Raw genomic sequence first — 56004 nt, 5'->3', positions numbered from 1 at the left:
CGGCCGGCTGGCCGGCGCCGATGGCCATCCCCACCGCGACGGCGAAGATGACAAAGGCGGTGTCCTTGGTGTCCTGGACGACCGTGCGGAAGCGGACGATCGAGAGCGCCCCGACGAGGCTGAAGGCGCGGGCCACGTTGTCGCCGATGACCTGAGTCACCATCGCGATCAGGACGCAGAGCAGAACCAGCGTTCCGGGAAAGGAGGCGGCGATTCGCGAGGCGCCGCGGGTTCTGCGGTAAATCTCGGCAACGATCAATCCGAACGCAATTGCCGGCATGAGCCGGACCGTAAGCGTCGGCCAGGTGACGCTGGAGGTTGAGTCCATCGAAAGCGAGAGCCACTTGGGCATCGAAGTCGACCTGCTTTCCGTCCGCGCGGGGAGGCGTTGATGTTGAAGGCTTTCACATACCGCTCATTGCGTACTAGTTCGTCCGATCAACGAGCGGATCGCAATGGGCCTGGCGGGCGAGGGGGACGCACGCGTTGATTGCGGTGCGGTATTTGGAGTACGAAGTCACTTCCAGGCGGAAGTCCTGGATCAGCGTTCGAAACAGCGTGGGAAGCGTCTGGCAGAATTTCATTTCGACGATGCGGTTTCCGGCGACCAGTCGATGGCCGGTGAGGGGCATCGCCGGAACTTCCCAGCTCAGGGCGGGGGCGGCGACGATCTCGTCGTCGATCGTCAGACGGACCGGACCGTCTTCGGCCGCGCCAGTCCACGCGAGGCGCCGGTATGTGATCTGGCAGGTCGGACCAAGCTGGCGGGTGACGCAACGGCGGCGAAACCAGTCGGCGGGATGAGGACCTGCGAGTTCCGAAGTTGTCAGCCAGTCGATGTCCGCTTCTGGAACGGGATTTCGTCGTTTGCGGACGCGTCCCGACTGTTTGCGTTTCTGCTCCAGCCAGAGCTGAGATTCGGATCCATAGCGACGGAGTCGGAATTTCCGGCGGCCGAAGCAGCCGATCCGGCGGTAGATGTCGAACTGCGGAGTGTCGAGATAGAGAGTGTTGATGAGGTAGCCTGCCCCTGTGACCGCGTGCGCGTCGAGCGCCAAGACCTGTGAAATCCGAACAGCCAGTTCCATCGCGACGGATTCCGGGACCAGGAACTTCAGTTCGCAGGCCCCGCGATTTGAAGCCAGGGCTGGCGAAACGATTTCAGTAGGGCCTGGGTGTGACACTTCCGTCCGGTCGGCGGACAGCAGCGAGGAAGGAGACGGAGGAAGGAACATGGCGTCGGAATTCCTGGAGCTCAGGCGGAGGCTGAAATCTTGTGACGGCCAGACGAAGAGGATGAATCGCCATCGGGCCTGCCCTCCGGGTGGCAGAGCGCCGATCCGACGAGCGACCATTGACCGCAGTGCTACTTTCCCTTTGTGCTTGTCGGGCTGGTCTTCGTCGACTTTGCCGCAGGTTCGCCGGCCGACTTCACGGCGGGGAGATTGAGCAGATATTCCCGTCGCTGGTCGGCAAAGGCCCGCAGGCTCAGGTCGTTGTGGGGCGGGCCGAAGCCTTGACGCGGCGGCTCGTTCTGCCGGGACTCCTTGCTTTCCGCGACCGCGGTATCGGCGGTGGCTTTCTGGAAGGCGGCGAAGGTTCCCAGCTTGCGGGTATCGGCCTCGACCTCGGTCTCAATCAGGGCCCGATAGCGGGCGACGATCGGGCCGAGATGCTTCCAGTCGAGCGATTCCTCGGCGATGGTCCGGACGTGCTGCAGATATCGATCGCGGAGAGCCGGGACGGCGAGCAGCTTGCTGCGCAGCGGTTTCTGCGGATCATCGAGGCCGATCAATGGATCGAGGTCGACGCCACGAGGCGGGCCGCCAAAGCCGCCGAATCCCCCCGGACCGAATGGTCCGCCGGGGCCTTTTGGTCCGCCACCTGGTCCCCCTCCCTGCCCTGCCGGTCCCTGCGGTCCATTTTGCGGGGCGCCGGGGTTCTGTCCGGGGCCCCGTCCATTGGGTGGTCCGCCAGCCTGGCCCTGGGGACCGCGACCGGGTCCGAATCCGGGACCGCCGTCTTGAGGACCGCCGGGACCACCGCGTCCGAAACCGCGCGGGCCTCCCGGTCCCATCCCCGGCCCCATCGGTCTGCGGAAGGCTTCGTTCATGTCGTGGGGGATGATGTGGAACTTGCCGTCTGGATCGAGATACAGGCTGTAGTCGCTGGCGCGGATCCAGTAGCCGTCGCAATTGATGAGGGCGTTGTCGAGGGCCAGGAACCAGAGGACGCCGTCGATGTCGAGTATCGGTTCGAGGGCGGCTTCCAGTTTGGCGGGCGGAGTTTTGTCGAGCGTCCGGCAAAGGGTGATCAGTGCCTTCCAGTCTTTCTTGCCGCCCGACTTCATCTGGTAGCGACGTTCATAGTCTTCGATGTTCGTGCCGACGAATTCGAGGCCGCCGCCGCCGCCCGGCGAGCCGCCGACCTTCCAGCGGGCGCCTGCGGTGGAGCCGTAGTTCTCCGCGAGAAACTCCTTATTGAACTGCTGGACGTTGGCGTAGACACCCCAGCTCTCGCCGTTGATGACGACCTTGACGAGGTTGGCCTTGGGGGCCGGAATATGCTGGCGAGCGATTTCCGAATAGAGGACGGAGCCGAGCATCGAATCGTCTTCGTGCGCGTTGAGCAGATTGAGCGTTTTGCAGCCATACAGGCGCTGATCGGCGTCGGTAAAGTCGACGGAGACATTCAGAGAGCGTTTGAAGCCGGCGGGAACCATCATGTAGGACGAGTTTCCGCGGAAGTGTACGCCGACGCCCGGATAGCGCTGACCGTCGACGACGAGCGTCGCCGGGAGTTCGACGTCGGTGTTATTGAAGTCGGCCAGTTCGGACTCCCAGTCGTCGCGTTCGAATTCGAGAAACAGCGTCCTCAGGATGGTCGGTTCATAGAGATCGGCGTCGGGGTAGCTGGTGACGTCCGCGGGCGACACTTTCGGGCCAGGCTTGGGGGGCTCCCGATCTCCGCGCCCGCCCATGCCGGGGGGACCGAAACCGCCGGGAGGGCCGAAACCACCGCGTCCCGGTCCGCCGGGACCGCCCCCCGGACCTCCCGGTCCGCTGAACGGACCGAAGCCGCCACGGCCACCCCGTTCTTCGCGTTCCTTCTTGAGGAAATCGCGGGCCTTCTGACGTTCGTCGTCGCTGAGTCGACCGTCGTCGTCTTTGTCGAACTGGTTGACGACTTTTCGCTCGCCACCGGGGCCGCCTGGGCCGCCCGGACCTGGTGCAAAACCGCCTGGAGGGCCGAAGGGAAATCCGCCCGGAGGGCCGTTACCGGGTGGTCCCTGCGGACCGGGTTCACGGGGCTGATTCGGGGGCTGTCGTGAATCCTGCGTGTGAGCAGCGTCGGGATCGGTGGCGACGAGGATCAATCCCAGCAGGACGACGAGTCCCAGGGATGGCGTCGCGAATTGTCGGAAGAGCAGGAGCATGGGGGAACTCTCGGAAGGGAGAAGCGATCGGCAAACGATGTTAAGGGCATTCAGACGTCAGGACGGAGGTGCAGCGTTCGGCGGATTCTGAGGTCGCCTGGGGGCCGGTCCGCGACGTGGTTCGCCGGGAGGCGGCCCTCCCGGACCGTCTCCGAAACCGCCCGGCAGCATTTTGCGGCCGAGGTAGGGTTTCCCGGTCAGCGATTGCCACTGGGCGCGTTGATCAGAATTCAGCAGAGCCAGCATTTCGCGCTCGCTGCGTGCGAAGACTTCCTGAATCTGATCGTCGTCGCGGCGTTCCCAAGGCCGGGGCCCCGGACCAAATTGACCGCCGAACTGCCGCATGCCGCTGAGGAGGATTTCGCGGATCTCTTCTTTCTGCTCCGCGGAGAGGCTGAGTTTCTTTGCAACATCGAAGTCGAGCAGGGCGTGGGGGCCTTCGAACTGCAGAGCAATCTGATGGAGCCTCTGAAGCTGCGTCCGGGTCAAGATCGCCGCCAGCGCCGACTCCTGTTCTCGCGCCTCGTCCAGCATCCGTTCCCGTCGATCGTCCGAGAGCGGCTCGCGATGTCCGCCAGGGAAAGGGGGCGGAGGTCGCTTCTGCGTGCGATTGAAGTCGCTCAATTGCTGCCGCTGCTGCGGCGTCGCTTCCAGATCGTTCAATACGTCGTCAACGGTCAGCAGAAAACTGTGACGGCTGAACTGCAGCAGCGCCAGGTCGCGGAGGATCCGGTCGACTCGGTCGCGAGTGACGGCAAGCTCGGCCTGCACGGCGGGTTCGTCGCCCTGCTGTTCAATGAACTTTTGATAGTGGTCGAGGGCCGTTCCCAGCAGTTGCTTGCGCAGGCGTTCCTCGAAGGGGCCTTCGGCCAGAATTTCCTGTTCGGCGAGCCGGATCATTTCGTCGGCGGCGCCGCGGGCGAGCGTGAGCCGGACTTCGGCTTTCCGGAGCGCCTCTTTGGTGGCGACGTGTTCCTGCGAAATGATCGCCGTGGTCACGCTCAGTCCGATCATCCCGCAGGCCAGGAGGAACAGGGTTCCGCCGACAATTCCCGGATGGCGTCGCATCCACTTTCGGACGTGTTCCAGCACGGTCGGTCGACGGGCATGTATGGGCCGATCGTCCAGATACCGCCGCAGATCGGCCGCAAGCTGACCGGCTGTGGCATAGCGATCAGCGGGGCTCTTGGCGGTCGCCTTGAGAACAATGGTTTCCAGCTCGATCGGAATGGCCCGGTTGATCTTCCGCGGCGACTTCGGCTCGTCATTGAGGATCTGATTGAGCAGCGTCCCTCGGTCGCTGCCGGTGAAGATTGGCTGCAGAGTCAGCAGTTCGTAGAGAGTGGCTCCCAGAGCGTAGACGTCGGCCCGGTGATCGACGGGGACGCGGCGTCCGGACGCCTGCTCCGGACTCATATAGCGCAGCGTGCCGACCAGATCGCCCGTCTGCGTCAGTCCGACGTCTGCCACGACCTGAGCCAGTCCAAAGTCGGTGATCCAGATCGCGCCCTTGCCGTCCAGCAGCAGGTTGGCCGGTTTGATGTCGCGATGGATCACGCCCGCCTCATGGGCGAACTCCAGGGCGTCAGCGACCTGGGACGCGATGCGGGCGGCGGTGCGAAAGCTGTCGCGACCGCGGTTCGTCCGGATCGTGGACCGGCTTCCGGGGAAGTCACGTTGTGTAACGGCGGAGTGAAACGCCGCGGTGGCCTCCAGCGACTGGTGGCTGGGTTCGTCTGCGGCGTCGCCGCGCAGTTCGCGGATTACCGCGGCGAGCGACCGGCCTTCAATGAGCTGCATCGCGTAGAAATGGACGCCGCGCTCGGAGCCGACGGCGTAGACGGGGACGATGTTCGTGTGGTGGAGCTGGGCGGCGGCCATGGCCTCCGTCTTGAATCGCTGGAGCTGGCGATTGTCGAGGGCCGACACGAAGGGGAGAATCTTCAATGCCACGCGCCGGCGCAACGAGATCTGCTCGGCTTCGTAGACGACTCCCATACCGCCGCGTCCGAGTTCGCGGAGCAGCCGGAAGTCTCCCAGCAAGCCGATGTCGGAAACTCCGGCGAAGGTTTCGAGCAGCGGTTCAGCAGCGGCCGGGGGGACTTCTCGCAAGGAGCCCGAGACGCGTTGAACCGCGTCATGCCCGGCAAAGAACTCTTCCAGGTCCGTGCGCAGCTCGGGATAGCGAGCGAGGAGCTCGTTCCGATCCGGGGGGAAGCCGGACTGACAGGCGTCGAGGTATTCCAGCAGAACCTGATTGAGCTGATCCTCGTGCACGGCGGGGTCGGGCGAATTGCCGGTCATGCCTGACTCCCTTCGCGGTCGGTCAGTTGATTGCGGAGCGTTTTCAAGGCGCGGAACAGCAAGCCCGCGACGGCTGGCCGACTTTTACCGAGGATTTCAGCGACCTCGGCCACCGGCAGCCCTTTGATGTGGTGGAGTTCGACGACGCTGCGCTGATCTTCGGGGAGAGCCGCCATGGCCTGCGCGAGTCCGAGAATCTCTTCCGCCCGGACGGCGCCTGCGCTGGGCGACGTCTGGTCGGCGGAGAGGAGGCAGGCGAGTCGCGAAGCGGACTGGTCGAGCGCGACTTCCAGCGAGCGCTCCCGACCGAGATCACGGGCTTCGGCGGTAAACCTGCGAGCGGAGCTTGCCAGGGCATTGGCGAGAATGGCGCGAAGCCAGCCGAGCCATTCGGCCTCGGTGGCGCCGCGAAACTGATCACGGGCGGTGTGAGCCTGCAGAATCGCCTGCTGGACGACATCGGAAGCATCGAGTTTCGATCGAAGCCGTGCGCCAAGTTGCAGTCGCGCCAGAAGGCTGAGATATTCGCGGTAGTCTTCCAGGGGACGGGCAGTTTGTGGGGAGTCGCTCACGGCGGCCTCTACAGTCCGAATGCATCGCGCCCGTCGGCGGTGGCGTCGTCAAGTCCGTTTGCGGGACGGAGATATTCAATCCTTCTAACCCTTTGGACGCCGTCGGAGTCCGAATGCAGCGCGGCCTGGTGAAGATTTTTTGAAGGTCCGTCAACAGGACTCCGCTGCGACGCGCCGGTGAAACTGCCGCAAGTCGTTCTGTGCTCATCGGATGCGGAGAATTTGAGAGGACATTGAACGAGATCGGGACCCGCCGTTCGCGGATCCCGACCGTATGTCTCGGAAACCTGAATTGGGTGGGCTCAGGACTACATGCCGGCCACCACGGTCATCGGTTGGCCGCCGACGCAGACGCGGTTTTTCCCATCTTTCTTGGCCCGATACAGGGCGTCGTCGGCGAGTTTCAGCATCGCGGCCGACTCGTGAAAATCGTAGGTAATCCCGCAGAGGCCGATGCTGACGCTGGGCGAGAATCGCGTCGACTCTTCGCCGAATTCGAGCGCCCGGATCGCCAAACGAATCCGGTCGCCGATCAGATTGGCGGTCGCCAGATTGCATTCGGGCAAGACGATCGCCAGTTCCTCGCCACCGATGCGTCCGCACCAGTCGGTCCCGCGGACGTTTTCCCGCAGCACCTGTCCCGTGGCCTGCAGGACATCATCGCCGACGGGGTGCCCGTAGCGATCGTTGATGGATTTGAAGTTGTCGAGGTCGAGCAGCATGACGCAGAGGGGCCGGCCGAAGTTTTTGCAGCGATGGAATTCCGCTTCGAGCTTTTCGAGAAAGTAGCGTCGGTTGAGGAGGCCGGTCAGAGGATCGGTCTGCGCGATCCGCCGGATTTCGTCCTGGTCCCGTTCCAGTTGCGTCATCAGACCTTCGATCCGCTCCATTGCGGAGAGGTGGTAGGTTTCGATCGCGAGGGTGGCGTCGAGCTGGCAGATCTTTTGAATGCTCTCCAGCATTTCCGCCAGTTCCGCTGGCGATCCAGTGAACTCTCGGGTGACAAACGACTTGATGGTCATTCCGAGATAGGTGAATGCGGCCATGTACCAGCCGGGCCGGATGCCGATTTTTTCGTGCACCATGCCCACGCGGCGCTGTCGGGCGAAGTATTCGGGAGTCTCGAAGTTTTCGCCAAAGCCGTCGACGTAGTGCTTCATCGCAATTCGGAGACCGCGGAGCGTGTTCAGATCCGGAATGAACTGAACCAGTTCGGGATACTCGCTGACATGGGCGTAGAAGCTGTTGATGATCTCATCGGTGTGGAGTCGAATCGTCGGTCTGGCCATGGACAGCCGATGGACATCAGTCTCTGTCAGCCCGAACATCGAAAGTTTGCGATGGATTTCGAGTTCGTCCACGTCGGGCACAGGAAACGGTCGCCGAGGCACAGGCAAATCCTCCGAAAGAAGCAACATAGTGAGCGTTACGATGTCGTTTCTGGGATGCGGCATCCGTGCTTCGCACGGAACTGCAACGCTTCCTGCGAGGATAGATTGCGGATCGAAGTCGTGACGGCGATTGACCAATCGGCGACATCGTCAGATCGCGAGCTGCCGTGCTTCTTTGACGATCCTGCCAGATCGACCGGCGGGGAGAGGTACGGTTGTGCGTGTCGTTTGCCACACCATCGGTCAGGTTGCGTACGAACCTGCGATATGCAGGGTCGGTCGTTGCGCCGGTCTGGCATTCCGAGTCCCCAGCCAAACGGGTCCCGGACAGCAGCCGAAATCTCGTTCGCGTGACTACTTCGGCCGGACGGACTTCAGCGTCTGACGTTGACGGGAACGATTCGACGGAGACCGAGTCAGGCGGTGATTATCGCCGGAAGGGGATTTCGGACTCGGTCCAATTGGTCGAGTCCTGGAGCGGGGCGGTCTCAAGCGGCGGCGGGCTAGCGGGTTTGCGGGTTGTCGTTGGCGCGGCGGGTTGAGGCGTCGCGGCCCCGACGCGCGTGACTCCCTGCGATTCGTCCGGATCGGGACGGGGGACGCGGTCTGCAATTGGCGACAGTTCCGTGGGACGGACTCGAACGATGTGAGTGGCGTTAAAGGATCGTCCGTCGGGGGTGTCGAGGGTCAGTTGCACGACCAGGTCGGTGTGGACGGGTGGTTTGGACAGTTCGAGGGCGAACTGATAGCCGGACCCGAGAAATCCGCGGACCCAGTGCTTGCGGCATTCTTCGGCCGTAAAGGACCAGGTACCGACGGTGCGTTCGTCCTCGCTGAGCGCGGGATCCTGGGCGGTGATGCGGATGCGTCCCGGGAGTTTGACCACTTCGCCGTCATCATCGTAGGGGGCGAAGTGGACGACGATCCGGTCGTCGCCGGGCTGCCCATCTTCGTTCAGACCGCTCGTGAGCATGCTGTTGATCTTCACGTCTGAGACGCGGAGCAGGACGGCAGCCTGTTCGGCGGGCAATTGCGACTGGCCCGATTCGGCGAGTTGTGTCCGGAGCCCGTCGACTTCCCGGCGGGCTAACTGGAGTTCGGAGACTGTCCTGTCGAGCTGCGTCTGCAGATCGGACAGACTCTGTTCCTGCACGCGGAGTTGCGCCTGCAGGAAGTCCGTGGTCCGATTGCGCGCGAAGCAGCCGACCGCCGACAGGGCGGAAAGACTGAGCGCGAGCAGCAGCAATCGGCGGAACATCCTTGTTCCTCGAACCTTGAGCAGCGAGTGAAAGGCGAGGGCGCGCGGCAGGATAGTCTGGCGGGCGGGTGCCCGACAATCGCAATTCCCGACCGCAAATTGCCGAAGCCCCCTGCCTTCTGCGGATGACCGGTCCGGACGGCGAAAACGGGGGCGGAGGACGGTCGGGACGCCTTGGTCAGGCTTGTTCTTCCGCCTGCACCGCCAGTCGCTGCTCGAGGACGCGGCGGTTGTAGATCGAAATCACCTCTTTGCGGCGGAGCATACCTTTAAGTCGGCGCGGATTCGCGGGTTCGACGACGGGAATTTCGTCGAGATTCCGTTGGGTGAATTTCCACATGGCCGTGTCGAGGTCGTCGTCGGGGGTCACCGTCAGGAGCTGGGTCGACATGACATCAACTTCCACTCAGACGAGAATCGGCCCGGCCGTGAGGTCGATCCAGGTGTGGAATTCGCTTCCTGGAGAGAGTGTCCGCCAGCCGGTCTCAAGTCCCTGGGCCGCAAGGTTGATCGCGTCGGTCGGGCAGGTGTAGGGTTCGAGGCAGACGGCGTTCCGATCGGGAGGCGTGAATGCGACCAGTTCCCGGAAAATGGGAGGACAGGTTTGCGTGATCTGCAGGCCGGCCGGCTCGTCGATGATGGTGCATTCGAATTGCGGGCCGGCGCAGCCCACGCCGGTGTAGACATCGTCGAGCTGCAGAAGCGCTGGATAGACACCTTCGCGCAGGTCTTTTTCCTCCGGAGCGGGAACGATCTTACCCGTCGGCAGACAGTCAATCAGTTCCCAGCAGTGGCTGACCGGGGCGTCGATTGTGCAGTCCTGCACTCGACTGCCGGCCCCGAGGGGGAGCTTGAAGTAAGGATGCGTTCCCAGTCCCCAGGGGAGATCGATGGCGGAAGGATTTGCGATCCGGAAGTTGGCGCGCAGGCGATTGTGGATCAGCTCGTAAGTGACTTCCAGGACAAAATCGGCGGGCCAGAATGACAGTCGGTCGGGGGCGTCGACGCTGAGTTGGAACTGTCCGGTGACGAAGTCGGGACCGACATCGATCACGCGCCAGGGGCGGTCGAGGCAGAAGCCGTGGATTGCGTTTCCCCATTTGTCGCTGCCGGGGATGACGTATGCCTGACCGGCCCAGGTGAAACGCCCCTGACGGATGCGGTTGGGAAACGGAAACAGGATTGGAATTCCGCTGCCGCTGGCTCGCTGGCCGCCGTCCGCGAAACCGGGAACCGCGTCAAGGACATCGATGAATGCACCGGCATGAGCGACTCGAAATTCGAAGCAGTTGAAGCCGAGTGCGGGGGCGATCCGGGCGGTCGATCCGGTGTGCAGATCGCGAATAGTCACGACGGACATCGAAGGGGGTCCTTCAAGTTGCTGCGAGGGGCCGGAGAGGAGCTGCGAGCTTACCAGAATCGTGCTGCAGCGGGCACCCGAATGGAAGGTGGGAGGCGGGGAACTCGATGGCGAGTCGCTTCTCATCGACTGCCAGGCCTGTCACAATGGAGGTTTGGCCTCGCGGCAACGCGCGACAGGCCGCGGTTCCCGAGGAAATTCGCCGTATCATGTTCGTCGATCAGATTGAAATTGTGTGCAAGGCCGGTGACGGGGGGGACGGCTGCAGCAGCTTTCGCCGGGAATCTCACGTTCCGCGCGGCGGTCCGGACGGCGGAGACGGCGGGCGAGGGGGACATGTGATCATTGAGGCCGACGAGAATGTCGGCAGCCTGGTGCACCTCGTCGGAATCCGTAACTGGAACGCACAGAACGGGTTTCCGGGACAGGGCTCGATGAAATCGGGCCGCAATGCGGATGACATCGTGATTCGGGTGCCGACGGGGACCATTCTGCGGGACGCGAAGCGCGGCCACGTGCTGAAGGATCTGGTCGAACATGGCGAGCAGGTGATCGTCGCTCATGGCGGGAGCGGCGGAAGCGGGAACACCCGGTTCACAAGCTCGACGAATCGCGCCCCGCGTGAGTTTACACCGGGCGAGCCGGGCGAACTGCGCGAAGTATTCCTGGAATTGAAAGTGATCGCGGACGTGGGGCTGATCGGCAAGCCGAACGCCGGGAAGTCGACGCTGCTCAGCCGGTTGTCGCGGGCGACTCCGCAGATCGCGAATTATCCGTTCACGACCAAATTTCCGAACCTGGGTCTCGTGCGGGTCGGCCACGACCGGCAGTTCGTGCTGGCGGACATTCCCGGTTTGATCGAAGGGGCGCATGCAGGCGTGGGTCTGGGACACGAGTTCCTGCGGCACGTTGAGCGGACGAAGGTGCTGGTGCACCTGGTCGAACCGCAGCCGGACGACCAGACCGACCCGATCGAGAACTACCTCAAGATCCGCGAAGAACTGCGGCTGTACGACGAACAGCTTGCGGAGCGCCCCGAGCTGGTGGTCGTCACCAAGTGCGAGCTGCTGGACGCCGAAGCCGTCGCCGAGCTGCTGGAAGAGACGATCGGCCGGCCGGTCATGAGAATTTCGGCGGTCACAGGCAAAGGCTTGCCGCAACTGTTGCAGGCTGCGATGAAGCTGGTGGAAGAGGTCAACGAGCACGAGCGGGAAGCGGCCGGCCCGGCGTAAGTCGGACGGCCCGGCAACTCGTCAGCAGTCGGGACAGGGATCTATGGCAGCTCCTGCGACGGTGCCGGTCAATCGGGGGCTGCTGGGCGTGCTGGCGCTGACGTGCCTGGCGACAGCGATCGGACTGGCGATCGCCCGGCTGGGAGGGCAGGCCGACTTGTGGCAGGGCGCATTTATGCGCGTGGGGGTGCTGCTGTCGGCGATCTGGATTGCGTTGCCGAGTCGCGAAAACGATCCCGCCTGGGCGAACGTCTCGATCTGGAATCTGCTAGGGGGTCTGCTGGCGCTGGTGCTGGTGGCCCGTCTCCGGATTCCGCTGAAGCTGATTTTGCCCCTCGCGATTGTGGCGACGGCGGCCATTCTGATGCTCAGGCCGCGTGCGAAGACCCGACCGAGGCGGTAGAGGTTCGAGTTCGACAGCGTCGGACGTCACGCCTGCGGACGCTGTTTCTCCACGAGCTTGAGTGGAAACGCGGTTAAACCTTGCGGGCTGGGCAAGCTCTGTGCGGCCTGACGATTCTGCGGCGGCTGATCGACCTGCCGCGCAGACTTCCTGTGCCGGTTCGTCCGATGGTGATGTCTTTCCGGCGGCTGGACCGATGTAACAGGCATCGCCGGTATGGCCGTCAGGCCCGGCACGGTCGGCGCCACTCGACCGGAAAATCAGAACAGATCAAGGACGAGACCCCGCGGGTGTGGACGAGGGGTCCTCTGCTGAAGCAAAGAAGGCCGCAACCATGAAACAATGGTGTGCTCCCTGGAAGGTCCTGCTTGTCACCGCGCTGGCCTGTCAATTGACGGGTTGTTCGCGGTTATCGCAGACCGTCGCCAAATGGTCCGGCAAGGACGTCGACACGAAGGTTGCTGCGACCGACAAGGAGGCGAAGTCCTCGAAGTCGGGAGCGTCGTCAGGGAAGAAAGCGGCGACTGACGCGAAGATCGCCGCCGCCGACAAGGCTTTGAAAGAAGCCGCGGCGGGCAAGCCTGCGGCGAAAACCGCGTCGTCGGGGAAAGACGCAGTTGCGAAGGTGACTCCCAAGGATCCTTCCAGGGCGGCGTCGAAGACCGCCCCGAAGGTTGAAGCCAAGGTCGCCGCGGCTCCGACGAAGACGGGGACGAGCTGGGACGAGGATCCGTTCCTGGTCGACTCTCCGAAGGGCGAGAGCTGGTCGAGGTCGGGAGTGGAGAAGGCTGCCGGGGGGAACGCTGCCCAGCCGACGAAGACTGAGGTTGCCGCCGCCAAGGAGAAAGCTTTCCTCGAAGACGACTGGTCGTTTGCCGAGGCCGCCGGACAGCAGGCCGTCGAGAAGGCGATCAAGGATCTGAAGAAGAACGAGATCCAGGAGGTTTCTCACAGCATGGCCAAGGAGGGCCAGGATCTGCTGGGCGAAGCCGAAAGGTCCCTCGGGGCGCTGGATCGCAAACTGGCGGCTGTTGAGGAGCGGGTGATCGCTGCGAAAGCGGCGGACGTGCGCCTGATTCCGGACGAGCCGGTCGGCGGGACGCCGGCAAAGTCGGAGTTCGTCAAAACGGCCGATAAGGCGATCGTCGCGGTCAAAGGAACGGCGACGCTGCCCAATGCCCCCTCGACGACCAAGCCGATCATCACTCCTGCCGCCGCGAGGCAGGCGCAGATCGCGTCGGAGGCTTCGGCGAAGTTGCGGACGTGGGCCGACCGCGGCCAGCAGGTCGCGTCATTGCTGGCCCTGTGTCCGCAGGCGACGGGACAGATCCAGGAGCTCGTCAAGAACCTGGAGACGCGCGACGTCGAACAGGTCAAAAAGGCGACCAACGAACTGGGACGACTCGGCTCGCAGTCGCTGGCGGCGGCTCCGGCCCTGCGGCAGCTCCTGCAGCATGCGGACGGCCTGGTGCGGGTGAACGCCGCACTGGCCCTGACTCGCATCGAAGGGAGCACGCCGCAGTCGATCAAGACGCTGGTCGAATCCCTCAAGCACGAAGATTCGGCGGTCCGGTCGTATGCGGCGGCGGTCCTGGCGGGGATGGGTCCGCAGGCGGCCGACGCGGTGCCGGCGCTCTCCGAGGCGCTGAAAGATCCGAACGCTTATGTTCGGCTGCATGTTGCCGAAGTGCTGATCCGGTATGGAGAGTGGTCGCAGCCCGCTCTGAAGACGCTGCTGGGCTGCTTGGAGGACCAGGATGCCAATGTCCGCTGGCTGACGGCCTATTCGCTGGCGGAGCTGGCTCCGCAGTCGCAGGAAACGGTGAATGCTCTGCGGCTGGCTCTGCGGGATCCGGAGGAAAAAGTGCGGGTCGGGGCGATCTATGCCCTGGGGGAACTGGGACCGCTGGCCCTGCCGGCCGAGAACGACCTGCGGAAGCTGACTCAGGATCCAAACGCGGAAGTCCGCACGACCGCGGAGCAGTCGCTCCGTCAGATTCATCGCGGCTGATTTTTGCTCGTCAGGCCGTGACCTCGTCAGGCAGCCCGGAACCTCCACTGTTCCGGGCTGCCTTGCTTTCGTGAGGGCCGGTCATCAGGCTGAGCGACGGCGGAAGCGGACCAAGTCACAAGACCGGGAATCACGGCGCGACATGTACCTGGGCATCGAAATCGGCGGAACGAAACTGCAACTGGGGGTGGGGCACGGCGACGGAGCAGAATTCGTCGCCTTCGAGCGGCGCGACATCGATCGCTCGCGCGGAGCGCAGGGCATTCTGGGCCAGATCCGCGAAACCGGGCGGGAGCTGATCGCCGCCTACGACATCGAACGCGTCGGCTTCGGCTTTGGCGGACCGGTCTTCGGCGATCGGGGCATCGTGCAGACCAGCCACCAGGTGAACGGCTGGGACGGATTCCCACTGGCGGAGTGGTGCCGGACCGAACTGCAACGGCCCGCCTGCCTGGGGAACGACTGCGACTCGGCCTGCCTGGCGGAGGCATGTTTCGGCGCCGGTCGCGGTCTGCGGACGGTGTTCTACGTCACCGTCGGCACTGGGATCGGCGGGGGGCTGGTGATCGACCGGAAAATTCACGGAACGGACCGCCCCGCGGCGGCGGAGATCGGGCACCTGCGGCCGGGTCTGGATTGCCGCGATCCCCACGCCACGGTCGAGTCGCGGGCGGCGGGGCCAGGAATCGAACAGGCCGCCCGGCGCTGGGTGGCGGAGCATGCCGACGAACGGGACGCCGAAGATCTGCTGAATCGATCGCAGCGGGAGATCGATCAACTTTCGTCGCGGCTGGTGGCCACCGCGGCGATGGCGGGGAATGCCGCCGCCCGCGAGGTCTACGGCAACGCTGTCGAAGTGCTCGGCTGGGCGATTGCGCAAGTCGGGACGCTGATTGCACCGGACGTGGTCGTCGTAGGAGGCGGGGTGTCACTGGCTGGCGAAGAGCTCTTCTTCGAGCCTTTGCGCGCTGCCGTGAACCGCTACCTGTTTCCCCCGCTGCGGGGAGCGTTTGACGTTGTGCCGGCGGGGCTGGGCGAGAGCGTGGTGGTTCACGGCGCGCTCGCTCTGGCGGCGACGGCGCGCTGAGTCGCTGCTTCAGTATGTCATATTTGGGTGGCACGCCCAGAGGCTTTGCGATGGGCGTGGTCTCTCTCGAAGACACGCCCTTCGAAGACTCAGAGCGTGCCACCCGACGCGTTCTTGAGGGTGGAGGCATTTCCCGTCCGACGGTACGCCTCCAGGAACAGCACGCCCAGCACCAGATCGAGGAGGGCGAACGGGACCAGCGCGACGGCCAGGCGGTTCTGGAAGTAGAGGACCAGAGCGGCGATGCCGAAGGAGGCCTTTTCGAGGACTCCCGCGAGCATCAGCGGCCGATAGCGGACCGGGTCGCGGGACATGATCAGAAACGCCACCTGCCAGGCCAGCGCAACACCGATGAAGCCGTAAAAGTGCTCCGGATGGGTGATCGCCGGCGGATAGTCCAGTCCGATGCGGCGCTCCAGAAAGTACTGGGGCAGGATGACCGCCAGACCGTACCAGCCGGCGATCGAGAAGGTCCAGCGTGCGAAGTTCATCGAAAAACGTTCCAGAGAATCGGGACGAGTATCGCTCGGTCGGCGACGAAAATGCCGGATGGCAGATTGACTCCAAAGACGCGACGGAGGTTCGTCCGGCGGATTCAGGCGGCGGGGGCTTTGTAGATCAGGGCTTGCGCCATCAGACGGAACCAGTCGCTCCACCAGATGTAGCCGAGCAGCAGCAGGTGGAGCGAGACGATGAGCCAGTAGATGGCGCGGAAGCCGACTTTCTGTGTCTTATGTCGGAACAGCATGCGGGCGAGCTGCGTTCCCGGCCAGCCGCCGGCCAGGCTGCAGAACAGCAGGGTCGATTCGGAAACGCGCGGTTTGACGCGGATGGCGCGCCATTTGTCCCACATCATCATCACGAAGGCGACGCCGCTCGCGCCGACGGTGAGGAGCAGGTAGATCGCCAGAAACGCCCCGAGCTTGTTGCCGGAACGGGTGAACGCCGCCCACAGCACGAGCGCCGCCCAGACCCACCACAGGACGGCGGCGCCGGTAAAAGCCCATTGCAGGGTGCGGAGCAGCTTGCCGACCGCGCGGCGATTGCCGTCGGCCCGAGGTTCGGCGGCCATAGATTGGACTTTCTGTCGACGGGAGCGGACACGGGAATGCCGCCGGACTGCAGCAGGGTCCGCACCGGCGTCGCCAGTATTCCACAGCGGGGGACCGACGGGAAGGCTCGGGGTCAATGACCGCCACTCGTCGGACGACGCTTACTCGTCGGCCAGGACGGACAGGCGGGCCGGTTCGCCGGCGTCGGACGGGGCTTCGTCGAACGACTGGGCGCGAATGAGCTGGATGGTCCCGTGACTGGTGAGGTTTTCGGTCTGCCAGACCGCCTGCTCGACGCCGTCTTCCGTGGCCTTGGCCGACAGCGGCGCCGTCTCGAGAGCATGCCATTCGAAGACTGGCATGCCGGGGAGGACGAGCGTTCGACAGCCCGACGCACCGAGCGACGCCAGCGCCAGCAGCGCGGCGAATCGCCGGGAGGGTCGACAGAGCTGGGAACGCAACGGTCGCATGGCTGAGTGGCCGCCGAATCGGGAGACGCGGAACATCACGCCTTTCATTATCGACTGTTCCAGGCGGCAACTGCCGCAGGACCGACAGCTCCGCCAGAGTCTCTCCAGTCCGCAGAGTTTGCCAGGCGGGCTGACGATCCGGGAGAACGGGGTTAAGCTGTCGGCTGACAAATCGCCGCTGAGAACGACATCTGCATCCCGGAGACTGACGATGTACCGCGTCTGGATGGCACTTCTGGTTGGATTCCTTGCGCTCGGGATCGAATCGACCGGGTCCGCCGCCGACCGGCCCAACATCGTCTGGATCTTCGTCGACGACATGTCCGCCAACTTTTCGTGCTACGGAGAGACGCAGGTCGCGACTCCCAATGTCGATCGCCTCGCTCGCGAAGGGACGCGGTTCACGCACGCCTACGTGACCGCTCCGGTCTGTTCCGCCTGCCGGTCGGCTCTGATCACGGGGATATATCAGACCAGCCTTGGCGCCCACCACCATCGCAGCGGACGGGGGGACCAGCAGATCGCGCTGCCGGCCGGTGTCATTCCGGTCCCGAAGTTGTTCCAGCAGGCGGGTTACTACACCTGCATCGGCGCCGGCATCGCGGGGAACAGGCGGCTTGGCAAGACCGACTACAACTTCGAGTGGGAAAAGGCGATCTATGACGGTCCCGACTGGGCCGGGCGGAAGCCGGGGCAGCCGTTCTTCATGCAGGTCCAGCTCCACGGCGGCAAATACCGCGAGGGGAAGAACTGGGAGGAAACGGCTAAGGCCGCGCTGGGGACGCTGACCGATCCGGCGAGCGTCGAGCTGCCGCCCTATTACCCGCGCGACGAAGTCCTGCGGCACGACTGGGCTCGGTATCTGGATGCCTGCCGCTACACCGACTGGCAGGTCGGGCAGGTCCTCGCGCGGCTGGAAGCGGAAAAAATTCTCGACCAGACGCTGGTGATCTTCATGACCGATCACGGCATCAGCCACGCTCGCGGGAAGCAGTTTCTGTACAACGAAGGAACGCACGTGCCGCTGGTGATCCGCGGGCCGGGGATTCCGCGCGGCGTCCGCGACGATCTGGTCGAGCACATCGACCTGCCGGCGATCTCGCTGTCCGCGGCGGGGATCGCCATCCCGCCGACCATGCAGGGCCGGAACGTCTTCGGCAAAGAGTACCAGCCGCGGCCCGAAATCTTCGCAGCCCGCGACCGCTGCGACGAGACGACGGAGCGGATCCGATCGGTCCGGACCGATCGCTGGCTCTACATCCGCAACTTCCATCCGGACCGGCCCATGCTGCAACCGAACGCCTACAAGGACAACAAACCGATCCTGCTCCGGCTGCGGGAGCTGCATGCCGCAGGAAAACTCGATGACCTGCAGGAGCGGTTGTTGTTTGCACCGACCCGGCCCGCCGAAGAGCTTTACGAGTGGCAGACCGACCGGTATCAGCTCCGCAATCTGGCCGGAGAACCGGAGCACCTGGCCGTGCTGGAAAAGCTGCGGGCCCGGCTCGACCGGTGGATGGGCGAAACGAACGATCACGGCCGGACTCCCGAGTCCGCCGCGGCGTATGACGCCGAGATGGCGGCGTATCTGTCGAATGTGAAAGGGGAGCGGCGGGCGGAGCTGGAGCGGAACATCGCGCAGATGAAGGCGTGGGAGGCGGCGGGGAAGTAGCTCCGGTCAGGCCGACTGTTGGCCGTCGGGTGGTGTGTTTTGCTCGCTGACAACTTTGCGACAATCTTCCTCGGAATCGTCGCGGCATTCTTCGAGCAACCAGTCGGGAGCAACGCCTTCCTCAACCATCAATTCGACCGCTCGGTTGCGGCAGTTGGCGCATGGCGACAACGCATAGACGGCGATGCCAAGCTGTGAGCTGTCCGAATCGGGATTCGCCTCAATGACGTTGAGCAGATCCAGGATCAGCCAATGCAGGAAGGATATGTCGTCTGACGGCTGGATCGCGGCGAGAATTCGTTGTTCATCGCCCGGCTCGTAGTTCTTCGTCAACAGTCGAAGGACTGGCAACTCTCCAGTCAGTTTATCGAGTCGCTGCAGCGCGAACTCACGGATCTTCGGATGCCTGTTCTCCGCCAGCGCGTAGTAAGCGGCACGTCGAACTTGCTCGTGCTCATGCCCGCACAGGCCGATCAGCCGCTTATCGAACTCGGGCAATGGACCGCCCCAGAATATCCGCAGCAGCTTCGCCAAGGCCGCCGGATCTTCCTCGACCCACAGATGATTCATGACGAGCTTCAGGTCATCGGCCTTTGCATACTTCGCCCACGTCCTCATACGGAACCTGTTCCCAGTCGTCCTCGCGTCGGCGATCGCATCCAGTGCGGAGGCCGTCCGCAGTTGATCAACCAGCGACGAGCCTGGCGAGGCTGGTTCCACGGAAACCTGATTCTTCCAGACCCCGAAAAAACGCCGAACGTCAGAGTCGTCCGATGCCTGCAGAACCTCGGCTGTTCTATCTTCGCCGAATTGCTCAATCGCCCAGTCCACGATCGCTCCGTCATCCCATTCCCAGCTCCGTTCCCGCAGCAGCCGGCCGCGAATCCCCGCGATGAACAGCAGGCCGGGTTCGCCGGCGATGTCCATCAACTGTCCTTCGCCGATTGACGGGTATTTGAGAGCAAACGGCCGGCGTTCGACGATGTCGTAAATGGCGTCGACAAATCGGCCGTCTCCCCAGTGCGCAAACTGCCCCGCAAGGACGCACATCTGATAGGCGTCTCGTTCGTTCGACAGACTGCGAAACGCCTCCAGGATCGGTTCCCGAAGGTATTCGATCGCGCCGGCCGCCTGCGCGACGTTCCAGAGCCACTCCCCGCGATTCTCTTCACACTGAATATCAATCCGCTGCTCGTGCAGGCACGCCTCCAGCAGCGCGTCTTTCGACAGCCGCCCGGCCCGTGCCCACTGCATCGCCCGCCCGAGCCCCTTCTGCAGGGCATCACGCTGCACGTTGAGCGTCGGCTCGGCCGGCGGTGAGAAGTCGCGGAATTCCAAGTGCTGCTCCAGTTCAGGGCCGGTGCGTCGCGACACAATCTTTGCCTGCAGCATCGTTGACTCTGTCTGCGATTGACGGCCGTCCATCCTCCGGTATTCTCACATCGTCGCATTCCAAAAGACACGGAATTTCCGCATCTCTGGCAGGCAAAGGCCAAACCCATGCCGGAACTCACGACCGCGAAATCCGTCCTGCTGACCGATCTGGCCCTCTGCGTCAACCACTACCGCCTCTTCACGCCCGGCATCTACGTCTGCCTGCATGTTCCCGTGCAGCTCGATCACCGGTCGCGCATCGTTCCCGGGCTGGTCGCGATGGTCAATCACGGCCGGCTGAAGCAGTGCGAACCCGTCGACAACGGTTTCGAGGGGCCGCCCAATTTCGTGCTGGATGTCTTCGACTCTGAAGAGATGGCCGAGTACGAATCGCGCCGCGGCGAATTCGAACGTGCCGGCGTCACCGAGTACGTCGCCGTCTTCGATGGGGACCCGCTGACGTTCCACTGGAATCGACACGACGGACAGGCCTTCGTCGAGGCGGCGCCCGATCATCGGGGAATCCTCAAGAGCCTGGCCTTGCCGGGCCTGTGGTTTCCCGTCCAGTCGCTGGCCGGCCGGAACTGGTGGTCGATTCTCTCGACCATCGAGTATGGCGTCAGCCGGAAGGGACACCACGAGTTTATGGAAACGATCTGGCACAAGGCGGGGCGACCGCCGGGTGACGGTGCGATTCCCTTTGAAGAGGGGTGACGGTGCGATTCCCTTCGACGAGGGGTGACGGTGCGATTCCCTTCGACGAGGGGTGACGGCCGGGATGACTGCCAGAACGATGATCGCGTGATTGCGGTCGGAAGAAGTTCGGTTGTTGCGCGAGTCGCTACTGTCCGGGTGACTCGGCCAACGGGGTTGAGCGTGGCAGCCGCATCTCGAACGTCGTGCCGGATGTGGCGTTGGACGAGACCTCGACGGCGCCTCCGTGCAGCTTGAGAATCCGCAACACAATCGGCAGTCCCAGACCGCTGCCGGGTTGGCGCGTGACGGCGGGGGCCGTGGAACGGTAGAAGGGCTCGAAGAGATGAGGCAAGTCCTCCGGAGCGATTGTCGCACCTTCGTTGTGGATGGAGATGGTAACTTCTGCCGGACCAGATTGAAGCCGCACCGTGACGGGGTGATCGGGCGGGCCGTAGCGGAGGGCGTTATCGACCACGTTCCCGAGGGCCTGTTCCAGCAGCAGCGGCCGGATTCGCGCGAAGGCCGGCAGGGCTGGTTCGAGCACCATCCGCAGGCGGGGCTCAGCCCCTCTCCGCGCGCGCCAGTCGGTCAGCCACGCGACCAGGTCGAGGGGATCGATGGCATCGACGTGCGATTCAAAGTCGGTCCGAGCCAGCCAGAGGAGTGATTCGACCATGCCGATCAATCGCCGGGCTTGAGCGCGGACCCGCTGCAGCGTGTCCTGATAGGCTGGAGCGTCGCGATCGCGCAGCAGCGTGACGTCGAGTTCGCCGAGCATGACAGTCAACGGGGTTCGCAACTGATGGGAGGCGTCGGCCGCGAACCGGCGTTCCTGCGCAAAAGCCGATTCGAGGCGGTCGAGGAGCGTATTGAAGGTGACGGCGAGCTCCTGCAGCTCGTCACGGTCCGGGGCGACGGGGAGTCGGCGGTCCAGGCGCGTTGCCTCGATCCGGGCGGCGGCCTCGGCCATCTCGCGGACCGGTCGCAGGGCCTGGCGGCAGGCGCGGCGGCTCAAGAAGGCGCACAGGCTCCACAGGGCCAGGGCCGCCAGCAAGACTCCCAGCAGCACGCCGGCCAGTTGGCGTTCGACGCCTTGATTCGAGATCGCCGCCGCGAAGGTCAGTCGGGGGTACTCCGGGACGTCGTCGGGGTGGGCTTCTTCATCACCCGTTTGACTGGCGGCTCCGAAGTCGCCGATTTCCACCTGTCGAACCAGCACGAGCCAGGATTCGCCGGTTCCGGGGAGCCAGCGGGGAGGCGCGTTGGCGAACGACTGCGTATCGGCGGTGGCCTCGGGAGGAAGGTTGAGGTTGGAGTGGTCGATGGCCCGTCCGTCGGGATCGAGGACGACCCAGGCGATGTCCTGAGCGACGGGCTTCCGCAGCGCCAGGAGCTCGTGCTCCTTGGGGTTCCACTCGACTCCGTCGGGTTCAATTTCAACCGATGCGACCAGGGCCGACATGATGTGGTCGACGCGACCGGCGAGGTCGCCGTAGAGTGACCAGCGAACCAATCCCCAGACGGTCGCCGTCAGCAGCAACAGGACGATGCCGAGCACTGTCAGGAAATAGACCGTCAACCTGGTCGTGAGCGTCATGGAACTCGCATCTCAGAGGCCCGGGACGAGAAACGCGTCATCACTCCGATTCGCCCAGGCGGTAGCCGCGTCCGCGGAGAGTGTGAATCAGGCGCGGCCCATACCGTTCCAGCTTCTTCCGCAGCTCCATGACGTGGACTTCGAGCGTGTTCGACATTCCGTCGTAGCGTTCATCCCAGACGGCCTCGTAGATCCGCGTCCTGGTCAGCACCTGTTCGGGGTGTCGCAGAAAGAACGCCAGCAATGCTTCTTCGCGAGCCGTGAGATCCAGCCGCTGACCGCCTCGCGTCGACTGTCGCGTGACCATGTCAACGCTGACGTCGGAGTAGGTGAGAACGACGCCGGGGCGACGGTCTTCCCGGCGGAGCAGCGCCCGGATCCGCGCGAGCAGTTCGACGAAAGCGAACGGCTTGCACAGATAGTCGTCGGCGCCGCCGTTGAGGCCGGTGACGCGATCGAGGACGCTGTCGCGGGCCGTCAGAAATAGAACCGGGGTCTGTCGATCGCGCTGGCGGTATTCCTTCAACACGGCAAGCCCATCCTGGCCGGGGAGTCTCCAGTCGAGAATGACGGCATCCCAGACCTGCTGGGTCAGCGCCGCCAGTCCGTCGACGCCGTTGCTTTCGTGCTCGACGGTGTAGCCCTCTTCCCTCAGTCCGCGCAGAATGAATCCGGCGATCTCGGGCTCGTCTTCAATCAGCAGGATGCGCGCGCTCATGGAACTGGTCACTCCGGTCGGTCCCGAATGTCCCGGGGGGCGGATCGGGTCGCCGCATGAATCTGTTCGTTATTCTGCGGGATGCAGATTCCGATGTACAACGCGCGAGCCGGACTCGTCGGATCTCGGACGGTTCGATTCCGGAGCGGATGTTTCCCGTCGCTCGATGTGTTCGAGATTCGTCGACGCTTGCAGCGGGGGTGTTCTCTGCCAGTCGGGTGCGGGGTACAGCAGTCGGATCGCGACGAGCGCTGCTGCCAGGGCCGTCCAGTACCAGACTTCCACGTCGTACCGCGCGGGCTGCGAAATCGGGCTGCTCAGCTCGTCCTCCATGGAAGAATGATCGCGAACCCATTCGACGGGGAAATTCTGATGCGCCGCTGGAAGTTGCCTGGTGATCATCGATTCTCTCCTCAGATCCGGGATGCAGGGAACTGCGGCTTGGCAGCCAACGCACCCATCATGAGAGCAATGCCTGAGGGGCGCATGAGGCGAAGATAAACTCCGGCTTATCTTCGCAGTTCGCGGATTGCGACCAGTTCGGAGACGCACGATCTGGCCTGTGGCCGGGCACGCCGTCGACCCGTCGATGCCGACCCGGTCCCCTGCAGATGACACCCGCCACTGGCGCATGCTAGCCTGAGGAGCCAAGCATTCTCTCACCCTGGCGACGCTTCGGACACACGCCGCATGTCAGCAATTCTCGGAATTTCCGCGTTCTATCACGACGCTGCGGCCGCGCTGGTCGTGGATGGCGAGATCGTCGCCGCGGCGCAGGAAGAGCGGTTTACGCGGAAGAAGCACGATCCGTCGTTTCCGGCTCACGCGATCGAATACTGCCTGCAGGCGGGGGGGCTGACGGCCGACAAACTCGACTACGTCGCCTATTACGAAAAGCCGCTGCTCAAGTTCGACCGGCTGCTGGAGACGCAGCTCGCGGCCGCCCCGCGCGGTTTTCGCGTTTTTCTGCAGGCACTGCCGGTCTGGCTGAAGGACAAGCTCTTTCTGCAGCGCGAGCTGCGGTCAGGGCCGCTCAAGGATTACCGCCGGCGATTCGTGTTCGTCGAGCATCACGAGTCGCACGCAGCCAGCGCGTTCTATCCTTCGCCATTCGACGAGGCGGCGATTCTGACGATCGACGGCGTGGGCGAATGGGCGACGGCGAGTTGCGGCGTCGGGCGCGGCGAGCGGATCGAACTGCAGCAAGAGCTGCGCTATCCCCATTCGCTGGGACTGTTGTACTCGGCCTTCACCTACTTCTGCGGCTTCCGCGTGAATTCGGGCGAATACAAGCTGATGGGCCTGGCCCCCTACGGAAAGCCCATCTACGCCGCAACGATCCGCGAGAAATTACTGGATCTGAAGGAAGACGGCTCATTCCGGCTCGACCTGTCGTACTTCGACTACTGGCACGGATTGCGGATGACGAGCCGGAAGTTCGAGCAGCTCTTCGGCGGTCCGCCCCGGCCTCCCGAGTCGCCGCTGACGCAGCGGGAATGTGATCTGGCGGCGTCGATTCAGGACGTGACCGAGGAAATCGTGCTGCGGATGGCCCGGCAGCTTCAGGCGCGGACTGGAATGCGACACATCTGCCTGGCGGGCGGGGTCGCGCTGAACTGCGTGGCGAATGGCCGACTGTCGCGCGAGGGTCCCTTCGAGCGGATCTGGATCCAGCCCGCGGCGGGCGATGCCGGGGGCGCCCTCGGTGCGGCGCAGTTCGTCAACCATCAGTTGCTGGGGGAAACCCGGAAGGTCCGCCCGGAGGATTCTCAGCAGGGATCGCTGCTGGGGCCGGCGTTTGTCGAGGACGAGATTCGGGCCCTGCTCAATCGCGAGAGAGCAACCTATCACGAATTGAGCGACGACGAGCTTTGCGAGCGCGTCGCCGGGCTGCTGGCGGATGAGCAGGTGGTGGGGTGGTGCCAGGGGCGGATGGAGTTCGGGCCGCGGGCGCTCGGTTCCCGCAGCATCCTGGGCGATCCCCGCAGCCCGAAGCTGCAATCGGTGATGAATCTGAAGATCAAATTCCGCGAGTCATTCCGCCCATTCGCCCCGGCGATCCTGGAAGACGCCGCGGCAGACTACTTCGACGCTCGGCCGCAGGATCTCGGGCCGTACATGATGACCGTTGTGAAGGTCCGGCCCGAGCATTGGCGGGCGACGCCGGCGGGGATGCTTAGCGAAGGGCTGGCGGCGGTGCATACGCCGCGGTCGGATGTTCCCGCGATCACGCACATGGATCATTCGGCCCGCGTGCAGACGGTGGACGAGCAGCGTCACGGGCGGTTCTGGCGGCTGCTCGACCAGTTTCGCAATCAGACGGGCTGCCCGGTGGTGATCAACACCAGCTTCAACGTCCGCGGGGAACCGATCGTCTGCACGCCGGAAGACGCCTGGCGGTGTTTCGCGGCGACGAATATCGATGCGCTGGTCCTGGAACGCTTTCTGATCCTGCGCAGCGAGCAGCAGCACATCCCGCAGCAGGTCGCGGACGGTTCGGTGCGGCAGTTTGCGCCGGACTGAGAGTGAAGATTTCGTGCGACGAAGATCGAATGAAGTCGAGAGACGAGAGTCCAGAGTCGAGAGCCAAGGGGGCGTAGGGCCGGCTGTGCCGGCCGTCTTTGCAGGACGGCGTCATTGCGGAGCGGGCTCCCGCGCCGGCGGGAACCAGAACGGGATGCCCCAGGGAATGACCAACAGAGCCAGGAACTGGCTGGTCGATGTTCCCCCAACCGTGATGACGGCGATTTGCTGGAATTGCAGTGAGAGCTGGTCGCTCCACTGATTCAGCACGGCTCCAATCGCATAGATCGTCGCCGGAATCGCAAGAAGTGAACCGGCTGAAAGACCACTCATGATGAGCCAGCCCCAGGTTCGTCGTAAGAGAGCCGCGCTCCAGGCCAGCCAGATGAATGGAAACTGGATCAGAATGACAACAGGAATATGAATCCTGAAAAACGTGGTGCCTGAATGCGATACAACCGGCGGATTAAAGATCCACGTTGGATCCAAGGTGAATGCGGTCGCTGCAGACAGAATTGCAGCAACACCGACGAGACAATTCAGCCGCGTCCGCAGTATTCCGAAACGTGTTCCGATCCAACTCAAGTAAGGAACAGCGACTCCCGCTCCGAGCGCAAGACTTCCAGCCACTCCGAACGCGAAGACTCTCGCGTTGTCCGGCAGTTCAATCAAACTCAACAAGACGAACATTTCCATGAGCCAGATCAGCCCGGCAAGGAATCCAAGCCCCCCAAGCACGAGCGACATCACGATGGCCCGCTGCCAGATTGATGTTCTGTGCTTGAGGAACCAGGGTTCGCGGAGCGTTGGCGGTGACATGGGTGCGGCGCGTTCCCGATGGCTATGGTCTCGAATTCAAATGCTTCCGGCCGACACTGTCGTCACCGCTCAGCATCCGCCGGCTTCAGCCACCACGGCTGGTCAAAATCGACATCCTCCGAGGGGATGGCGTGCAACAGGCTGCCATCCTCGTCGAGGTAGTATTTCCAGAACCTTTTGCGGACCTCCGGATCATAGAATTCAATCGCCTTCGCCGCCTCCGCTTCTTCAAGGAAACGACGGTGCGCCCCGACCGGTTCCTGCGGACTGAACTGCTGAAAAATGACCGTCCCACCGCCATAGCGCTGGTAGAGCAGGCGATCGATCTTCCACTGCGTCACCCAGCACGCACCCATCCAATGCTGGAAGACTTCCTGAAAAAGGATGCTCGCGAGATCGAACTCGAATTTCGGACCGGCGCTCCACATCAGCAATCGCATCCGGGTCGCGACCTGTTCAATTTCCTGCGGTGTGGCGGCAATCCGCTCCTTCTCGATCAGCCACAACTGCAGGTCGTGCCAGACGCTGCTGGTGATCCCGTCCACGAGATCCTGGTCAATCTTTCGTGGAGCCTCGCCGGCCCGAGCCAGATAGATGTACTCCCCGAACACCCGCGCCACTGGCGGACCATACGCCGGGTCCGGGGCGGAAATTGTCTTCGGATCGAAACCGAAATCCGTCTTCGGCGGCTCCTGTGCCGAGGCCGGGAGGACCAGGGCGAGGGCAAAAGTCGCTGCGCGCAGCATGGGCCCCTTCCCGTTCTCCATCGATTCGGCCGGTGGAACCGGCCCTACCTCCAGGCCGGACCGGTCGGGTAAGTGTACTCCGCAATGGATGCGGGCAACATCTCAATACTGTACCCCGGCGCCGTCGGCGGCTGATACCGGCCGTTCCGGATGATCGCCGGGTGATAGAAGTGCTCGTGCAGGTGCCCGGCGTACTCGCACAGCCGGTTCTCCAGCGAGCCGCTCAGGCAGATGTAGTCAATCATCGCCAGGTGCTGCACGTACTCGCACAGTCCCACCCCCCCCGCGTGCGGACAGACGGGCACGCCGAATTTGGCCGCCAGCAGCATCACCGCCAGCACCTCGTTGACGCCCCCCAGCCGGCAACTGTCGATCTGGCACACGCCGATCGCGCCCGACTGCAGAAACTGTTTGAACATGATCCGGTTCGCACAGTGCTCTCCCGTTGCGACCTGGATCGGCGCCACCGCCTTCGCAATCGCCGCGTGTCCCAGCACGTCGTCCGGATTGGTCGGTTCCTCGATAAACCACGGCTTGAACTCGGCGAGGCGCTGCATCCATTCGATCGCCGGGCCGACGTCCCACACCTGGTTGGCGTCCATCATCAGCCGGCGGTCCCAGCCGATCTCTTCGCGGATGATCCGGCACCGGCGGACATCGTCCTCCAGGTCACGCCCCACCTTGATCTTGAAGACCTCCCAGCCCTGCGCCAGGCAATCCCGGCAGAGCTGCCGCAGCTTGTCGTCGGAATATCCCAGCCAGCCCGCCGAAGTCGTGTAGGCCGGATAGCCCTGGTCCTGCAGCAGCGCGATCCGCTCTGCTCGTGTCGGCTGCAGCTTACGGACGATGTCGAGCGCCTCGTTCCGCGTCAGAGCATCCGTCAAGTAGCGGAAGTCGACGCAGCCGACCAGTTCCTCAGGCGTCATGTCGGCAAACAACCGCCAGAGCGGTTTTCCAGCCGTCTTGGCATAGAGGTCCCAGACTGCGTTGACCACCGCGGCGGTGGCGAGGTGAATCACCCCCTTCTCCGGTCCGACCCAGCGGAGCTGACTGTCGCCGGTGATGTGTCGCCAGAACGCCCCCGGATCGGCCGCGAACTCGTCGATGCTCAGGCCGACGACGAGCGGTTGCAACGCTTCGATCGCCGCGACGCATAGCTCGTTCCCCCGGCCGATCGTGAAGGTCATTCCGTGCCCGGCGACTCCCTGCGGATCGTTCGTCTGCAGGACGACATACGCCGCGGAGTAATCCGGATCGGGATTCATGGCGTCGGAGCCATCGAGCATCCGTGAAGTGGGAAAGCGAATGTCGTGGGCTGTCAATCCGGTGATACGCGTGGTCATGAGGCGATGATCCTGTGGGTTGGTATTCGGGGCGGCCGGGGCAGGAGCGTCTTCGCGATGCCCCGATTTGCCGTTTTGAGGACGTAAAGATCTCGCGCAAAGGCGCCAAATCGACCGGAACAATTCCTGGACGTTTCCTCTGTTCCGACCTTGTGAAAGCACCTCGTCGTCGTCAGCTCTTCTCTGCCAGCTCCGCGTCCTGCGATGCCGACCGTGGTCAACGGTCCGTAGCGATTTTTGCGAGATGCACCCGTTCGCGATGGCGATGTTGCAACTCACGGCGGATCACACTCTGTTATGGAGAGTGTTGTCAACGGTCCGTGCCAGTTTTCGCCCGATGCGGCCTGCGATTCCATCATTCCCGTGCGAGGCGGGAAGACGATTGCGTCTGTTCTGCGGCTCTGCGAGAGGCCTTCTCTCTACGTCGATGTCAGTCCGAGTGAACGCGACCGTCTTCCATGTGAATGATCCGGTCGGCGATGTCCAGCACGCGATTGTCGTGCGTGACCATCAGCACCGGGCAGCCCCGGCTGCGCGCCAGTTCCTGCAAAAGGTCCACGACGTCGCGCCCCGATTGACTGTCGAGTGCGGCGGTCGGCTCATCCGCCAGAATTAGCGCCGGTTCTGCCGCCAGCGCGCGGGCGATGGCCACGCGCTGCTTCTGCCCGCCTGACAACCGCGCCGGGTGATAGTCGAGCCGGTCGCCAAGCCCGACGCGGGTCAGCAGATCTTCCGACCGGCGACGAACTTCGCTCTGAGGAACTTCCGGGTGGAGCTGAAACATCAGCTCGACATTCATCCGGGCCGTCAGAAACGGCAGCAGATTGTGCTGCTGAAAAATGAATCCAATCTGCCGGCGGACCTGCACCAGGTCGGCGGCGCTCGCATGGTGCAGAGCGCGGGCCAGCACCGTCAGTTCCCCTTCGCGCACGTGCCGCAGTCCACCGATCAGCGTCAGCAGCGTGGTCTTGCCGCTGCCGCTCGGCCCGGTCAGCAGCACGACCTCGCCCGGAGCAACATCGAACGACACATCGAACAGAATCTGCTTCCGCAGCTCTCCTTCGCCAAATGCGAAGTTCAGCCCGCGGGCGGCGATTGCGGAGTTGCCCAGCGACTTTGACACTGCGGCCGGAGGTGCTTGTGTTTCCATCAGAAGACATCCGCCGGGTCAGCGGTCCACGCCTTGCGAATCGCGATCAGTCCCGAGAGTCCGCACATGATCAACGTCAACGTAAAGACCATCGTGGCGCGCTGGACCGTCATGGCGAACTGCATCTGGATGGCCACCGTCGCCACGCGATACAGCACCAGCGCCAGGAAGAAGCCGGGGATGTAGCCCAGAATCGACAGAATGAACGCCTGGCTGAGGACGATCTGGAGCAGATAGCCGTCGGTAAACCCCATCGCCTTCATCGTGGCGAACTGCGGCAGATGGTTCGTCACCTCGGTATAGAGGATCTGATAGACCACGACGAAGCCGATAAAGAATCCGACCGCCGCTCCCATGCCAAAGATGAAGTCGATCGGGGCGCTTTCCCGCAGGAACTGGACTTCGGAAGCGACGAGCTCCGCGCGGGTCATGATCTTCGCTTCCTTCCCCAGCAGCGGCGCCAGCGCGTCGCGCATCCGCCGACTGTCGACCCCCGGTTCGAGTCGGACCAGTCCGATGTCGACGGCGCCGGGGTCGCGGGTTGGAAACAGACGGAGAAAATTAGCGGGTGAAGTATACAGATTGCCGTCGGATGTGATCGAGATTCCGACGTTGATCGTTTCAATGATTTTCACCCGTCGGAAGTTGATCTCCGTCTCCAGAAATCCGTGTTCGCGGATGTGGTCGACGACCGGGCCGTACGTCGTCCGGCTGAAGCCGTCGAACAGAATCCGATCGGGAAGCTGCAGCTCGTCGGCCCGGGCGGCGAAGCCGGGCAGGTCGAGCATCGGATGGAGCGGGTCGAGCCCGAACACGTTGATCGGATGCTCGCGATGCTCCCAGGGATTGCGGAATCGGGCCTGCCCCATATACATCTCTTCGACAGCCGCCACGCCCGCGTGAGCGGGAAGTCGAAACAGCAGCCTCCGCGGAAACTGAGCCGACTGAAAGATCGTCCGCGTCCGCGGGCTGACGACGACGAGATCCGCGGTGATCCGCCGGGCGATCGCCACGCTGTTGTCCATCGCTCCTTCGCGGATGCCAAGTTGGACGAGCATCAGCATCACCGCGACGACGACCCCCGCCGCCGCCACCGCCAGCTTCATCTTCTGATGGCTCAGTTGGTACCAGGCGACTTTGGCGCTGGACAGCACGGCTCGCAGCTCCAGCCAGGGGCGTCGGCGTTACTTGGTCGGCAGTTCGATCTGAACTTCCACGCGGGCGTTCGACAGTCGGGCCACGCGCTCGCAGTCCTCGGGATTCAGGCGAATGCGAACTTCGACGACGCGGGCGTCGGTATCGCTGACCGGATCGTTGGACAGGACGGCTTTGCGGGCGACGAGGTGCCCGACCTCGGCGACTTCGCCGCGCAGCTCCTCGTTGGCGCAGTCCAGCTTGACCAGGGCAACCTGTCCCGGACGGACGCGAAACACGTCGGCCTCGAAGATCTCCGCCACGGCTTCCATGTGCAGTACGTCGCCGATCTCCAGCAGCCCCTGGTCCCCGATCCGTTCCCCCTGGTGGGTATGAATCTTGAGAATCCGTCCCGCCGAGCGCGTCCGGACTTCGGACGCATCCAGTTCCGACTGCGCCCGCTGGACGGCCGCCAGCGCCGTGGCGACATCCTGCTCGGCGACGCGCACGTCGATCTCGCGGACTTCGCTGACGCTCTTCAGCAGTTCCTGCGCCCGCCGATGCTCCAGCTCCGCCCGGTCGACCGCCCACTGTTTGTTGTCGAGGTCCTCGATCGTCAGCACGTTTTTCGCATGCAGTTCGCGGGCGCGCTTCAGCTCGCGCTGGGCCACCTTGATCTGCTCGACGACCACATCGACTGCGTATCGCTGAGCCGCGATATCCCCCTCCTTGGCGCCCGCCCGGGTCTGATTCAGCCGGGCCTTCGCCGCATCGAGCCGGGCCTCCGCCTCGGCGAGCGCCGCCCTGCGCCGGTCGGCGTTATCGAGGGTCGCGACGACGAAGTCCGCCGGGACATCGTCTCCCTCCGCCACCAGCATCCGCTCGACGCGGGCTCCTTCGTTCCCCGAAGGAGGCGAGAGACTCAACACCGTCCCGGCCGGTTCCAGCCGCCCCAGTGCATGGACGTGGTTCACAGGAATCGCGGCGGGATCCGGTGATGCGGACTCCCTTCCAGACTTCGAATCCGACTGCAGCCGGTGGACGGCAGTCGCTCCGGCGATGCCCGCCAGGACAACGACCAGCACCACGGACCAGAGCACCCGCAAGTTCCGCCGTCCGGCTGCGACAGGAGCATGACTCATGGCAATTCCTTGCTGTCGCTCCGCCGGGTCAGATCCACCCGGTCGCGGATCGCAGCCACTTTGGCCCGCAGTGCCGCTCCGATCTCGGCATACAGCGCCTCATCCCGCCGGATCAGACCGACAAACTGCCAGAGAAACAACCCATCCACCGCCAGCCAGACGAGCAACTGGTCGAGCCCGTCTTCTGGATCGCTCAGCAGCCGTTGTCGAAGTCGCAGCCCCATCTGCCGCAACGGCTCGATCAGACCGGGACTGTTCACAGCCGCCGCCACGGCAGCCAGCATAAAGCCATCCAGCAGCTCGGGGGAGAATGGTTCGCCGTCCGACGGGGGCGATTCCGGATCGGGGAACAGGCAGCTCAGCATGCTGCGAACCCAGCGGAAGCGCGGCTCGGGATCGTCGGCAATCCGCTGCAGGATCATCAGCTCGACCTTCGCCCCGAAGTATTCGAGCGTGCCGCGAACCAGCTCTTCCTTGGAGGGGAAGTGATACATCACCCCTCCTTTGCTGACCCCCGCCTCTTTCGCAACGTTATCCAGCGTCATCGCCAGCAGTCCATCCCGGCTCGCGGTCCGGATGGCGGCTTCACAGATTTTGTCGCGGGTATCGGGGGAGGCCATGAGCAATTCCGACCTGCTGGTTTTCTTTACTGTACCGTACGGTCGGTATTTATCAAGAGGCCATTGCTGGGATGGAAGGAGAGTGTCTGTAACGCAATTCTGAGAAACGGCTTACGAGAGAGACCCCGGCGACGTTCAATCTCTTAGCAGAGCGACTTGAATCGGCTCATCCGCGCCTGAAGTTCGCGGCTTGCCGTCGCGACACGCAACTCCGCGAACTCCCGCTCTTCGTCAGCCAGCAGCCGGTCGCGCTCTTCGCGATGGTCGTAGTAATACACCAGGGCCGCGTGAATCTGCGGCAGCGTCAGATCCGGGTGTTGTCGGGCGATCTGCTCGGCGTCCCAGCGAAACTCGACGTGCTCGCGCAGGAGTTGCAACACGTGCCAGCGCGATCCCGCCAGTCGCGGTCGGGCGCGATCGTCGAACTCAATGAACGGCCAGGCGGTGGCAGACACGTTTACGGTTCCCTGGAAAGCAGCTCGAACGATTGTAACTCAGCGTCAGGCAACGAAACAGTACGACTTCGTGATCTGAGTCAGCTCAGTCCGCAACCCCATCGTTCGCCGCCGGCCACTCCCGCAGGCTCAGGCAGACGGCAGCCGTCACGTGTAGAGTTACGAAGATCAGGGCGATGAGCCAAAGTCCAGCGAGTGATGCCGACCCCAGTCCTGCAACTTGAGGCAGCCACAGTTGGCATCCCCATGCTGCAAGGCTGGCAACGAAGCCAACTCCCAGCGTCGTCAGCCATCCGACACGAGAATTCCGCGGCGTTTTGAATGGCAAACATAATCTCGCTAGGAGGAATCCGGCGAATGTCCCGGAAAGCGCGGCTGCCTCATTCGTACACTTCGGATTGCCCAGGGTCGTTCCAAGGATTATCAGCACTACAAAAGTGATCTCCCCCAGGACATGGCTGAGAATTCCGGGAGCCAGCGACGGCAATTGGGGGCGACCAGAAATCTGGCCTAGAACCGCCAGCGGCTTGAGGACGATCAAGCCGAGGAAGAGGCCGGGAACAAGGTGCGGCGCGACAGCCAGGACGCTCAGTTCGCCTCGAACAAACAGCCAGATGACGACCGTCGTCACCCACCCCGACACCAACCCCAGCCCGCCGAAGACCAGCGTCTTCCGCAGTTGCGACAGCCTCAGAAATCGCTCGCGCAATCGGTCCATCTTCCTACGTTGCAAACGCCGAAACCAGCACCAGCACGATCGCTACGAACAACGCTCCGACGATCGCCAGCCCGACCGGCGTCCGGAAAAACGCCTGCACGCCGACGCCGAACGAACGCGTCGTCGTGAAGCTGAACTCGTACCCCTTGTCCGTCACCGGCTCCGTCGAGAACTGCACCTCGGCGACGGCGTCCGAGACCAGCGTATCCTGCTCTTCCAGACGAATCGACGCGATGTCGCCGATCGCAACCGGCTCGGTCAGCGTCCACGCCAGCCCGTCTGCCGCCGAGGTGTCGGGCTTCGCTCCCAGTTTGACCTGGCCGCCGCTTCGCAGTACGACGATCAGTTCATAATCGGGGAGGGCTTCCTTCTGCTTCACCAGTGGCAGGTTGTGGTCCTTCGGTTCGACAGTGTCTTCAAGGGCCATGACACGCACCGCGGAGAGACCGACGCTGTTGAGGGCGGCCAGGACGACGCAGGCCGCCAGGCTGGCGAGGGCGACGCGGGTCGAGATCGACCAGACGGTGCGGGGCCAGGCGGATTTGGCGGCGGACATCGGGGAACCTTGCGGGGCAAGAGGAGCCATGAATCGAGGCCGATTCCGGATTGAGCGATTTCAAACCAGCGACTACTCTAAACGTGTTCTTCTGTGCGGTCCACCCGACAGCCGAAGCCGTCTTCATGTCGCTGACGACGCGAACCATTCTGACTGACGGCATCTTCGGATTGGGAATGCTGACGTTCTTTTCTCTTCGGCACTTCACGTCGCTGAAGACCGAATTGCCGCAGATCATGCTGCTGTTCGTGTTGCTGGCAATGTTCGTGACCCGGAAGAATCGCGAGAAGGTTCCGTGGGTCCCCGAGATCGTCGAGAAGCAGGTCCTGCTGGGCTTGGCTTTTGGCGTCGGCTTCATCGTCTCGCTGTTCTTCGGGCCGTTCTGGCTGCAGATCCTGCTGATCGTCGCGTGGATTGGCGTCGGGATGGCCCTGGATCTGACCGCCATTCGCCAAGGCCCGTCGCGAATCTGACCCGCCCGGAGTTGAGGCGGTATGGCCGCCAGCCTGACTCGACGACGGAGAAATGCGCAGGAGGGCGCTCCGAGCCTGTGATTTTTTCAGCAGTTCGCTTGGCACGATTCTTCGGAAGACGCCACAACAGGCGGCATGAATCAACCCGCCCCCGCCTGCTCACGGCGTCCCCCGGTTTCAACGCGGGGTCCCCCCTCAGGTCCGCATCGAGCTGCGATCGCTCGACGAACTGCTGCCGCCGGACCATGTGACGACCGCCGGCCCGGCCGGCGGTCTGATGGCCCCGCTGGTCGAACTGCTCGAAACGCACTTCAGTCGGCGACCGGAGAAGCATCGGGCCTGCGGAGGCTTCGCCCGGAGGGTCGATCCGTGACGGTTGGCGGGAAAGAATCACAGGCTCGGAGCGTCGTCCGTCATCGATCGTCAGTGGTCAGCGGCAGAGTGACTCAAGCTCTTCTCCAGCTCTGGACTCTCGACTTCCTTTCGACATTCCGCATTCGGCATTCGACATTTCCTCTCTCCGCATTTCTGCGAGACATCTTCTCCCGCGCCCCGGTGCCAGTCCGCAAGGACTTCGCTACGATATCGTCCGAAGATCCATTTCCCCTCCCGGTGCCGAAAGACTCGCCGCGTCATGGAAACCATTGCCGGACACCTCTACGACTTCCCGACCTACTACGACCTGATCTTCGGCTCCGACTGGAAAGCCGAGTACAAGTTCCTCCTGGCCTGCTTTGAGCGGTTTTCCAAACGTCCCGTCAAGCGGATCTTCGAGCCCGCCTGCGGCACCGGCCGGCTGCTCGTCAAGCTCGCCGAGGCCGGCTACGAAGTCGCGGGGAACGATCTCAACGAAAAAGCCGTCGCCTTCTGCAACAAGCGGTTCGAGCGCAAGGGCCTCAAGCCCGTCGCCGTCGTCGGAGATATGGCCGACTTCAAAGTGAAAAAGAAGTACGACGCCGCTTTCAACATGATCAACACGTTCCGGCACCTTCCCAGCGAGGAAACCGCCGAGGCCCACCTGGCCTGCGTCGCCGAAGCGCTGGCCAAAGGGGGCGTCTACCTCCTCGGGCTGCACCTCACTCCGGTCACCGTCCAGCAATGCACCGAAGAGTGCTGGTCCGCCGGCCGCGGCAACCTGACGGTCAACTCCCGCCTCTGGTCGATCGGCGTCGATCTCCAGAAACGTGAAGAGCGGATCGGCATGACCTACGACGTCTACACGCCGACAAAGCAGTTCCGCATCGAAGACGAGACCATGTTCCGCACCTGGACCGCAGAGCAGATGGCCCACCTCCTGCTCCGCGAACCCCGCCTCGAGCTGATCGAAGTCTACGACTTCCGCTACGATATCGACGCTCCCGTCATGATCAACGGCGACACCGAAGACGTCGTCTACGTGCTCCGGAAACGCTGAGAGCGAACGGGAACGCCATTCGCCGACGAATGCCTTCCGTCGTTTCCGGGCTCTGCCCTCGCGAAGACGCCCCCGCCCAGGGCGACTCGATCGTTACCGCTGGGGGATCGCGTTGTGCAGGACGTGATCGTAGCCCGCGTCGGTCAGCGCGCGGCACTCTTGTTTCGACAGCCAGAAGAGCAATCCGAACATCGCGCCGAACAGCGACATGATCACCGCGAGCATGAAAATGATGCTCAGCATATAGGCCCGCGGCTGAGGCGATGCATCAGCTTCGAGCGCGAACTTGCAGTTGGGGCAGGCCTGGGCCGCCGTGGTCTGCATGACCAGCCAGGCGGTCGCGAACGTCAGTCGAGTCTGCCAGCGGGTGAGTGGATTCATTGCGGCTGCCTTCTGTCTCGTCTCCGCAGGCACTGGCGGACGAGTCGCCAGTGGCACAGGCTTTTGAGCATTCGCTGTTCGAGCCCGTTTTCAGCCGGCAGCCGCCGGCTGGGGCCAGTGGTAGAGCATCAGATAAATGATAACTCCGGTCACGGAGACGTAAACCCAGATCGGGAAAGTGATGCGGGCAATTTTCCGGTGACGCTCCCACTGCTGCTTCCAGGCGCGATAGATCGTCATCAGCGGCAGAAACACCAGCGTGAACGCCAGGAGGATGTGCGAGAGCAGAATCGCCAGATAGACCGTCCGGACCACGCCGGTCCCCGGAAACTTCTTGCCGCTCTCCCCCGTGTAGTGATGCAGTGCCGCGTGGTAGACCAGATAACAGATCAGGAAGACCACCGACGTCCCGAAGGCGGCCAGCATGGCCCTCTTGTGAGCATCGCGACGGCCGGTCTTGATGAGCCAGTAGCCGACCAGCAGCAGAACAGCCGCGACGCCGTTCAGGCTCGCGTTCACAGCCGGAAGCATCAGAACCCAGTCGGGCGCAGCCATGGAAGTCCATCAGTTCGGGAAGTCGACGTCGTTTCGCATCGTTCGCGTCGCCTCCCGATTGTAGTCGCCGGAAGTGGCTGGCGAGAGGGTCTGGCGGGACGGGTCGTCCGACCGGGAAATCGACAGAAATCACGCAAAACGCAGGCGCCTGGCACGATTCTGCAGGCCGGTCTACCGCCGCAGATTCTCAGGAATGGCAACCGCAGCCGCCGCCACCCGTCCCGCAACCGCCCCCTTCGGCGGGCAAGACGACAGGTCCTTCCGACGAGACCGGTTGAACTTCGACAATTCCCAATCCCGAGGCGGCCGCCTGCAGGGCCAGCTTCGTCGTATCCGGTCCGCGATCGCACAGCACGTAGAGAATCCGCTTTTCGCCATCGAGCGTCCGCTCGACGTCAATCAGCTCTAACTCAAGCCCCCACTGAAGGATACGTCTGGAAAAATCGAGGAAATCGGCCTCCGCGTGACGGCTGTTTTCGCGTGCGGCGGCCAAATCCTCGCGAGCGGCCGGCCGCAATAACTCGAAGCTGCCTTCGGCTTCAGAGGTTGCTTTGACTTCGTCCAGCAGCGTGCCGAGCTGCAGACCGCGGTGGGTTCGTACTACGACCGTTTCACCACGGGAGACGGAAAGCGACTGTTCAGCGACAAATCGGGCGACTTCAGGGACGGCGCCGTAGCGGACCAGATAAACAGCGGGCATGGAGCTCTCGTCGGGAATCCCCTCGACCGATCCCTCGGGGAACGGTACGGAGGGCGGACCAGTCTGTTGGTTGTGAAGCGGAAAGTGAATTCTCAGTTGGCCCGCCACAGTTATTGCGGTCTGCGCGTCATTTCGAAGAGTTGAGTGGCCTGAGATCCCAGAAATCCTTGGAATCGCCTCGTGCGGCCGGTGTCAGAATCGACAATATCGCCCCGTTCGGCGAGCTCGAAATAGGCATAAGGCCACGTGCGGATCGTCGGGCGTCCCGACTGGACAATCGTAATGTCTCCAGCCGCGGCCGATGTTGCGGTTTGCCGCAACTTGCTGCGGGGGGCGCCCTCGATTTCCGATTTCACCGGAACCCCCGCCTGCTGCAGCGCTCGCACCGTCTGCTCGATGTCCGCCAGGGCAGGGGAGTTCTGCGAATTGATCAGGGCCGTGAAGTGGTTCACGTTATAGCCGTGACCGAGCACCCAAGCCCCGTACTGGCTGGCCGCGTTGACCGCCAGAAGATCCGATTCTTCAGGCGGAGCCCACGGCAGGGTTTCGATCCAGTCTGTGCAGAGCTGAAGCAGTTCGAGATCGCGGGAGTCCGGAGTCGCGACGCGGTCGAGCAGTTCGTCGCTCAGAGCCGGGCGATGCGTCTGCAGCGACTTGCGGAGTGGCCTTCGGATCTCCGCCGGCAGCTTCCCCATCTGCAACTCGGAAATAAACAGCTTCGGGAACAGACCGTTCGGGTGCTGCAGATGGATCGCCGAGAGGTGCTTGTCCGGAAACTGGTAGCAGCCGGCCGCCTCATACCCGAACGCCTCGAACAATCGCGACAGCGACGGTATCCCGCAGAACGGTTGCTGGCACGCCAGCGTGCGAAACGCGATGTGATCGTTGACGAACGTTCCGCCGTGGGATGCAATCAGCTCCTCATAGATCCGAACGTAGGGGACTCGCTCGCGGTAGCGCCGCCAGAGGCGGTCCAGAAACCGGGCCAGCAGTTCGTCGCGCGCCGACTCCACCGGAATCCACGCATGCGGTCCGCGAACATCCACGTCGTTCATCAGTGCGATTCCTTTTCCCCACCGGCGGGCCTCGCCCGGTTGGCGCAGAAACGTCAGACGTTCAGAAATCGAAGCACTTTGTTCAATCTCGCCGCGCCGCTTTGGCGCGCACGACGAAGTGTTGCGCCGCGCGTAGAGCGTGTGTGCGATAGTGCGATTCTAGCGGGAATGGGTGTCGCAAGATGCGCACCGGGTGTTGCGGGCCGGCAACAGTCGCGCAGACTGGTTTCGACCGTCTTAACCGACTCAATCCCGGAGAAGCCGGCCTGTCGCGGAGCGATTTGGACTGGGAATTGGTAGAAACTCTCACAGACTGGATTGTGCGGCACTCAAGTTGCCTTGAAGGTCGGTGGTGGCGCGTGGTGACACGCCATCCCTGAGCGGCCCGAATCACGGGCCGAGTCTCCAGTTCCCGCACGAGATTGATTCGCCCCATGGTTGCACCTCCCGCCTGGCTGACTGAACTGGCCAACCACGTCGTCGCGCAGATCCACGAACTGGACGAGCTCGGCCCGCTCGGTTGCCACTTCTGTCTGCACGAAGATGTCTGGGAAGTGACCCTCTTCGCCGGAAGCACCGAGATCGTCGGCGGTCGGCGCGACGGAGCCGTAAAGTCATCCCGGTTTTCAGTCGACGTGAAGTCGATCGTCGAACAATTCGACCAGATCGATCAGATCGGCTGGCAGTCCCACGGACTCGGCGCAAGCCGAGGCGATGAACTGGGACCGCACGTGTCGATCGAAGGGCTCTACCAGGGACAGGCGGTCTGGCTGCGAGTCCTGGCGGGCGCACCGCAACAGTTCGCCCCGGCCCGGCGACTGTTTGTTCACGAGGGTCGGTCGGACGATGTCTGGTCGTAACGACGCACGTGAGGAGCGGATGAGCTGGCCGGAAGTGCGAAATGCGCAGCGAAATGTTCAAAACGCACTGTGGCCGGAGGAAGCGGGCCGCGAGCGATTTCGCTTCTGGAACGGATCACGCAACTCTCTCCTTCGACTTCGCCGATCCCTGCATGGCCTCGCTCGCGGGGCGTCTGAGCCTGTGGTACAGTTCTTCCCGGTAAGCATTGATGCGATCATCCGGGGAGGTTTCGAGCATGTCGGGGCGGAAGACGGGGGTGTGGCTGGTCGGTGCGTGGGGCGGAGTCGCCACGACGGTGGTGGCGGGACTCCTGGCTCTCAAACGCGGACTGACTGAAACCACGGGCCTGGTAACGACCCTCCCCCCCTTCGACAAGCTCGGTCTCGCCGGCTGGGATGAACTGGTCATCGGCGGACACGAGATCCGCGACACCAACTACGTGGCGGAAGCCGGTCAGCTCCACGAACAGTCTCACGTCTTTGCGCCCGCCATGATGCAGGCGATTCGGGAAGACCTGGAAGCGATCGACAAAGACATCCGTCCCGGCACGCTGCATGGCGTCGGTCCCAAGATTGTCTCGCTCGCGGGCGTCGATGCGCTGCATCACCAGTCGGAATCGGCAGGCGCCGCAGTCACGCGGCTCGCCGCCGACATGCACGACTTCCAGAAGCGGCACCAGCTCGACAAGGTCATCGTCGTCAACGTCTCATCGACGGAGCCCCCGATCTCCGACGAAGCCCGCACCCTCACCTGGGATCAGGTCGAGCAGCAGCTCGTCACCGGCGCCGCCTGCCCGCTGCCGGCCAGTTCGCTCTACGCCATCGCCGCCTTCCGGCAGAAGTTCCCCTACGTGAACTTCACCCCCTCGGCGGGAAGCGACCTGCCGTCGCTGATGGAGTTTGCGCTGCGGCAGAAGGTGGTCCACGTCGGCCGGGACGGCAAGACGGGCGAAACGCTGATGAAGGCGGTGTTGGCGCCGATGTTCGCCGCCCGCAATTTGAAGGTGATGAGCTGGGTCGGGCACAACATCTTCGGCAACCTCGACGGCAAAGTCCTGGACGACCCCGTCAACAAGGCGAACAAGGTCCGCTCGAAGGACCACCTGCTCACCGAAATCCTCGGCTACAAACCGCAGACGCTGGTCTCGATCGAATACATCGAATCGATGGGAGACTGGAAAACGGCCTGGGATCACATCCACTTCAAAGGCTTCCTCGGAACGCCGATGGTCCTGCAGTTCACCTGGCAGGGCTGCGACTCGCTGCTGGCCGCCCCGCTGGTCATCGACCTGATCCGGCTGACCGAGCGGGAAGCCCGCCGGGGCAAAGCCGGCGTCATGTCGCACCTGGCCTCGTTCTTCAAAAGCCCGATGGGCTGCGACGAACCGGCATTCGCCCTGCAGTTCCAGGAACTGCGCCAATGGGCAGAGACAGTCTCAGCCGAAGGTTGAGACGGACGAAATACGAAGAAGAGTTTTCACCGCGGAGTACGCGGAGAAGAGATGCCCGGAGAGTGAAAAGTGAGTAGTGAGAACTGAGTCGTGCAAAGTTGATTGCATCCCTGCGATGCCCGCCACTTTGCACTCATCACTACTCAATACTCACTTTTCACTTTCCTCAGGCTTCTCTTCCAATCTCCGCGGTGAGTCTTCCGGTATTCTTCAACAGACCGGACCGCGAACGATGTACGCCATCTTGCAGTTGCTCCGATTGCCCACCGTCTTCACTGCGATGGCCGATATTTTTCTGGGCTACGTGCTGACGCACCGCGGCCTCGATCCGTGGCCGCAGTTCGTCGGGCTGCTGGCCGCTTCCTGCGGGCTCTACCTCGCGGGCATGGTCTTCAACGACATCTTCGACCGCGTGCAGGATGCCGCCGAGCGGCCGAATCGCCCGATCCCTTCCGGGCGCGTCTCGCTCCAGACGGCGATTCTGCTCGGCGTCGGCCTGATGACCGCCGGCGTCGCTTCTGCGGCGATGGTGGGTCCCTCCAGCCTGCAGATCGCGGCACTGCTGGTCGTCGCAATCCTCGGCTATGACAGCTTTCTGAAGCGGACCCCGGCCGGCCCGCTGGCGATGGGCGCCTGCCGATTTCTCAATGTCATGCTGGGCGCCAGCGAATTCCCCTGGCTCGCCTCGACCATGATGTGGGCCCGTCCCCAGATCGCCTGCGCGATCGGCCTGGGAATCTACATCGTCGGCGTGACCCTGTTCGCGAAGACCGAAGCCCGGCAGAGCAACCGCGGAATCCTCGCCGCCGCCCTCGTCCTCATGAACGCGGGGCTCGGCGTGCTGGTCTGGCTGCTGCTGACCTGGCCCGCGGAGATGCGTCCGGCGATCCCCCTGGCGATGATCGCCTTCGCCGCCTTCACGGTCAACAGGCACGCAATTCGAGCGGTGATGAACCCGGCCCCCGAGCACGTCCAGCCGGTGATCAAGCTGGCGCTCCTGTCGCTGATCATGTTCGACGCCGCCCTGGTTCTCTGGCACACCGGAGACGCCATCCTGGCGCTGGCCGTCGCGCTCCTGGTCGTCCCGGCGCTGAGCCTCAGCCGCTGGATCCGCATGACCTGAGCCGCATTTCTCACGCCGCCCTTCGCCGGACGGGTTTTCGGAGGGTCTGGCTGCCCGGCGGCAGCAGCTTCAGTCGGATCGTGTCGGCCTGCGCGCGGGCCAGATCGGTCTCCGGCGGCCCGAACTCGCGCAGCGCCGGCAGCACCATGTACGCCACCGTCGACAGGGCCAGCCCGCAACTGATTGGCCCGGCAGGGGGGCAGTTGGAGCCGGTTGAGCGTGCTCTTGCCGGACAGCGGGCTTGCCGCGGTCGCGGCCGGAGCGGAGGCGTCCTTCCGGATCGTCCTTGCCGACCAGCGCGGCCAGCAGGGCGTCGTGCCGAAGCATGTCGTGGTCCAGGAGGTCCTCGTCGCCCAGACAGAGGCCGAAGATTCGCTGCTTGAGCCGATCGACGAGCGGATGTTCGAGGAGGTCGGGATCGCGATAGTCAGTGAAGCACCCGACGAAGCGTTCGATGAAGCGGAAGCGATTTTCGACCTCTTCGAGCAGCAGTCCGCCGCCGTCGGAAGTGACTCGCCGGCCATCAAACCGGGCCACGCCTTCGCACCCGCCGCCCGCTTAAGAACGCCACGTCCGCCCGCGACACTCAGTTTCCATGGAACCGCCTCCTTCGAACTCCGTAAGCGCGTCTTCGCAAACTCACTGACGTCGAACGAGGCGGGTTCTGTTGGAAACGCGGTGAGAAATGCGGAGCAACTGGAAACGACGAGCGGGGGCTGACTCGTTACGAGTCAGCCCCCGCTATTTTCATCGCTCATTTCAGATCGCGAAACCGATCAGGCGTTGGGTCCCGCCGTTGCGGGCGTCCGCTCCGGCTCCGCCGGCGGTTCCGGAATCGGAGTCGGCGACGGGAACGCGGGCTTCTCCGTTTCGGTCGGCTCCGCACTCGGCGAGAGCGTCCCGTTGTTCGGAACGACGTCGCAGTTGCCGGTCGCACAGGCGCTGCAGGGGCCGCTCGGGCAGACCGTCTGCGGGACGATCCGGCAGACTTCATAAGCCTGCTGACGGGCCACGCAGCGCGGCACCATCCGGGTGCACTGGATCTGCTCGCAGCGCGGTACGCACCGTGCCACCCGGCGAACCACTTCAACCGGTTCCTGACGGGTCACGCAGAACGGCACCTTGCGGGAGCAGGTTTCCGTAACCATCCTGCAGGTCCGGACTGGGATCTTGCGGACCACTTCTTCGCAGACCACTTTGCAGGTCCGAACCGGAACCTGCTGGTTCACGACTTCATTGACCCACTTGCAGGTCCGAACCGGAATCTGCTCGACGACTTCTTCCGAAACCATCCGGCAGACCTGGTACGGCACCTTGGTCACAATCGTCTCCGGAACCCGTCGGCAGACGGTCACCGGACAGACTTCGCGGACGACTTCCGCCTGCATCGTGGTGCAGGGAATCTGACGTTCGACGATGTTCGGACACCAGACGCGGCGACACGTGGTGAAGCCGGGCATCTGCACCATGCAGGTCCGCGGGCAGCCACACTCATCGAGCGTGACTCGCGGACAGACGGGACCAGGATGATAAATCCGCTGCGTCGTCCACTGGCCGCAGTCCTGCCGGACCGTGCGATAAGTGGTGACGGGCCGCAACACCGTCCGGCAGCGTTCCTGGTTGATGGTCTCGCTGACCGTCCGGATGACCGTCCGGCAGACTTCCCGTTCGCAGGTCTCCATCACCGGTCGCTGGACGATCCGGCGGCATTCGCGGGAGGCGGTCTCCCAGACGGGCCGGCGGACCGTGTAGCTGCAGTCGCGGTAGCCGGTTTCCCAGACCTGTCGCTGGACGGTGTGGCGCTCCTCGCGCTCGCTGCACTCGAACACCGGGCGGGCGACCTGATACTGCTCGTCGCGATAGGCGGTTTCCACAACGGTCCGATAACACGTCTCCCGGACGTCTTCATACGACGTGTCGTAAACCGTGCGACTGACCGTGTACGGCTGCGGCTCCATCACCGTGTCGTAAACGGTGCGATAGCACGTCTGACGCTCCACCCGGCATGCCGTGTAGCAGGCCGTGGGCTGGCACGCCGCGGTGGGACAGCAGTTGTAGCTCGCCGCACCGCAATAGGCGGCAGCTTCTGCGGATCCCGGCAGTGCGCCGACGACGAGCGCCAGCGCCAACACTGCGCCGACTTTCGTCTGAATCATGTGACCTCCCCTCGAAGTAACCGACCCGGCGAGACCGACAATCGACGAGATCGCCAATTCCCCCAGATTCACTGCGTTTGTCATTGTGGCCACCGTTTTCCGCCCGAAGCAAATCTTCCCCAAGGAAAACTCAAGGTTCCGACGTTCTTCGCCGAGCCCCTGCCACCCCTCAACCCTACATTGCCCATTTCACCCACGTTGCAGAGTTGCCATGAGAATCCGCGAAACACGCCGTTACTAGAATGCAACATTGTGTCGCCGCCGCATCGCCCGGAAAAATCCACACAATCATCCCAACTCTACCTCGCCAATTGCCGACCGGTCGGCCGCCCGAAGAGGCCCGAGGCAAGTCTGCGCCGCAACATGTGATTGAGAAATCATTTGCGGGGATTTCAGTTTGACTCGAAATCCTCGTTCTCGTCGTCCGCAATCCGCTTCAGGCGTTCCCAGTCTTCCGGCGTATCCAGATCCATTGTCACACCTGGACAGGTCACTTCGTGCTCGACCACACGGATTCCAGGGAGATCGCGCAGGGCGTTCAGGCCCCGATCCGGGGGGAGAATGTTGATGTGAGTCACCAGGCTCCACCGAAACAGAGCCGGGTGTCCCCGTTCGCCACGAAACGTCGGCAGCAGGATATCGGGCCGCAGCGCGTTCCACGCCGTCAGCAGCTCCGGCAGGACGGCCGGTTCGAGGAGCGGGTGATCGGCCGGAACCAGCAGCCAGACGTCGTCGTCCGACGGCGACCAGCGGAACTCGATCTCCGCAAGCCCGGCCGCGACGCTGGACCGCATGTCAGGCGGATCGCTGTCCGACGACACCACGGTTCCCCCTGCCACCGCCACGGCGGCGGTCAGTTCCGCATCCGACCGGCGGACGACAACGACAACGTCCTCGACCGGCGGCTGCCGCAGAACCTTTAATAACCGGCTGATGACCGGTTCGCCGCAGAGCGACAGCAGCAATTTCGGCCGCCCCATCCGACGGCTGTGGCCGGCGGCCGGAACCACGGCAAAGACGCGAGCTGCAGGAGCCATAAAGAAGTCGACAATCACTCAATCAGTTGGCAGGGTCGGACTCTGCGACTACGCTGCCCCATAATACTGCGAACGCGGCGAACGCGACGCAAAATCTCCAGGAGCCGAACTTTGCAGATTCTGCTGGTGAACGACGATGGAATCCATTCCCCGGGACTGCAGGCGCTCCACGCCGAACTGATCCGCTGGGGCGACGTCACGGTGGTGGCCCCGGCCGTCGAGCAGAGCGGCGTCGGGCATACGATCACCTACCTCCACCCGATCGTCGTCCATCGCGAATACCGCAACGGCGAGTTCTTCGGCTGGAAGGCCGAAGGGAGCCCCGCCGACTGCGTGAAGCTCGGGATCCTTGAGTTCTGCCCGCGGCAGCCGGATGTCGTCATCAGCGGCATCAACGCCGGCGCGAACGTCGGCATCAACGTCCTCTACTCGGGAACCGTGGCCGCCGCGATTGAAGGGGCCTTTTTCGGAATCCCGTCGATCGCGTTGTCCCAGTGGTCGAGCGGCCCGCCGAACTACCAGAAAACCGCCCGCAACGCCGTCGCCGTCTGTCGGCAGTTGCTGGAACGCTGGGAAGGACCGGGAGCCCTCTGGAACGTGAATTTCCCTCCGGACAAGCCGGAATGGCCGCTGGGCGTGAAGACCGTGTCGATCGCGGTCCGGCGGCATACGGACACGATCGAGAAACGGATCGACCCGCGGGGACGGACTTACTTCTGGAGCGGGATCGAGCCGATCAAAAGCCACCACATGGACCCAGGGTCCGACATCGAAGCGCTGCTGGACGGGTACGTCACGATCACGCCGCTGCACTTCGATCTGACCGAGCGGCCCGTGCTTGACCGGCTGCAGAACGCGACCTGGGAATTGCCGCCCCGCGAGCCGCCGTCGGCTGGAGCCGTGTAAAGAGTCTGAAACATCGCAGCCCTTTCGAGGCGAGCGGCGCAGAAGCTGCTTTCATTGGTTCTTCGGCGTGGAGCTTTCGCCTCTGTCGATTTTCGTGAACGACTTGCGTGTTAGCCTGACAACACCGTTCACGAGAGCGAGCGCGGGAGCCGCCGGAGGGGTTCCATGTTCGCCACACCGCTTCGCCTGATTCCGAAGATTCTGGCGGCCGCCGGACTGCTTGGTTTCTCCGCAGCCGCCGACGCCCAGGACTGGATGTACCGTCGGTCGTACTTCAGCCACAACGTGCCGGAGGGGGTCGAAACGCCCCATCCGGTTCCGGAGAGCCGTTCGGCGTATCGAACCGCTTACTACAACGAAGGTGCGGGCTTCAGCGTTCGGAGCGCATACCGGATCAACAACTTCGTGCTGCAGAACGGCGGCCGCGTTGACCGGACTTACTACCGCGAAGGCTGGCTGGAGGTGAAACCGTTCTGATCGCGGCGACCCTCGAATGGCACGATCCGCCGGTCAGTTGGTGCTCTGCGACATGACGGGCATTTCCTGACCGTTCAAAGGGTTCAGCCGGCGAATCTCGACGATCTTCCAGGCGCCCCCTTCCCGCTGCCAGTCGATAATGGCCCGAACGGGCTGCCGTCCGACGTTGCCGAAGCCCCCGACCGACAGCGTCGCGTTGGCCCGGAAATGAACGCTGCCGCGCGTGTTCTCGTTCGTCAGTTCCGTCTCGAAGTCCGTCACCCGCAGATCGTCCTGCACGTCGACCAGCGCCATGGCGCTGGCCGCCATCACCCGCAACGGTTCCGACCGGGCCGAGAAGTAATCGAGAGTCCGGGGGGCTTTCCGACGAAAATCGTCGCAGAGATTCTGCACGAGGGCTTCGAGCTGCTCGCGGTCGGTCACCACCGAGCTCTCGATGACCCACGTCGCTCCGCAGCCCAGGGCAAAGACCGCGGCAACCAGCAGATAGCCGTTGCGCCGGGACGTATTCCACAATCCCAGGCAGACAAGTGCCCCGATCGCCAGCAGCGCCATCGGGGTCCAGGCATCCTCGGTGAACCACATCGTCGGAAGTTCCGGAGAGGCGAAGGGAGCGACGCGGAGATTTCCGCGACTCCCGCCAAGTCTAAGCGACCCGGAGACGTCTGCCCAGTCACGTCGGACTCTTCCGTGCCAAGCGACAAGCGACCGCTCTTCGAGCCGCCGCTGTCCTGCCGAAGTCATGTCTGCAGCCGACGATTCAATTGGCCGAAAGGCTTCCCGAACGGGGCAGCACGGTGATGCTCTTCTGAGTGACTTCGCGCCCCGCCAGTTCGACGATCAGCTTGTACTCGCCGGGTAGCACCCGGTCGTTCAATGGAACCAGCAGATTGGAGCGGAACTGCTCGCACCGCGCGACCGCCATCGCCCGCTGAACTTCGACGTTATCCGCGTCGACCAGCCGGCATTCCAGCCACAGGTCCTCGTGCGGCGGCGAAAGCGAGCACTGGGTGATAAGCTGTTCGCCCTGGCGGAAGACCTTTCTGCGATCCACCAGCATGTCGCCGACGAGCAGCGTCCCCGTGTCGATCGCCGTGAATTTGTCGACGTCGCGAATGCCGGATGCAAAATTCAACATGGCGTTGGTCACGGCCGGATCGAGAGGTTGCAGGACGTGGCGTCCCTCCGGCCGGCGAATCTGATAAGGGTCCAGCAGGTATTCCAGTTCAATGCCGCCCCCTGCAACGACGATGCAACCGAACGCGAAGACCCGGGCGGCCGCGGACTGCCAGCTCGCGGGGGCCGGGCGAAGCGAGATCCGTTCGCGGCAGCGACGAATCAGAGCCCCCAGCCGCGAATGGCCTCGCAATTGTCGACGGAACCAGACGCCGGCCCGCTGAACATCGCACGTTTCGACGAACGACAGATACGCGGCGAACATGATGACCGGGAACAGCATCAGCCCGAGCGTGAAGACGGTCAGAGTGTGAAAGATGACGCCGATACTGAGAACCCAGGGTCGCCACGTGCGGTTCCAGACCAGGAAGACAAAGATCACTTCCCAGATCAGAGCCACATATCCCATCGCCACCATCAGCACCGGATACAGGCTCAGAAACTCCCCCAGGGGATGCGGGAAGTTGAGATGCGTCTGCATCCAGAACTGAAGCTGGTCGCCGCTGAGATAGGTTGACGTATTCATCTTGGTGATCGCGGCGCCGAAGTAGACCAGGCCGATGTGCAACTGCAGCAGCCGGCGGGGCCAGACCGGGAACTTCGGCTGCTCCGAGGCCGGTTCGCCGGGCCACCAGTTCCGTCGTCGGCCCTTCAGCCAGGCGTCGACGGACCAGATGGCGCCGCAGTGCGAAACGGACAGAAGTACGAACATGTGGGTTGCGATGACCGTGTACTTCGTCATGGTGCTGACGCAGTCGATCAGGCTGAGGTAGGTATGAATGGCGCCGGCGACGATCAGCGAGACTCGGGTGCAGAATCCGATTCCGGCGGTCACCAGCGTGAAGAGCAGAATGCTGATCATCGCCATGATGACCGGCGCCGAAAACTCCGGCATGAAATCCAGGTAGCCATATCCCGTTCCGAGTTGAGCGATCGCACCGTCGGTGGAATAAAGCTCGCGGGCGACGGGCCAGCGCGGCAGGTACAGGCTCAAGAGCGATCCGCAAAGCAGCATGCGGGCCAGAGCCAGCCCATAGGGCGTCTCCCGGTCGTAGAAGAACTTCCTGGCGCCCGACAGAATTCCGGTCGAAGAGTCGTTGGACACGATCCTGCCTCCCTGCAGTCCGATACCTGGATCGGGGCGCGAAGCAGCCCCGGATTCGTCATCCGCCGCCCGCTAGTTGGCGCTGAAGGGCGATCCCGTCGACGCCTGGCTGCTCTCCCACTGGTTCGATCCCAGGGGATGCTGAGGCTGCCGCAGTGCGGGATTGATCGCGAAAAACGGCTTCCCGCGACGGGCGTCCGCGAGAAGTCGCGGATTATTGGCGATCGCCTTGTTGCTTTCGTGCGACAGCCAGTCGCCATGGAACGCCAGCATCCTGCCGTCGGAATCGTGAACCTGGCGGAGCCAGAAGTAGCTCTGCGGATCCTTGGGCTCGTCGTACCGCAGCTTCCACAGGAAGTCGGGAAGGTTGTACTTCTTGGGCCAGCTTTCTTCGAGAACCAGAATCCGACGCATCGGCTCGTGCTCCGTGTGACGGAGCGTGGTCAGCCCCATCTTATGGAACGCGTTCCCCAGCGCGTCGTAGTGGTGCCGCGAGAGTTCTCCGTACGGCGAGAAATTGCTCCACGGGCCTGGGGCCAGGCGGTAGTAGTTTCCGCTCTCACCCTCGCCGAGGACATGGAAGCGGGTCTCGTGCGAGCTCCAGCCGCAGAACATGTCCCAGACGAAGTAGTACATGATCGGGTGGGACGCGGTCCCGAACTTGAGCGCCTGGCAGCCGATACCCAGCAGCATGGCGCCCAGGTAAGCGGAAATGAACAGATTGCTGATCCAGCGCGGCATGAACTTCCCTCCCTGGAAGCCGGCGACGGGGATCGGCAACGCAACGGCGCCAACAACCGCCAGCTTGAGGCGGAAGCTTAGCGGAAGGCTGGTTTGCGTCAAGACGAAATGAGGATCAGTTTGTCCTGTTTTCGCCTGGAAAACTGCGAAATCTTCCACAGTCGGGAGACGACCGGGAGCACGTCTCCGCCGCCCTTGTGGCGGGAAACCACGAAGCAGGCACGCAGCGCTTCAAACGGTCGGAATGCGGCCGACCGCGCTCGGGGGCGGCCATCCACGTCAACGGGCTCGGGTGTTCTCAAGCACCGGCCCCGACTCCTGCAAACAGGGAACCGGACAGAGTGCTATTTCGCCGCTGACCGTCGGACCTTAATAGTCCGTCGGCCCGTCCTGTTCAGACTGCTGCTCGAGCTTATAACGCTCCAGAGCGCGAATCTGGTTGGAGAGCTTAGTCTCCGCGCCGGCCGGGAAGTACTGCACGTCGTCTTCCAGATAGTACGCCGACGGCAGGGTTTGACCGCCGACGGTCGTCTGAAAGCAGCCCGTGGCCGTGGCCGATGCCAGCAGGCAGCCAGCCAAAGCCAGCTTCTGTCCCAACGTGCTCACACTCCGGTTCATGACTGCGTCCTTGCGGCGTGCCGACCGTCTTGCCGTCCTCTGGGGATCGGCAGTAATCCTGCGGTTGACGCTCAACGTGCGTCTCTCCGAGAGAATAGATCGGACGCCAGCGACGGAAACTTCGGAAGAATTGATTCAAAGCGCAGAGTTTTCCACGAGTCCGGAAACGAACATGCCCGCCCGGAGCAGACTCCAGGCGGGCACGAAATTCGATTCAAAGCATTACTACAAAACCACTTACGTCGCTTTAAATACTCGTTGAAGTTCTTCTAGAGACGTTTTTCCCTCGGCGACCAGCCGCAGGCCGTCCTTCTGGAAGGTCAACATGCCATCGTTTCTGGCCTGAGACCGGATCTGCTCGGGAGTCGCGTTCCCGGACGAAATCAGCTTCCGCAGCTCATCCGAAAGCGTCAGCAGTTCGATCATCGCCACGCGCCCGTAGTAGCCGACCCCGTTGCACTTCTTGCAGGGCGGATCCTCTTCTCCCGTCTTCTCGTCGACGGCCGGCTCACCTTTGCGGTACAGCACTTTGGTTTCCGGGGGCAGACCGACTTTCTCCAGCAACTTGGGATTCGGGCGAAATGCTTCGCGGCAGTCGGTGCAGAGCAGGCGGATCAGCTTCTGGCTGAACACCCCGTCGAGCCCCTTGGCCACCAGTTTCGGATCCCCGGTCCACTGCATCAGTTGCCCGACCGCGGCGACGCTGTCCTTGGCCGCCATCTCCGCCAGCAGGCAGACCTCCTCAGACGCCTCCAGCAGCGTCCTGGCGGTCTCGGCGTCCTGGACCGGATCGACGAGAATCACGTCCGCCTCGGCCCGCTTCATACGCATGATCGACGCTTCGAGATCGTCCCCCTCGTTGACCTCAAACTTGTTGATGTTGTAGACGTCGCGCGTGCCGAGATTCGCGATCGAGAAGATCGAAAACAAGTAAACGTCGATCCCGCGCAATACGCCGAACAGCGTCGTGGTCGTTCCCGAGTTGGGGGGGCCGACGACCAGCAGCAGACCGCGCCGACGCGACGTCAGCTCGCGAATCTTCGTCTTCAAATACTGGCTGTAGGCCAGATCATCCGGCGTATCCAGCTTGATCTTGAGATTCCGCAGCCGGACGACGAGCCGCTCGGCCCCTTCGGGCAGAGGCGTGACGTCGATCAGCACTTCGTAGGGAATTCCCTCCAGGTCGGCTTTCAGCCCCCCGGACTGGGCTCGTCCTCGCAGTTTGGCGTCCATGCCGCCGAGAAGCTTCAGCATCCCGGTAATCGCCAGCGCCTGCTGCTTCGACAGCCGGCTGCCGGCATAGGCGACGCCGTCCACCATCATCGTGACCGAGGCCCGCTCTCCTTTTGGCTCGACGCGAACCATCTCGGCCCGGCGGGTGATCGCATCGGTGACCAGTTCTTTGGCCGGAATCAAGCCCGCCTGCGCCAGCCGGCCGTTCGCGGCCAGATCGGCCGATTTGCCGTTCAGCGCCCCCAGGAATGAGACCAGCTCGATCTCTTCGTCATCGTCGTCATCGTCGCGGCCACCGCCGCCGCTCTTTCTGAACATTCCGAAAATCACGACGCCAGACTCCTTGCAGCCCGTGTGAGCCCTGGAACCAGGAGGCCGGGACGGAGGAGGCCCGTTCGCCCCGGAAGATCGAATGGAGACTCTAGAATGACGGCGGCCACCACCCGTCGCAAGCGCACGGCCCCGCAGCCCTCCTGCGCAGACGGACCTTCCGCGCAGACTGCTCAAAGCGTGTTCGGCGGAAGTCCCGGCCACCGGCGCGGCCTACAGCAGACCGTAATCCACGAGCGTCTTCTTCAGCCGGGTCTCTTCCGCGGCGCTCAGTGGCGTCAGCGGCAGACGCAATTCGCCGCTGTCGCGTCCCAGCAGCCGCATGGCGATCTTGATCGGAATCGGATTGGTGGCGATGCCGAGCAGATCGCGGCAGAGCGTGAACAACTTGAAGTGCCATTCGCGGGCCTCGGCGACGTTGCCGGCCTTCCACGCCGCAAGCAGCTTCAGCATGTCCTGCGGGACGATGTTGCCGACCACCGAAACGATGCCACTCCCCCCCATCGACAACAGCGGCAACGTCAGGCTGTCGTCGCCGGAAAGGACCGTCAAGTTGGTTTCGGCGAGCACCCGCGAGGCCTGATCCATCGAGCCCGTGGCCTCCTTGATCGCGACGACGTTCGGCAGTTCGGCGATCCGGGCGATCACCTCCGGCTCCATATTCTTGGCCGTCCGCCCCGGAATGTTGTAGAGGATGATCGGCAAGTCAACCGCTTCGGCCACCGCGCGATAGTGCTGGTAGAAACCCTCGCCCGTCGGCTTGTTGTAGTACGGAGCGACCATCATTGCTCCGTCCGCACCAACCGATTTGGCGAATTTCGTCATCTCGATCGCTTCGGAGGTGCTGTTGGAGCCGGTCCCCGCCATGACCTTGATCCGACCGGCCGCATGCTGGCAGACGATGCCGATGACGCGGTTGTGCTCCTCGTGCGTCAGCGTCGGGCTCTCCCCCGTCGTCCCGACCGGGCACAGACCGTTGGTCCCCGCCGCAACGTGGAAGTCCACAAGCTGCTTCAGACCGGCCTCGTCCACATGACCGTTCTTGAACGGCGTGACGATCGCAACCGTCAAACCTGCAAACTGTTCGCCTTTGCGTTGCATGAGTCTCTCGCTGCTGTGCTGAAGCCGTCGAAGTCGCGTCGGCTCAAGTTTGTTGGTGATTCAATCTCTGGACGAAGGCTGTCGACGGCAGGTTCGGCGAACTACGGACGCTCGCGCCAGTCCACGCCCGACATTTCCGCGAGAGCGAGCATCAGGGCGTGCGTCCCGTTGCGCCCCCAGCCCTTCGCCTTGACGGACAGATAAAGCTGTTCGGCGAGGGCCAGGCCGGGCATCGACAACCCCATCTTACGGCTCTCGGCGAGGGCGATCCCCATATCCTTGATGAAGTGCTCGACGAAGAATCCCGGGTCGAAGTTGTTATTCATGATCCGCGGACCGAGATTCGTCAGCGACCAGCTCCCGGCGGCCCCGGGACCAACCGACTGCAGAACCGTCGGCAGGTCGAGCCCGGCTTTGTAGCCGTACAGGAGAGCTTCGCAGACGCCGATCATCCCGGTGGAGATCAGGATCTGATTGGCCATCTTGGTGTGCTGTCCGGCCCCCGGACCGCCCTGATGTACGATGGTCTTCCCCATCGCGGCGAAACAGGGGTGGAGCGCCTCGACGACCTCTTTGTCGCCGCCGATCATGATCGAAAGAGCGGCGTTTTTTGCCCCGATGTCGCCGCCGGAAACCGGCGCGTCGACCGAATAGACTCCTTTCGCGTTGGCGGCGGCATGGATTTCCTGGGCCAGGGAGGGCTCGCTGGTCGTCATGTCGACCAGAATCGCCCCGGCGCCCGCGCCCGCCAGCGTCCCCTGTTCACCCAAGGTGACTTCCCGCAGATCGTGCGGGAAACCGACGATGGTGAAGATGACGTCGGACTGCTCGGCGACAGCTTTCGGAGTCTCGGCCCACTTCGCCCCTTTGGCGACCAGGGCATCTGCTTTCGCTTTCGTCCTGTTGTAGACGATCGCGGAGAAGCCGGCCGCCATCAGGTGTCCGACCATGCTGGTCCCCATGACACCCGTCCCGATCCAGCCGACGCGGGTCTTTCCGGGAACAATCGCCGCTACTGCCATGGAGGTCCGCCCTCTCTGAAGCTCGTGAAACAGGGAGAAAATCGTCGCCAGTCAGTATACCGCGGGCAGAATCCTATTTCACCGCCTGCGGTTGCGACCTACAATCCGCCCCGACGCGACTCCGGAGCTCCGGGCAAGCGCAAACCGACTGGCGAATTCAGGGGAGTTGCGGGGAATGTCCCTGACTTTCCGATTCGGGTGCATCCTGGCGGCGGATTCGTCGATGAGTTCCGCTGGACGAGCGGAAACGGGCCGCTGTCGAGGTGAGAAAGGCAACGGAATGCCAGACACGGATCTCCTGGTGGCGGTCGAACGTGCCGCGCACGAAATGCTTGTGTGGATTGGATTTGGGACCGTTGTCGGTCTGGTGGCCAAAGCCATCATGCCCGGACGCGACCCCGGCGGCGCCGTCGGAACGCTGTTGATGGGGATTGGCGGCAGCCTGATCGGCTGCGGCCTGCTCCTCCTCTACGACGCCAGCTATCGCGTGTCGCCGATCAGCCCGCTGGGATTCGTCGCCGGGACCGGCGGTTCGCTGCTGCTGCTCCTCTTCTACCGGGTGATGTCCAACTCCTATCTCGTCGAACCGATCGACGGCGCCGTACCGGGCGGAGCGGTGAATACTGTGGCCTACTATCGCCGTCGCCGCCGTCGAGCCGCCTGAATACTGGATTCAGTCCGTGTGGCTGGCGTCGGATTCCGCGACGATCCAGTCCGCGGGCTGTACGTTTTTCGAAGAGCACACCCGGCTGAAGGCCACCAGTGCCCCCGAATCGTCAGTCGACGATCGGCGCGACCCGGCATCCCGGATAATAGTGCCGCAGGATTTCGAGGGCTGATTTGCCCTGCAGCGCCATCCCGCGAGCCCCCCACTGGCACAGGCCGACGCCGTGGCCGTGCCCTCGACCCTCCGCGACAACGTCCGCCCCCTGAACTTTCAGGGAAAAGTGCGGACTGAGCAGCTTGGGGAGTTGCGACCGGAGTTGCACGCCGGTCACCTCCGCGGACCGGCTCCCGTCGCCGATCACGAATCGCGAGATCTTGCCGTCGCCGGGGCCAGCCGTCTGGCGAGCCGTTCGAATCGTTTTGAGTCTGGGTTGCGACGGCGCCGATTTCGCAACGGCGCTGGCGAAATCGGCGCCGGGAATTCGAACTGTCCAGCGATAGCGTTCGGCATCGCGGCAGCCGCTGCAAGCCACGGAATTCAGCGCCTCGCAGGCATCGTCAAAGATTTCCGTGCCTGTAGTCGTCCGTCCTCCGCAGCAGGCGGCATAGTAGGCCGTAAACAGTTTGCCCCGGGACGTGCAGACCAGATTGGAGGTCGACTCGACGATCTTCCGGCTGGCGGCACTTTCTCCGGCCAGGCGTCGTCCGCCGGCCTCGTACTCGACCCCGAGATACTTCTGACTGCGCTGCGTGGCAAAGACGTCGTAGACCGCAACCGGGGAAGCTTCGCGGATCTGCCGCAGAGCGTAGGTGCGGGCGATGATGGCCTGGGCCTCGCGCGCAGCGTCCGGAAACCGGGCAGGCATCTCGGAATCGACGACGCTGGCCAGGTATTCCTCCAGCGGCAGCACATTCACCAGAACCAGCCGATCGTTGGGGAACCGATGAATCCGCAGACTTCCCCGGTACAAATGGCCGGCGAAACGGACCACCGGCGACTTTTCCGGGATAATTTCCAGCTCGCTGACTGTGTATTCCCGGTCGCCGACCCGGATTCCGCCGGCGACTGGTCGAACAGTCGCGACCGTCAGCTTGGCTCCGCGGGCCAGCACCTTGTCCGAACCGACGGGCCGAAGTGTATACGGTCCAGCGATTTCCAGTTTGGCTTCCCGGACTGGATCGACCGTCAACCGGACGCGGATCAGCCGGGCGGAATGGGCTCGAGTTGCAGTCGAGCGTGAGACGCGTGCCACTTCGGCCAATGGCAGCGTCGTCCGCCCGCTTCCCGGATCAACCAGATTCCAGGCGACAAGCAGGACGGTCAGGAATGAAACGGCAACGATCGCGAACTCGAAACGCGACCGAGCAGGAGATTCAGGGAGCATCCCAATCTTTCGCCGACAGCGGGGAAGGGTTCTGATCCGGGCCTGGAACGACCGGGGAGTTACCAGAATTTGAGTGGCCTGTCAGCAGCAGGCGCCAGTCATTTCCGCCGGAATGGGACATTTGCGGCGGATACGTTAGAATCCCCGACCGCACCGCCCGATCCGAGTTGGCAGGCGGACAGCGGCGTCACCGGGCGCCG

Annotated in this window: 56 protein-coding genes and 1 pseudogene (1 of these 57 cut by a window edge); 15 read left to right on the top strand and 42 right to left on the bottom strand. The window is 63.5% G+C overall.

Translation table 11 applies throughout. The features are described from left to right. The 9 genes from SH412_RS27565 to SH412_RS27525 all read right to left on the bottom strand — a co-directional run. A protein-coding gene (locus SH412_RS27565; RefSeq protein WP_336521256.1) for a DUF4956 domain-containing protein crosses the window boundary here: on the bottom strand, positions 1–352 show its 5' portion. 335 nt of this gene lie to the left of the window's left edge; only the first 352 of its 687 coding nucleotides appear in the window; it begins with the start codon at positions 350–352; its stop codon lies off the left edge, out of view. Between the two features lie 73 nt (positions 353–425). Beyond that, a complete protein-coding gene (locus tag SH412_RS27560) occupies positions 426–1235 on the bottom strand; it encodes a polyphosphate polymerase domain-containing protein (RefSeq protein WP_336521255.1) in 810 nt (269 codons plus the stop codon). Between the two features lie 131 nt (positions 1236–1366). Beyond that, entirely contained in the window at positions 1367–3436 is a 2070-nt protein-coding gene (locus SH412_RS27555) for a CotH kinase family protein (RefSeq protein ID WP_336521254.1), read from the bottom strand. 57 nt (positions 3437–3493) lie between these two features. Then, positions 3494–5740, bottom strand: a complete 2247-nt coding sequence (locus SH412_RS27550) for a serine/threonine protein kinase (RefSeq protein WP_336521253.1) — start codon at positions 5738–5740, stop codon at positions 3494–3496. Next, the gene (locus tag SH412_RS27545; RefSeq protein ID WP_336521252.1) at positions 5737–6312 is read right to left on the bottom strand and encodes a sigma-70 family RNA polymerase sigma factor; all 576 of its coding nucleotides are present in this window, start codon (positions 6310–6312) and stop codon (positions 5737–5739) included. The genes SH412_RS27550 and SH412_RS27545 overlap by 4 nt, the downstream gene beginning before the upstream one ends. A 308-nt stretch (positions 6313–6620) precedes the next feature. After that, positions 6621–7703, bottom strand: a complete 1083-nt coding sequence (locus SH412_RS27540; protein WP_336521251.1) for a diguanylate cyclase — start codon at positions 7701–7703, stop codon at positions 6621–6623. 427 nt (positions 7704–8130) lie between these two features. Next, positions 8131–8961, bottom strand: a complete 831-nt coding sequence (locus SH412_RS27535) for a hypothetical protein (RefSeq protein ID WP_336521250.1) — start codon at positions 8959–8961, stop codon at positions 8131–8133. Positions 8962–9139: 178 nt separating this feature from the next. Next, entirely contained in the window at positions 9140–9352 is a 213-nt protein-coding gene (locus tag SH412_RS27530; protein ID WP_336521249.1) for a CBS domain-containing protein, read from the bottom strand. Positions 9353–9367: 15 nt separating this feature from the next. Further along, positions 9368–10321, bottom strand: a complete 954-nt coding sequence (locus tag SH412_RS27525; protein WP_336521248.1) for an aldose 1-epimerase — start codon at positions 10319–10321, stop codon at positions 9368–9370. 209 nt (positions 10322–10530) lie between these two features. Between SH412_RS27525 and obgE the strand changes: the two genes are divergently transcribed. From obgE to SH412_RS27505, 4 genes are all read left to right on the top strand, one after another. Continuing rightward, the gene (gene obgE / locus SH412_RS27520; protein WP_336521247.1) at positions 10531–11553 is read left to right on the top strand and encodes a GTPase ObgE; all 1023 of its coding nucleotides are present in this window, start codon (positions 10531–10533) and stop codon (positions 11551–11553) included. Between the two features lie 43 nt (positions 11554–11596). After that, positions 11597–11956 (top strand): hypothetical protein, encoded by a 360-nt coding sequence (locus SH412_RS27515; RefSeq protein ID WP_336521246.1) that lies wholly within the window; start codon positions 11597–11599, stop codon positions 11954–11956. Between the two features lie 334 nt (positions 11957–12290). Then, positions 12291–13967, top strand: a complete 1677-nt coding sequence (locus SH412_RS27510; RefSeq protein WP_336521245.1) for a HEAT repeat domain-containing protein — start codon at positions 12291–12293, stop codon at positions 13965–13967. A 142-nt stretch (positions 13968–14109) separates the two neighbouring features. Beyond that, positions 14110–15054 carry an ROK family protein gene (locus SH412_RS27505; RefSeq protein ID WP_336521244.1) on the top strand — a complete coding sequence of 315 codons (945 nt, stop codon included), beginning with the start codon at positions 14110–14112 and terminating at the stop codon, positions 15052–15054. 89 nt (positions 15055–15143) lie between these two features. Here SH412_RS27505 and SH412_RS27500 read toward each other — a convergent pair whose 3' ends face one another. The 3 genes from SH412_RS27500 to SH412_RS27490 all read right to left on the bottom strand — a co-directional run bounded on the left by SH412_RS27500 (position 15144) and on the right by SH412_RS27490 (position 16624). After that, positions 15144–15545: a hypothetical protein gene (locus SH412_RS27500; RefSeq protein WP_336521243.1), complete on the bottom strand. Its 402-nt coding sequence runs from the start codon at positions 15543–15545 to the stop codon at positions 15144–15146. A gap of 104 nt (positions 15546–15649) precedes the next feature. Beyond that, complete coding sequence (locus tag SH412_RS27495) at positions 15650–16126, bottom strand: DUF1294 domain-containing protein (protein WP_336521242.1); 477 nt, start codon at positions 16124–16126, stop codon at positions 15650–15652. Between the two features lie 141 nt (positions 16127–16267). Next, entirely contained in the window at positions 16268–16624 is a 357-nt protein-coding gene (locus SH412_RS27490; protein WP_336521241.1) for a hypothetical protein, read from the bottom strand. Between the two features lie 163 nt (positions 16625–16787). Here SH412_RS27490 and SH412_RS27485 point away from each other — a divergent pair, with 163 nt between their 5' ends. Further along, complete coding sequence (locus SH412_RS27485; RefSeq protein ID WP_336521240.1) at positions 16788–18248, top strand: sulfatase family protein; 1461 nt, start codon at positions 16788–16790, stop codon at positions 18246–18248. A gap of 6 nt (positions 18249–18254) precedes the next feature. Here the strand turns inward: SH412_RS27485 and SH412_RS27480 are convergent, their stop codons facing one another. Continuing rightward, positions 18255–19640, bottom strand: coding sequence for a hypothetical protein (locus tag SH412_RS27480; RefSeq protein WP_336521239.1), 1386 nt, complete (start codon positions 19638–19640; stop codon positions 18255–18257). Between the two features lie 108 nt (positions 19641–19748). Between SH412_RS27480 and SH412_RS27475 the strand changes: the two genes are divergently transcribed. Next, the gene (locus SH412_RS27475; protein WP_336521238.1) at positions 19749–20336 is read left to right on the top strand and encodes a Uma2 family endonuclease; all 588 of its coding nucleotides are present in this window, start codon (positions 19749–19751) and stop codon (positions 20334–20336) included. Positions 20337–20463: 127 nt separating this feature from the next. Here SH412_RS27475 and SH412_RS27470 read toward each other — a convergent pair whose 3' ends face one another. The 3 genes from SH412_RS27470 to SH412_RS27460 form a co-directional block, all read right to left on the bottom strand. Continuing rightward, entirely contained in the window at positions 20464–21915 is a 1452-nt protein-coding gene (locus SH412_RS27470) for an ATP-binding protein (protein ID WP_336521237.1), read from the bottom strand. A 40-nt stretch (positions 21916–21955) separates the two neighbouring features. Further along, a complete protein-coding gene (locus tag SH412_RS27465; protein WP_336521236.1) occupies positions 21956–22633 on the bottom strand; it encodes a response regulator transcription factor in 678 nt (225 codons plus the stop codon). 69 nt (positions 22634–22702) lie between these two features. Continuing rightward, positions 22703–23035, bottom strand: coding sequence for a hypothetical protein (locus SH412_RS27460; RefSeq protein ID WP_336521235.1), 333 nt, complete (start codon positions 23033–23035; stop codon positions 22703–22705). Positions 23036–23323: 288 nt separating this feature from the next. On the opposite strand from SH412_RS27460, the gene SH412_RS27455 reads away from it, so the two are divergent. Continuing rightward, positions 23324–25156, top strand: coding sequence for a carbamoyltransferase family protein (locus SH412_RS27455; protein WP_336521234.1), 1833 nt, complete (start codon positions 23324–23326; stop codon positions 25154–25156). A gap of 111 nt (positions 25157–25267) precedes the next feature. Here the strand turns inward: SH412_RS27455 and SH412_RS27450 are convergent, their stop codons facing one another. From SH412_RS27450 to SH412_RS27405, 10 genes are all read right to left on the bottom strand, one after another. Next, entirely contained in the window at positions 25268–25975 is a 708-nt protein-coding gene (locus tag SH412_RS27450; protein WP_336521233.1) for a hypothetical protein, read from the bottom strand. Between the two features lie 62 nt (positions 25976–26037). Next, on the bottom strand, positions 26038–26721 hold the full coding sequence (locus SH412_RS27445) for a hypothetical protein (protein WP_336521232.1): 684 nt from the start codon (positions 26719–26721) through the stop codon (positions 26038–26040). Positions 26722–26765: 44 nt separating this feature from the next. Then, positions 26766–28064, bottom strand: a complete 1299-nt coding sequence (locus SH412_RS27440; protein WP_336521231.1) for an L-fuconate dehydratase — start codon at positions 28062–28064, stop codon at positions 26766–26768. Positions 28065–28494: 430 nt separating this feature from the next. Beyond that, positions 28495–29214: an ATP-binding cassette domain-containing protein gene (locus SH412_RS27435; RefSeq protein ID WP_336521230.1), complete on the bottom strand. Its 720-nt coding sequence runs from the start codon at positions 29212–29214 to the stop codon at positions 28495–28497. Then, positions 29214–30368 carry an ABC transporter permease DevC gene (devC, locus tag SH412_RS27430; RefSeq protein ID WP_336521229.1) on the bottom strand — a complete coding sequence of 385 codons (1155 nt, stop codon included), beginning with the start codon at positions 30366–30368 and terminating at the stop codon, positions 29214–29216. The genes SH412_RS27435 and devC overlap by 1 nt, the downstream gene beginning before the upstream one ends. A 30-nt stretch (positions 30369–30398) precedes the next feature. Continuing rightward, positions 30399–31490 (bottom strand): hypothetical protein, encoded by a 1092-nt coding sequence (locus tag SH412_RS27425; RefSeq protein ID WP_336521228.1) that lies wholly within the window; start codon positions 31488–31490, stop codon positions 30399–30401. Then, positions 31487–32110, bottom strand: coding sequence for a TetR/AcrR family transcriptional regulator (locus SH412_RS27420; protein ID WP_336521227.1), 624 nt, complete (start codon positions 32108–32110; stop codon positions 31487–31489). Before SH412_RS27420 ends, SH412_RS27425 begins: the two co-directional genes overlap by 4 nt. Before the next feature lie 143 nt (positions 32111–32253). Next, positions 32254–32565 carry a DUF433 domain-containing protein gene (locus SH412_RS27415; RefSeq protein WP_336521226.1) on the bottom strand — a complete coding sequence of 104 codons (312 nt, stop codon included), beginning with the start codon at positions 32563–32565 and terminating at the stop codon, positions 32254–32256. Between the two features lie 85 nt (positions 32566–32650). Beyond that, on the bottom strand, positions 32651–33283 hold the full coding sequence (locus SH412_RS27410) for a hypothetical protein (protein WP_336521225.1): 633 nt from the start codon (positions 33281–33283) through the stop codon (positions 32651–32653). Positions 33284–33287: 4 nt separating this feature from the next. Continuing rightward, on the bottom strand, positions 33288–33839 hold the full coding sequence (locus tag SH412_RS27405) for a hypothetical protein (RefSeq protein WP_336521224.1): 552 nt from the start codon (positions 33837–33839) through the stop codon (positions 33288–33290). Between the two features lie 125 nt (positions 33840–33964). On the opposite strand from SH412_RS27405, the gene SH412_RS27400 reads away from it, so the two are divergent. Next, positions 33965–34312 carry a hypothetical protein gene (locus SH412_RS27400; RefSeq protein WP_336521223.1) on the top strand — a complete coding sequence of 116 codons (348 nt, stop codon included), beginning with the start codon at positions 33965–33967 and terminating at the stop codon, positions 34310–34312. A 634-nt stretch (positions 34313–34946) separates the two neighbouring features. Beyond that, positions 34947–35726, top strand: a complete 780-nt coding sequence (locus tag SH412_RS27395) for a class I SAM-dependent methyltransferase (RefSeq protein WP_336521222.1) — start codon at positions 34947–34949, stop codon at positions 35724–35726. A 93-nt stretch (positions 35727–35819) separates the two neighbouring features. On the opposite strand, the gene SH412_RS27390 is transcribed toward SH412_RS27395, so the two are convergent. The 4 genes from SH412_RS27390 to SH412_RS27375 all read right to left on the bottom strand — a co-directional run bounded on the left by SH412_RS27390 (position 35820) and on the right by SH412_RS27375 (position 38417). After that, complete coding sequence (locus SH412_RS27390) at positions 35820–36107, bottom strand: hypothetical protein (protein ID WP_336521221.1); 288 nt, start codon at positions 36105–36107, stop codon at positions 35820–35822. A gap of 90 nt (positions 36108–36197) precedes the next feature. Beyond that, entirely contained in the window at positions 36198–36662 is a 465-nt protein-coding gene (locus tag SH412_RS27385; protein WP_336521220.1) for a DUF420 domain-containing protein, read from the bottom strand. Positions 36663–36849: 187 nt separating this feature from the next. Further along, positions 36850–37362, bottom strand: a complete 513-nt coding sequence (locus SH412_RS27380; RefSeq protein ID WP_336521219.1) for a hypothetical protein — start codon at positions 37360–37362, stop codon at positions 36850–36852. Positions 37363–37472: 110 nt separating this feature from the next. Next, a complete protein-coding gene (locus SH412_RS27375) occupies positions 37473–38417 on the bottom strand; it encodes a DUF1338 domain-containing protein (RefSeq protein ID WP_336521218.1) in 945 nt (314 codons plus the stop codon). 434 nt (positions 38418–38851) lie between these two features. Between SH412_RS27375 and SH412_RS27370 the strand changes: the two genes are divergently transcribed. The 3 genes from SH412_RS27370 (at position 38852) to SH412_RS27360 (ending at position 41851) form a co-directional block, all read left to right on the top strand. Further along, entirely contained in the window at positions 38852–39277 is a 426-nt protein-coding gene (locus SH412_RS27370) for a hypothetical protein (protein ID WP_336521217.1), read from the top strand. A gap of 236 nt (positions 39278–39513) precedes the next feature. Next, positions 39514–40728, top strand: a complete 1215-nt coding sequence (locus tag SH412_RS27365; RefSeq protein ID WP_336521216.1) for an inositol-3-phosphate synthase — start codon at positions 39514–39516, stop codon at positions 40726–40728. A gap of 232 nt (positions 40729–40960) precedes the next feature. Next, on the top strand, positions 40961–41851 hold the full coding sequence (locus SH412_RS27360; RefSeq protein ID WP_336521215.1) for a UbiA family prenyltransferase: 891 nt from the start codon (positions 40961–40963) through the stop codon (positions 41849–41851). A 10-nt stretch (positions 41852–41861) separates the two neighbouring features. Here SH412_RS27360 and SH412_RS27355 read toward each other — a convergent pair whose 3' ends face one another. The 4 genes and pseudogenes from SH412_RS27355 to SH412_RS27340 form a co-directional block, all read right to left on the bottom strand. Continuing rightward, complete coding sequence (locus SH412_RS27355; protein WP_336521214.1) at positions 41862–41999, bottom strand: hypothetical protein; 138 nt, start codon at positions 41997–41999, stop codon at positions 41862–41864. A 194-nt stretch (positions 42000–42193) separates the two neighbouring features. After that, a pseudogene (locus SH412_RS28750) lies at positions 42194–42388 on the bottom strand (transposase); the annotation flags it as partial. Positions 42389–42627: 239 nt separating this feature from the next. Then, entirely contained in the window at positions 42628–44007 is a 1380-nt protein-coding gene (locus SH412_RS27345) for a hypothetical protein (RefSeq protein WP_336521212.1), read from the bottom strand. A gap of 392 nt (positions 44008–44399) precedes the next feature. Further along, complete coding sequence (locus SH412_RS27340; RefSeq protein WP_336521211.1) at positions 44400–45044, bottom strand: nucleotidyltransferase family protein; 645 nt, start codon at positions 45042–45044, stop codon at positions 44400–44402. A 111-nt stretch (positions 45045–45155) separates the two neighbouring features. Here SH412_RS27340 and surE point away from each other — a divergent pair, with 111 nt between their 5' ends. Continuing rightward, a complete protein-coding gene (surE, locus tag SH412_RS27335; protein ID WP_336521210.1) occupies positions 45156–45950 on the top strand; it encodes a 5'/3'-nucleotidase SurE in 795 nt (264 codons plus the stop codon). Positions 45951–46115: 165 nt separating this feature from the next. After that, entirely contained in the window at positions 46116–46427 is a 312-nt protein-coding gene (locus SH412_RS27330; protein ID WP_336521209.1) for a hypothetical protein, read from the top strand. 33 nt (positions 46428–46460) lie between these two features. On the opposite strand, the gene SH412_RS27325 is transcribed toward SH412_RS27330, so the two are convergent. From SH412_RS27325 to SH412_RS27295, 7 genes are all read right to left on the bottom strand, one after another. Beyond that, complete coding sequence (locus tag SH412_RS27325) at positions 46461–47012, bottom strand: hypothetical protein (RefSeq protein WP_336521208.1); 552 nt, start codon at positions 47010–47012, stop codon at positions 46461–46463. 175 nt (positions 47013–47187) lie between these two features. Beyond that, entirely contained in the window at positions 47188–48708 is a 1521-nt protein-coding gene (locus SH412_RS27320; RefSeq protein ID WP_336521207.1) for an HTTM domain-containing protein, read from the bottom strand. A gap of 72 nt (positions 48709–48780) precedes the next feature. Then, entirely contained in the window at positions 48781–49449 is a 669-nt protein-coding gene (locus SH412_RS27315; protein ID WP_336521206.1) for a hypothetical protein, read from the bottom strand. A gap of 369 nt (positions 49450–49818) precedes the next feature. Next, a complete protein-coding gene (locus SH412_RS27310) occupies positions 49819–50067 on the bottom strand; it encodes a hypothetical protein (protein ID WP_336521205.1) in 249 nt (82 codons plus the stop codon). 237 nt (positions 50068–50304) lie between these two features. Then, positions 50305–51630: a GspE/PulE family protein gene (locus SH412_RS27305; RefSeq protein ID WP_336521204.1), complete on the bottom strand. Its 1326-nt coding sequence runs from the start codon at positions 51628–51630 to the stop codon at positions 50305–50307. Between the two features lie 213 nt (positions 51631–51843). Then, positions 51844–52731, bottom strand: a complete 888-nt coding sequence (dapA, locus tag SH412_RS27300) for a 4-hydroxy-tetrahydrodipicolinate synthase (RefSeq protein WP_336521203.1) — start codon at positions 52729–52731, stop codon at positions 51844–51846. A 101-nt stretch (positions 52732–52832) separates the two neighbouring features. Further along, positions 52833–53753, bottom strand: coding sequence for an NAD(P)-dependent oxidoreductase (locus SH412_RS27295; protein WP_336521202.1), 921 nt, complete (start codon positions 53751–53753; stop codon positions 52833–52835). A 280-nt stretch (positions 53754–54033) separates the two neighbouring features. Between SH412_RS27295 and SH412_RS27290 the strand changes: the two genes are divergently transcribed. Continuing rightward, positions 54034–54417, top strand: a complete 384-nt coding sequence (locus SH412_RS27290; protein WP_336521201.1) for a GlsB/YeaQ/YmgE family stress response membrane protein — start codon at positions 54034–54036, stop codon at positions 54415–54417. A 112-nt stretch (positions 54418–54529) separates the two neighbouring features. Here the strand turns inward: SH412_RS27290 and SH412_RS27285 are convergent, their stop codons facing one another. Beyond that, complete coding sequence (locus SH412_RS27285) at positions 54530–55804, bottom strand: SpoIID/LytB domain-containing protein (protein WP_336521200.1); 1275 nt, start codon at positions 55802–55804, stop codon at positions 54530–54532. Between the last annotated feature and the right edge of the window lie 200 nt (positions 55805–56004).

It is taken from the genome of Planctellipticum variicoloris, from assembly GCF_030622045.1.
GTDB lineage: Bacteria > Planctomycetota > Planctomycetia > Planctomycetales > Planctomycetaceae > Planctellipticum > Planctellipticum variicoloris.
The sequence above is the reverse complement of the archived record's forward strand: the minus strand, read 5'-3'. Positions and strand labels throughout refer to the sequence as shown.

Bases quoted from the DNA above. Each gene is read 5' to 3' on its own strand.
- SH412_RS27295 (WP_336521202.1), bottom strand. From the start codon at position 53,753: ATGGCAGTAGCGGCGATTGTTCCCGGAAAGACCCGCGTCGGCTGGATC.
- SH412_RS27380 (WP_336521219.1), bottom strand. From the start codon at position 37,362: ATGCCCGCTGTTTATCTGGTCCGCTACGGCGCCGTCCCTGAAGTCGCC.
- SH412_RS27440 (WP_336521231.1), bottom strand. From the start codon at position 28,064: ATGACCACGCGTATCACCGGATTGACAGCCCACGACATTCGCTTTCCC.
- SH412_RS27385 (WP_336521220.1), bottom strand. From the start codon at position 36,662: ATGGCTGCGCCCGACTGGGTTCTGATGCTTCCGGCTGTGAACGCGAGC.
- SH412_RS27470 (WP_336521237.1), bottom strand. From the start codon at position 21,915: ATGACGCTCACGACCAGGTTGACGGTCTATTTCCTGACAGTGCTCGGC.
- SH412_RS27310 (WP_336521205.1), bottom strand. From the start codon at position 50,067: ATGAACCGGAGTGTGAGCACGTTGGGACAGAAGCTGGCTTTGGCTGGC.
- SH412_RS27505 (WP_336521244.1), top strand. From the start codon at position 14,110: ATGTACCTGGGCATCGAAATCGGCGGAACGAAACTGCAACTGGGGGTG.
- SH412_RS27325 (WP_336521208.1), bottom strand. From the start codon at position 47,012: ATGTGGTTCACCGAGGATGCCTGGACCCCGATGGCGCTGCTGGCGATC.
- SH412_RS27530 (WP_336521249.1), bottom strand. From the start codon at position 9,352: ATGTCGACCCAGCTCCTGACGGTGACCCCCGACGACGACCTCGACACG.
- dapA (WP_336521203.1), bottom strand. From the start codon at position 52,731: ATGCAACGCAAAGGCGAACAGTTTGCAGGTTTGACGGTTGCGATCGTC.
- SH412_RS27490 (WP_336521241.1), bottom strand. From the start codon at position 16,624: ATGAAAGGCGTGATGTTCCGCGTCTCCCGATTCGGCGGCCACTCAGCC.
- SH412_RS27410 (WP_336521225.1), bottom strand. From the start codon at position 33,283: ATGGACCGATTGCGCGAGCGATTTCTGAGGCTGTCGCAACTGCGGAAG.
- SH412_RS27510 (WP_336521245.1), top strand. From the start codon at position 12,291: ATGAAACAATGGTGTGCTCCCTGGAAGGTCCTGCTTGTCACCGCGCTG.
- SH412_RS27290 (WP_336521201.1), top strand. From the start codon at position 54,034: ATGCCAGACACGGATCTCCTGGTGGCGGTCGAACGTGCCGCGCACGAA.
- SH412_RS27375 (WP_336521218.1), bottom strand. From the start codon at position 38,417: ATGAACGACGTGGATGTTCGCGGACCGCATGCGTGGATTCCGGTGGAG.
- SH412_RS27330 (WP_336521209.1), top strand. From the start codon at position 46,116: ATGTTCGCCACACCGCTTCGCCTGATTCCGAAGATTCTGGCGGCCGCC.
- SH412_RS27465 (WP_336521236.1), bottom strand. From the start codon at position 22,633: ATGAGCGCGCGCATCCTGCTGATTGAAGACGAGCCCGAGATCGCCGGA.
- SH412_RS27475 (WP_336521238.1), top strand. From the start codon at position 19,749: ATGCCGGAACTCACGACCGCGAAATCCGTCCTGCTGACCGATCTGGCC.
- SH412_RS27500 (WP_336521243.1), bottom strand. From the start codon at position 15,545: ATGAACTTCGCACGCTGGACCTTCTCGATCGCCGGCTGGTACGGTCTG.
- obgE (WP_336521247.1), top strand. From the start codon at position 10,531: ATGTTCGTCGATCAGATTGAAATTGTGTGCAAGGCCGGTGACGGGGGG.
- SH412_RS27550 (WP_336521253.1), bottom strand. From the start codon at position 5,740: ATGACCGGCAATTCGCCCGACCCCGCCGTGCACGAGGATCAGCTCAAT.
- SH412_RS27560 (WP_336521255.1), bottom strand. From the start codon at position 1,235: ATGTTCCTTCCTCCGTCTCCTTCCTCGCTGCTGTCCGCCGACCGGACG.
- SH412_RS27405 (WP_336521224.1), bottom strand. From the start codon at position 33,839: ATGTCCGCCGCCAAATCCGCCTGGCCCCGCACCGTCTGGTCGATCTCG.
- SH412_RS27395 (WP_336521222.1), top strand. From the start codon at position 34,947: ATGGAAACCATTGCCGGACACCTCTACGACTTCCCGACCTACTACGAC.
- SH412_RS27480 (WP_336521239.1), bottom strand. From the start codon at position 19,640: ATGCTGCAGGCAAAGATTGTGTCGCGACGCACCGGCCCTGAACTGGAG.
- SH412_RS27400 (WP_336521223.1), top strand. From the start codon at position 33,965: ATGTCGCTGACGACGCGAACCATTCTGACTGACGGCATCTTCGGATTG.
- SH412_RS27495 (WP_336521242.1), bottom strand. From the start codon at position 16,126: ATGGCCGCCGAACCTCGGGCCGACGGCAATCGCCGCGCGGTCGGCAAG.
- SH412_RS27525 (WP_336521248.1), bottom strand. From the start codon at position 10,321: ATGTCCGTCGTGACTATTCGCGATCTGCACACCGGATCGACCGCCCGG.
- SH412_RS27365 (WP_336521216.1), top strand. From the start codon at position 39,514: ATGTCGGGGCGGAAGACGGGGGTGTGGCTGGTCGGTGCGTGGGGCGGA.
- SH412_RS27355 (WP_336521214.1), bottom strand. From the start codon at position 41,999: ATGGTGCTGCCGGCGCTGCGCGAGTTCGGGCCGCCGGAGACCGATCTG.
- SH412_RS27420 (WP_336521227.1), bottom strand. From the start codon at position 32,110: ATGGCCTCCCCCGATACCCGCGACAAAATCTGTGAAGCCGCCATCCGG.
- SH412_RS27390 (WP_336521221.1), bottom strand. From the start codon at position 36,107: ATGAATCCACTCACCCGCTGGCAGACTCGACTGACGTTCGCGACCGCC.
- SH412_RS27345 (WP_336521212.1), bottom strand. From the start codon at position 44,007: ATGATTCAGACGAAAGTCGGCGCAGTGTTGGCGCTGGCGCTCGTCGTC.
- SH412_RS27370 (WP_336521217.1), top strand. From the start codon at position 38,852: ATGGTTGCACCTCCCGCCTGGCTGACTGAACTGGCCAACCACGTCGTC.
- SH412_RS27315 (WP_336521206.1), bottom strand. From the start codon at position 49,449: ATGCCGCGCTGGATCAGCAATCTGTTCATTTCCGCTTACCTGGGCGCC.
- SH412_RS27535 (WP_336521250.1), bottom strand. From the start codon at position 8,961: ATGTTCCGCCGATTGCTGCTGCTCGCGCTCAGTCTTTCCGCCCTGTCG.
- SH412_RS27460 (WP_336521235.1), bottom strand. From the start codon at position 23,035: ATGATCACCAGGCAACTTCCAGCGGCGCATCAGAATTTCCCCGTCGAA.
- SH412_RS27340 (WP_336521211.1), bottom strand. From the start codon at position 45,044: ATGGCTCCTGCAGCTCGCGTCTTTGCCGTGGTTCCGGCCGCCGGCCAC.
- SH412_RS27555 (WP_336521254.1), bottom strand. From the start codon at position 3,436: ATGCTCCTGCTCTTCCGACAATTCGCGACGCCATCCCTGGGACTCGTC.
- SH412_RS27450 (WP_336521233.1), bottom strand. From the start codon at position 25,975: ATGTCACCGCCAACGCTCCGCGAACCCTGGTTCCTCAAGCACAGAACA.
- SH412_RS27360 (WP_336521215.1), top strand. From the start codon at position 40,961: ATGTACGCCATCTTGCAGTTGCTCCGATTGCCCACCGTCTTCACTGCG.
- SH412_RS27515 (WP_336521246.1), top strand. From the start codon at position 11,597: ATGGCAGCTCCTGCGACGGTGCCGGTCAATCGGGGGCTGCTGGGCGTG.
- SH412_RS27425 (WP_336521228.1), bottom strand. From the start codon at position 31,490: ATGAGTCATGCTCCTGTCGCAGCCGGACGGCGGAACTTGCGGGTGCTC.
- SH412_RS27445 (WP_336521232.1), bottom strand. From the start codon at position 26,721: ATGCTGCGCGCAGCGACTTTTGCCCTCGCCCTGGTCCTCCCGGCCTCG.
- SH412_RS27285 (WP_336521200.1), bottom strand. From the start codon at position 55,804: ATGCTCCCTGAATCTCCTGCTCGGTCGCGTTTCGAGTTCGCGATCGTT.
- SH412_RS27435 (WP_336521230.1), bottom strand. From the start codon at position 29,214: ATGGAAACACAAGCACCTCCGGCCGCAGTGTCAAAGTCGCTGGGCAAC.
- SH412_RS27455 (WP_336521234.1), top strand. From the start codon at position 23,324: ATGTCAGCAATTCTCGGAATTTCCGCGTTCTATCACGACGCTGCGGCC.
- SH412_RS27485 (WP_336521240.1), top strand. From the start codon at position 16,788: ATGTACCGCGTCTGGATGGCACTTCTGGTTGGATTCCTTGCGCTCGGG.